50 protein-coding genes and 1 pseudogene (1 of these 51 running past the window's edge) are annotated in these 57671 nt (G+C 72.2%); 27 read left to right on the forward strand and 24 right to left on the reverse strand.

Annotation, left to right across the window (positions count from 1 at the left end; genetic code table 11):
• Positions 1–173: 173 nt before the first annotated feature.
• Entirely contained in the window at positions 174–1208 is a 1035-nt protein-coding gene (locus AMK31_RS35200; RefSeq protein ID WP_073944824.1) for a zinc-binding dehydrogenase, read from the reverse strand.
• A gap of 141 nt (positions 1209–1349) precedes the next feature.
• Here AMK31_RS35200 and AMK31_RS35205 point away from each other — a divergent pair, with 141 nt between their 5' ends.
• Positions 1350–3290: a primary-amine oxidase gene (locus tag AMK31_RS35205; RefSeq protein WP_073944825.1), complete on the forward strand. Its 1941-nt coding sequence runs from the start codon at positions 1350–1352 to the stop codon at positions 3288–3290.
• A 62-nt stretch (positions 3291–3352) separates the two neighbouring features.
• Here AMK31_RS35205 and AMK31_RS35210 read toward each other — a convergent pair whose 3' ends face one another.
• The 3 genes from AMK31_RS35210 to AMK31_RS41840 form a co-directional block, all read right to left on the reverse strand.
• Positions 3353–3946 (reverse strand): SMI1/KNR4 family protein, encoded by a 594-nt coding sequence (locus tag AMK31_RS35210; protein ID WP_073944923.1) that lies wholly within the window; start codon positions 3944–3946, stop codon positions 3353–3355.
• Between the two features lie 80 nt (positions 3947–4026).
• On the reverse strand, positions 4027–4824 hold the full coding sequence (locus AMK31_RS35215) for a class I SAM-dependent methyltransferase (protein WP_073944826.1): 798 nt from the start codon (positions 4822–4824) through the stop codon (positions 4027–4029).
• A 91-nt stretch (positions 4825–4915) separates the two neighbouring features.
• Positions 4916–5128, reverse strand: coding sequence for a hypothetical protein (locus tag AMK31_RS41840; RefSeq protein ID WP_241842828.1), 213 nt, complete (start codon positions 5126–5128; stop codon positions 4916–4918).
• A 151-nt stretch (positions 5129–5279) separates the two neighbouring features.
• On the opposite strand from AMK31_RS41840, the gene AMK31_RS35225 reads away from it, so the two are divergent.
• Complete coding sequence (locus AMK31_RS35225; RefSeq protein WP_198948640.1) at positions 5280–6869, forward strand: carbohydrate-binding protein; 1590 nt, start codon at positions 5280–5282, stop codon at positions 6867–6869.
• 89 nt (positions 6870–6958) lie between these two features.
• Positions 6959–7492: a chloramphenicol phosphotransferase CPT gene (gene cpt, locus AMK31_RS35230; protein ID WP_073944828.1), complete on the forward strand. Its 534-nt coding sequence runs from the start codon at positions 6959–6961 to the stop codon at positions 7490–7492.
• Positions 7493–7511: 19 nt separating this feature from the next.
• On the opposite strand, the gene AMK31_RS35235 is transcribed toward cpt, so the two are convergent.
• Both AMK31_RS35235 and AMK31_RS35240 read right to left on the reverse strand, forming a co-directional pair.
• Positions 7512–8585, reverse strand: a complete 1074-nt coding sequence (locus tag AMK31_RS35235) for a hypothetical protein (RefSeq protein WP_143204290.1) — start codon at positions 8583–8585, stop codon at positions 7512–7514.
• A gap of 109 nt (positions 8586–8694) precedes the next feature.
• Entirely contained in the window at positions 8695–9063 is a 369-nt protein-coding gene (locus tag AMK31_RS35240; RefSeq protein ID WP_073944830.1) for a DUF952 domain-containing protein, read from the reverse strand.
• Between the two features lie 103 nt (positions 9064–9166).
• On the opposite strand from AMK31_RS35240, the gene AMK31_RS35245 reads away from it, so the two are divergent.
• Positions 9167–10585 (forward strand): condensation domain-containing protein, encoded by a 1419-nt coding sequence (locus AMK31_RS35245; RefSeq protein WP_198948641.1) that lies wholly within the window; start codon positions 9167–9169, stop codon positions 10583–10585.
• 10 nt (positions 10586–10595) lie between these two features.
• On the opposite strand, the gene AMK31_RS35250 is transcribed toward AMK31_RS35245, so the two are convergent.
• The gene (locus tag AMK31_RS35250; protein WP_073944831.1) at positions 10596–12296 is read right to left on the reverse strand and encodes a lysyl oxidase family protein; all 1701 of its coding nucleotides are present in this window, start codon (positions 12294–12296) and stop codon (positions 10596–10598) included.
• Between the two features lie 310 nt (positions 12297–12606).
• Here AMK31_RS35250 and AMK31_RS35255 point away from each other — a divergent pair, with 310 nt between their 5' ends.
• Together AMK31_RS35255 and AMK31_RS35260 are read left to right on the forward strand one after the other, a co-directional pair.
• Positions 12607–13095, forward strand: a complete 489-nt coding sequence (locus AMK31_RS35255) for a bifunctional DNA primase/polymerase (protein ID WP_073944832.1) — start codon at positions 12607–12609, stop codon at positions 13093–13095.
• 52 nt (positions 13096–13147) lie between these two features.
• Positions 13148–14131, forward strand: a complete 984-nt coding sequence (locus AMK31_RS35260) for a restriction endonuclease (RefSeq protein WP_073944833.1) — start codon at positions 13148–13150, stop codon at positions 14129–14131.
• On the opposite strand, the gene AMK31_RS35265 is transcribed toward AMK31_RS35260, so the two are convergent.
• A complete protein-coding gene (locus AMK31_RS35265; RefSeq protein ID WP_073944834.1) occupies positions 14088–14522 on the reverse strand; it encodes a DUF7144 family membrane protein in 435 nt (144 codons plus the stop codon). The two genes, AMK31_RS35260 and AMK31_RS35265, sit on opposite strands and share 44 nt — an antisense overlap.
• Before the next feature lie 122 nt (positions 14523–14644).
• Between AMK31_RS35265 and AMK31_RS35270 the strand changes: the two genes are divergently transcribed.
• Positions 14645–15157 carry a hypothetical protein gene (locus AMK31_RS35270; RefSeq protein WP_241842829.1) on the forward strand — a complete coding sequence of 171 codons (513 nt, stop codon included), beginning with the start codon at positions 14645–14647 and terminating at the stop codon, positions 15155–15157.
• A 26-nt stretch (positions 15158–15183) separates the two neighbouring features.
• Here the strand turns inward: AMK31_RS35270 and grpE are convergent, their stop codons facing one another.
• The 4 genes from grpE to thrS form a co-directional block, all read right to left on the reverse strand.
• Entirely contained in the window at positions 15184–15633 is a 450-nt protein-coding gene (gene grpE, locus AMK31_RS35275; protein ID WP_073944927.1) for a nucleotide exchange factor GrpE, read from the reverse strand.
• 82 nt (positions 15634–15715) lie between these two features.
• The gene (locus AMK31_RS35280) at positions 15716–17362 is read right to left on the reverse strand and encodes a glycoside hydrolase family 13 protein (protein WP_079187068.1); all 1647 of its coding nucleotides are present in this window, start codon (positions 17360–17362) and stop codon (positions 15716–15718) included.
• Between the two features lie 195 nt (positions 17363–17557).
• Positions 17558–18532, reverse strand: coding sequence for a nucleoside hydrolase (locus AMK31_RS35285; protein ID WP_073944836.1), 975 nt, complete (start codon positions 18530–18532; stop codon positions 17558–17560).
• A gap of 27 nt (positions 18533–18559) precedes the next feature.
• Positions 18560–19903: a threonine--tRNA ligase gene (gene thrS / locus AMK31_RS35290; protein ID WP_274535990.1), complete on the reverse strand. Its 1344-nt coding sequence runs from the start codon at positions 19901–19903 to the stop codon at positions 18560–18562.
• Between the two features lie 229 nt (positions 19904–20132).
• On the opposite strand from thrS, the gene AMK31_RS35295 reads away from it, so the two are divergent.
• Complete coding sequence (locus tag AMK31_RS35295) at positions 20133–20951, forward strand: hypothetical protein (RefSeq protein ID WP_107468818.1); 819 nt, start codon at positions 20133–20135, stop codon at positions 20949–20951.
• Positions 20952–20975: 24 nt separating this feature from the next.
• Here AMK31_RS35295 and AMK31_RS35300 read toward each other — a convergent pair whose 3' ends face one another.
• Both AMK31_RS35300 and AMK31_RS41165 read right to left on the reverse strand, forming a co-directional pair.
• Entirely contained in the window at positions 20976–21701 is a 726-nt protein-coding gene (locus tag AMK31_RS35300) for a GAF and ANTAR domain-containing protein (protein ID WP_073944838.1), read from the reverse strand.
• Between the two features lie 100 nt (positions 21702–21801).
• The gene (locus AMK31_RS41165) at positions 21802–21972 is read right to left on the reverse strand and encodes a hypothetical protein (RefSeq protein ID WP_198948642.1); all 171 of its coding nucleotides are present in this window, start codon (positions 21970–21972) and stop codon (positions 21802–21804) included.
• Between the two features lie 134 nt (positions 21973–22106).
• On the opposite strand from AMK31_RS41165, the gene AMK31_RS35305 reads away from it, so the two are divergent.
• Positions 22107–23453 (forward strand): helix-turn-helix domain-containing protein, encoded by a 1347-nt coding sequence (locus AMK31_RS35305; RefSeq protein ID WP_073944839.1) that lies wholly within the window; start codon positions 22107–22109, stop codon positions 23451–23453.
• Positions 23454–23481: 28 nt separating this feature from the next.
• On the opposite strand, the gene AMK31_RS35310 is transcribed toward AMK31_RS35305, so the two are convergent.
• Both AMK31_RS35310 and AMK31_RS35315 read right to left on the reverse strand, forming a co-directional pair.
• Positions 23482–24546 (reverse strand): hypothetical protein, encoded by a 1065-nt coding sequence (locus AMK31_RS35310; RefSeq protein WP_073944840.1) that lies wholly within the window; start codon positions 24544–24546, stop codon positions 23482–23484.
• A gap of 79 nt (positions 24547–24625) precedes the next feature.
• Entirely contained in the window at positions 24626–25837 is a 1212-nt protein-coding gene (locus tag AMK31_RS35315; RefSeq protein WP_241842830.1) for a PP2C family protein-serine/threonine phosphatase, read from the reverse strand.
• Between the two features lie 149 nt (positions 25838–25986).
• Between AMK31_RS35315 and AMK31_RS35320 the strand changes: the two genes are divergently transcribed.
• Entirely contained in the window at positions 25987–26439 is a 453-nt protein-coding gene (locus AMK31_RS35320) for a hypothetical protein (protein WP_073944841.1), read from the forward strand.
• 303 nt (positions 26440–26742) lie between these two features.
• Entirely contained in the window at positions 26743–27645 is a 903-nt protein-coding gene (locus AMK31_RS35325; RefSeq protein WP_073944930.1) for a hypothetical protein, read from the forward strand.
• Here AMK31_RS35325 and AMK31_RS35330 read toward each other — a convergent pair.
• A complete protein-coding gene (locus tag AMK31_RS35330) occupies positions 27551–28924 on the reverse strand; it encodes an aminotransferase-like domain-containing protein (RefSeq protein ID WP_073944842.1) in 1374 nt (457 codons plus the stop codon). The genes AMK31_RS35325 and AMK31_RS35330 overlap by 95 nt on opposite strands.
• Before the next feature lie 79 nt (positions 28925–29003).
• Here AMK31_RS35330 and AMK31_RS35335 point away from each other — a divergent pair, with 79 nt between their 5' ends.
• The 3 genes from AMK31_RS35335 (at position 29004) to AMK31_RS35345 (ending at position 32211) form a co-directional block, all read left to right on the forward strand.
• On the forward strand, positions 29004–29792 hold the full coding sequence (locus AMK31_RS35335) for an alpha/beta fold hydrolase (protein WP_073944843.1): 789 nt from the start codon (positions 29004–29006) through the stop codon (positions 29790–29792).
• A gap of 43 nt (positions 29793–29835) precedes the next feature.
• Positions 29836–30180, forward strand: coding sequence for a hypothetical protein (locus AMK31_RS35340; RefSeq protein WP_073944844.1), 345 nt, complete (start codon positions 29836–29838; stop codon positions 30178–30180).
• A 90-nt stretch (positions 30181–30270) separates the two neighbouring features.
• Positions 30271–32211, forward strand: a complete 1941-nt coding sequence (locus AMK31_RS35345; protein ID WP_073944845.1) for an FUSC family protein — start codon at positions 30271–30273, stop codon at positions 32209–32211.
• Positions 32212–32228: 17 nt separating this feature from the next.
• Here AMK31_RS35345 and AMK31_RS35350 read toward each other — a convergent pair whose 3' ends face one another.
• Complete coding sequence (locus tag AMK31_RS35350) at positions 32229–34316, reverse strand: PhoX family protein (RefSeq protein ID WP_198948643.1); 2088 nt, start codon at positions 34314–34316, stop codon at positions 32229–32231.
• Positions 34317–34533: 217 nt separating this feature from the next.
• On the opposite strand from AMK31_RS35350, the gene AMK31_RS35355 reads away from it, so the two are divergent.
• The 5 genes from AMK31_RS35355 to AMK31_RS35375 all read left to right on the forward strand — a co-directional run bounded on the left by AMK31_RS35355 (position 34534) and on the right by AMK31_RS35375 (position 39515).
• Positions 34534–36390 (forward strand): VWA domain-containing protein, encoded by a 1857-nt coding sequence (locus AMK31_RS35355; RefSeq protein ID WP_073944846.1) that lies wholly within the window; start codon positions 34534–34536, stop codon positions 36388–36390.
• Between the two features lie 135 nt (positions 36391–36525).
• The gene (gene metG / locus AMK31_RS35360) at positions 36526–38244 is read left to right on the forward strand and encodes a methionine--tRNA ligase (RefSeq protein WP_073944847.1); all 1719 of its coding nucleotides are present in this window, start codon (positions 36526–36528) and stop codon (positions 38242–38244) included.
• A 104-nt stretch (positions 38245–38348) separates the two neighbouring features.
• Positions 38349–38714 (forward strand): PH domain-containing protein, encoded by a 366-nt coding sequence (locus AMK31_RS35365; RefSeq protein ID WP_073944848.1) that lies wholly within the window; start codon positions 38349–38351, stop codon positions 38712–38714.
• Between the two features lie 175 nt (positions 38715–38889).
• Entirely contained in the window at positions 38890–39108 is a 219-nt protein-coding gene (locus AMK31_RS35370; protein WP_073944849.1) for a type II toxin-antitoxin system VapB family antitoxin, read from the forward strand.
• Positions 39105–39515 carry a PIN domain nuclease gene (locus AMK31_RS35375; protein ID WP_073944850.1) on the forward strand — a complete coding sequence of 137 codons (411 nt, stop codon included), beginning with the start codon at positions 39105–39107 and terminating at the stop codon, positions 39513–39515. The genes AMK31_RS35370 and AMK31_RS35375 overlap by 4 nt, the downstream gene beginning before the upstream one ends.
• A 28-nt stretch (positions 39516–39543) precedes the next feature.
• Here AMK31_RS35375 and AMK31_RS35380 read toward each other — a convergent pair whose 3' ends face one another.
• A complete protein-coding gene (locus tag AMK31_RS35380) occupies positions 39544–39756 on the reverse strand; it encodes a DUF397 domain-containing protein (protein WP_073944851.1) in 213 nt (70 codons plus the stop codon).
• Positions 39753–40625 carry a helix-turn-helix domain-containing protein gene (locus AMK31_RS35385; protein WP_073944852.1) on the reverse strand — a complete coding sequence of 291 codons (873 nt, stop codon included), beginning with the start codon at positions 40623–40625 and terminating at the stop codon, positions 39753–39755. The genes AMK31_RS35380 and AMK31_RS35385 overlap by 4 nt, the downstream gene beginning before the upstream one ends.
• A 149-nt stretch (positions 40626–40774) precedes the next feature.
• Here AMK31_RS35385 and AMK31_RS42490 point away from each other — a divergent pair.
• The 4 genes and pseudogenes from AMK31_RS42490 to AMK31_RS35400 form a co-directional block, all read left to right on the forward strand.
• Positions 40775–40894 (forward strand): annotated as a pseudogene (locus AMK31_RS42490) (ATP-binding protein); the annotation flags it as partial.
• 791 nt (positions 40895–41685) lie between these two features.
• Positions 41686–42552, forward strand: a complete 867-nt coding sequence (locus AMK31_RS35390; RefSeq protein WP_073944853.1) for a helix-turn-helix domain-containing protein — start codon at positions 41686–41688, stop codon at positions 42550–42552.
• A 52-nt stretch (positions 42553–42604) separates the two neighbouring features.
• Positions 42605–43219, forward strand: coding sequence for a Uma2 family endonuclease (locus tag AMK31_RS35395; protein ID WP_073944854.1), 615 nt, complete (start codon positions 42605–42607; stop codon positions 43217–43219).
• Between the two features lie 85 nt (positions 43220–43304).
• Positions 43305–46421 (forward strand): FG-GAP repeat domain-containing protein, encoded by a 3117-nt coding sequence (locus tag AMK31_RS35400; protein WP_107468819.1) that lies wholly within the window; start codon positions 43305–43307, stop codon positions 46419–46421.
• 75 nt (positions 46422–46496) lie between these two features.
• On the opposite strand, the gene aspS is transcribed toward AMK31_RS35400, so the two are convergent.
• Positions 46497–48260, reverse strand: coding sequence for an aspartate--tRNA ligase (aspS, locus tag AMK31_RS35405; protein WP_073944856.1), 1764 nt, complete (start codon positions 48258–48260; stop codon positions 46497–46499).
• A 150-nt stretch (positions 48261–48410) separates the two neighbouring features.
• On the opposite strand from aspS, the gene AMK31_RS35410 reads away from it, so the two are divergent.
• Complete coding sequence (locus AMK31_RS35410) at positions 48411–50597, forward strand: SpoIIE family protein phosphatase (protein WP_073944857.1); 2187 nt, start codon at positions 48411–48413, stop codon at positions 50595–50597.
• Here AMK31_RS35410 and AMK31_RS35415 read toward each other — a convergent pair.
• On the reverse strand, positions 50522–51613 hold the full coding sequence (locus AMK31_RS35415; RefSeq protein ID WP_073944932.1) for an AI-2E family transporter: 1092 nt from the start codon (positions 51611–51613) through the stop codon (positions 50522–50524). The two genes, AMK31_RS35410 and AMK31_RS35415, sit on opposite strands and share 76 nt — an antisense overlap.
• A gap of 146 nt (positions 51614–51759) precedes the next feature.
• Here AMK31_RS35415 and AMK31_RS35420 point away from each other — a divergent pair, with 146 nt between their 5' ends.
• Positions 51760–52737, forward strand: a complete 978-nt coding sequence (locus AMK31_RS35420) for a pirin family protein (protein ID WP_073944858.1) — start codon at positions 51760–51762, stop codon at positions 52735–52737.
• An 82-nt stretch (positions 52738–52819) separates the two neighbouring features.
• Here AMK31_RS35420 and AMK31_RS35425 read toward each other — a convergent pair whose 3' ends face one another.
• Both AMK31_RS35425 and AMK31_RS35430 read right to left on the reverse strand, forming a co-directional pair.
• Entirely contained in the window at positions 52820–53722 is a 903-nt protein-coding gene (locus tag AMK31_RS35425) for a BRO-N domain-containing protein (protein WP_073944859.1), read from the reverse strand.
• 135 nt (positions 53723–53857) lie between these two features.
• Entirely contained in the window at positions 53858–54331 is a 474-nt protein-coding gene (locus AMK31_RS35430) for an SseB family protein (RefSeq protein ID WP_073944860.1), read from the reverse strand.
• A 162-nt stretch (positions 54332–54493) separates the two neighbouring features.
• Between AMK31_RS35430 and AMK31_RS35435 the strand changes: the two genes are divergently transcribed.
• Both AMK31_RS35435 and AMK31_RS35440 read left to right on the forward strand, forming a co-directional pair.
• Positions 54494–56320, forward strand: a complete 1827-nt coding sequence (locus tag AMK31_RS35435; protein ID WP_073944861.1) for an acyl-CoA dehydrogenase — start codon at positions 54494–54496, stop codon at positions 56318–56320.
• A gap of 110 nt (positions 56321–56430) precedes the next feature.
• On the forward strand, positions 56431–57671 hold the 5' portion of the coding sequence (locus AMK31_RS35440) for a M18 family aminopeptidase (RefSeq protein WP_073944862.1). The gene runs 64 nt beyond the window's last position; 1241 of the gene's 1305 nt are visible here — the first part of the coding sequence; its start codon is at positions 56431–56433; its stop codon lies off the right edge, out of view.

The following is a 57671-nucleotide window of genomic DNA, read 5'->3' on the forward strand; positions in this document are numbered from 1 at the left end:
TCACAATAACAAACCAACACCCCACAACCCAGGCCCCACCACAACCCACCTGACCCACCATCACCCCAGGTCAGAGCAGTACAGAACACGGCCAACCGGCCGTATGACAAAGCCGGTTGCCGCCGGCGCGGGCAGTACGCCGCACCGGCCGCAACCGGCCGTCAGCGAGAAGTTCAGGGCTGTACGAGCACCTTCAGCGCCTCGCGGTCCGCCATCGCCCGGTATCCGTGCGGGACTTGCTCGAGGCCGATGGTCCGGTCGAAGACCCGCCCCGGCTCGACACGGCCCTCCAGCACGTCGGGCATGAGCTCTTCGATGTAGGCGCGGGTGGGGGCGACGCCTCCGGTGAGGGTGACGTTGCGGTTGAACACGTCGAATCCGACGGGGCCTTCGAGGTACTGGGGCACACCGACGCGACTGACGGTGCCGCCGTCGCGCACGACGCCGAACGCCGTCTCCAGCGCGGTGAGGCTGCCGACGCACTCCAGTACCGCGTGCGTGCCCTGATCGCCCGTCAGTTCCCGCAGCCGCTCTACGCCTTCGTCGCCGCGCTCGGCGATCACCTCGGTGGCGCCGAACTCAAGCCCCAGGTCGGTACGAGCTTTATGACGCCCCATCAGGATGATGCGCTCGGCCCCCAGGCGCTTGGCGGCGAGGACACCCGACAGTCCGACGGCGCCGTCACCGATGACCGTGACCGTCGTCCGGGGGCCGACTCCCGCGGTCACGGCGGCGTGGTGGCCGGTGGCGAACACGTCGGAGAGGGTGAGGAGGGACGGCAGCAGCGCGGAGTCGGCCGCGACCGGCAGCTTCACCAACGTGCCCTCGGCGTAGGGCACTCGGACCGCCTCGCCCTGGCCGCCGTCCACGCCGTCCAGGCCCCACAGACCGCCGTGCGCGCAGGAAGTGTGCAGACCTTCCGTGCAGAAAGTGCAGGTGTTGTCGGCGTACATGAACGGAGCCACCACAAGGTCGCCCACCTTCAACTCCGATATCCCGGCACCGATTTCCTCGACCACACCGATGAACTCGTGGCCGATACGCATGCCTTCCTCGGAAGGGGGCATGGCGGCATAGTGCAGCAGGTCCGTGCCGCAGATGGCGGAACGCAGCACGCGCACGACGGCATCGGTGGGTTCCTGCACCCGAGGATCGGCAACGTCCACGACTCGTACGTCGTCGGCACCGTAGATAACAGTCGCTCGCATCAGTCTTTCCGATCAGGTCGGTTCATCGTTGTCGGCGGACTCGGGCCGGGGTGGAACAGCCCTCTGAGCTGGGCCGAAGGTAACATGCCCGCTGCTCGGCGCCCTCGGGCGAATCCCACCGCTGAAAGGTGCACCTCCTTCGTGACTGACCGCGCGCTGATTTCGACTCCGCCCCCGCATCCGATCGCCATGCTGACCGCCGAGGAGGTGGACGCGGTACGCGCCATCCTCGATGCGGCCGGAAAGCTGGGGCCTTCGGTGCGGTTCGTGTCCGTCATACCGGAAGAGCCGAACAAGGCGGACCTGCTCGCGTTCACACCGGGTTCAACGGTGGACCGTGTCATGAGAGTTCAGCTTCTGGACCGCGCCGACGGCGCGTCTTTCGAGGCGCTCGTCTCGGTCACCCGCGGCTGCGTCGACTCCTTCGAGCGACTGGACACCTCGCGGAGCCAGCTCCCCATCCTCAACGAGGAGTTCGTGGCCGTTCAGGAAATCCTCGACAACGACCCCGGTTGGAAAGAGGCGTTGGCGCGCCGCGGCCTCACCACCGAGACGGTATTGGCCACTTCGCTCTCGGCCGGCCACTACGGCATTCCCGGCGAGGACGGCCACCGCATCGTCCGCGCCTTCGGATTCGACCAGCCCCGCAAGACCGACCTGCCCTGGGGACAGCCCATCGACGGACTGGTCGCCTATGTCGACCTGACCGAGGGCAGGGTGCGCGAAATCATCGACCACGCGGTGATCCCCGTTCCGCAGGACCCCGGGAACTTCCACGATCCCGAGTACACCGGCCCGCACCGCACTTCGCTGAAGCCGATCGAGATCACCCAGCCGGAAGGCGTCAGCTTCTCCGTGGAGGACAATCTCGTCCGCTGGGAGAACTGGACGCTGCGGCTCGGCTACAACGTGCGCGAAGGGCTGACGCTGCACGACATCTCGTTCTTCGACAAGAGCCGGGACCGGCACCGCTCGGTGATCCACCGCGCCTCGATCGCCGAAATGATCGTCCCCTACGCCGACCCCTCTCCGACGCGCTTCTGGCAGAACTATTTCGACCAGGGCGAGTACCTCTTCGGCCGGTACGGCAATCCGCTGGAGCTGGGCTGCGACTGCCTGGGCGAGATCCACTACATCGACGCGGTGATCGCCGACGAGGAAGGTCTGCCGCTGACCATTCCCAACACGATCTGCATGCACGAGGAGGACTTCGGCGTGCTGTGGAAGCACACCGACCTCCTCGTCGGCGTGCGGGAGACCCGCCGGCAGCGGCGCCTGGTCATCTCCTTCTTCACCACGGTCGGCAACTACGACTACGGCTTCTACTGGTACCTGTACCTCGACGGCACGATCGGCTTCGAGGCGAAGGCGACCGGCATCGTCTTCACCTCCGGCTACCAGGAGGAGCGCGGCGCCTACACCTCCGAGGTCGCCCCGGGTCTGGGCGCGCCCTTCCACCAGCACCTGTTCTGCGCCCGGCTCGACATGGCGGTGGACGGCCGGCGCAACGCCGTCGACGAGGTCGAGGTGGCGCGGATCCCGATGGGCGAGGGGAACCCGTACGGGAACGCGTTCGGTCGCCGGGTGACCCGGCTGGTCTCCGAGCAGGCGGCGAAGCGCGACGCCAACCCGGCCGCCAACCGGGAGTGGCACGTCGTGAACCCCGAGTCCACCAACCATCTCGGGCAGCCCGTCGGATACGCGCTCGTCCCGGAGGGCCTGCCCACCCTGCTCGCCGACGAGCGGTCCTCGATCGCGGCCCGCGCCGAGTTCGCCCGCCACCACCTGTGGGTGACCCGGCACGCCGACGACGAGCGCTACCCGGCCGGGTACCTGGTGAACCAGCATCGCGGCGGCGCCGGCCTGCCCGCCTGGACGAAGGCGGACCGCGGCATCGACGGCGAGGACATCGTGCTGTGGCACACCTTCGGCCTCACCCACTGGCCGCGTCCGGAGGACTGGCCGATCATGCCGGTCGACTGCACCGGCTTCACGCTGAAGCCGGTCGGCTTCTTCGACCGCAACCCGACGCTGGACGTACCGCCCGGCAGCACCGGGGGCCACTGCCACGGCGGCGCCTGAGACACGGCGCCGAAGGGTGACGGCGGACGCGACGGGCCTGGCCGGTCGCGTCCACGCCCCGGTCAGCGCCGGCGGATGATCTCCGCGTTCGGACGGAACCGGGTCCGCTCCTCCGGATCGACGACGTCGTCGCGGTCGGTGAAGTAGTACGACGTCGTCGTGCCGGCCACCACGTCGAGGAGGAACCGGCCGCACGGCACCGGATGCGCCTCCCAGAGGGGCCCGCGTCCCTCGTTGAGGATCACGGTCCAGTCCTCCGGGGCGACGCCGGGCCGGACCAGCCAGTACAGGACGTGTCCCGAGCCTTCCACGTACGCCCAGGGCACCAGCCCGGCATCGCCGTCGGCCAGCTCCGCCGGCTTCTCCTCGCCCGCCTCCCAGAGGTCCGCGAGGATCTCCGCGCGCTCCGCGCTCTGGGCGACCAGGTCGTACATGGGCTCCGGGCAGCCCGGTTCCAGCAGCCACAGCTCCCCGGCGAACACCCCGCCGCCGTAGGCCTCGACGAGCCGCTTGTAGTCGGCGGGCAGGGCACGGCCCAGTTCCCGTTCCACGGCGTCCCACTCGACGCTCCGCCCGGCACCGGCCGGCGGCGGACAGATCCGCATCAGCTCGTCGACGGCGTCCGGGGCCGCACCCGGCTGTATCTCCCTCGGCATGGCGTCCACCCTGCACCATCCCCGGCGGGGACACGAACGGACCCGCCCCCCTATGCGAGGGGCGGGTCCGAGGGGTCGCGTCAGTCCAGCGGCGAACGGCTGACCCGGATCTTGGACTGGCCGTGCGGCCGCTTCTCCCAGTCGTCCATGAAACGGGCGTGCAGCCCGTGGCGGCGGGCGAGGGTGAGGAGGGTTTCGGTGCGGTAGTAGAAGTCCTCGCGCAGCACCTGGTGTTCGGTGCCCTCGGTGCGGTCGAAGGTGAAGTCGAAGAAGCCGGTCGGTGTCAGCACCCGCCCCACGTTGGCCAGGCACTCCTCGATGACGTCCAGGGGCGAGTGGGAGAAGACGCTGTGCGCGTGGACGACGTCGAAGTGCTCGGCGGGCAGGAAGTCGAGCTTCAGGTCGCCGGTGATGGTCAGGTGCGGCAGCTTGTCCTGGAGTCCGCGCTCGGCGAGGGTCCGCTTCGCCGCGATGAGGATGTCCGGGGAGATGTCGATGCCGTAGTAGTTGCCGGTGTCGAGGTGGTCGATGAAGCGCCAGCCGCCGCGCAGGTTGCCGCAGCCGATGTCGAGCATGCGGTGCTCGGGGCGCAGCCCGTGTTCCAGCAGGTAGTCGAACTGCATCCGCCCCAGGGCGAGCCACCGGTCGTGGGTCTGGCTGCCGACCGCGGCGTCCGGGTCGCGGCGGGTGTCGGAGGCCATCACGGCCCGGTAGTAGCCGACGTGGTCGCGGTGCTTCAGGCGCAGCCAGGCGTCCCGGCCGGCGCGGCGCACGTAGGGGGCGATACGGCCGGGGTGGCGCAGGGCGTAGCCGACCTTGTGGGTCACGGCGGCGCGGTTGCTGCGCAGTTTCCTCGGTGCCTTGGCGTCTGCGGGCATGGCGAAGCGACCTCCGTACGCGAACAGGAACAGGGAGTGGATGCGGGAAGCGGGTGCCGAAGGGGACGGTGCGTAAGGAAATGGTGCGCGCTCAGGCGCGTCGGCGCAGGACGAGGACCGTGCCGAGGAGGAGGGCGACGGTGAGGCCGCCGAGCAGGGCGGTGTCGATCCACTGGAAGGTCCAGTGGTCGCCGGAGGGGTTGGCCTCGTAGAAGCGGTCCGCGGCGGGACCAGCAGGCGCGTCTTGTGGCTCAACACGGGGGTGGATCGGCAGCCGACGTTCATATTGCTGAACAGCAATCACATACACATGTATTGACGCGTCCATAGCAAGCCCTTACCGTCCCGTCGAAGGCCATTTCCGGCCCCCGCGGCGGCACCCGCACGCATCAACTGTTCATCCACTCGAACCGCTCCGCCGCAGGTTGCCACACAACCGAACTGGAGACGAACCGATGCATCTGAGACCAGCCATCCCGGTGATCGCGTCCGCGGGCCTCCTGGCCGGCGCGCTCGTCGCACTGTCCGGCACCACCGCCCAGGCCGCCACCGTCCGCTACGAGGCCGAAACCTCCCCGGCGGTCTGCACCGGCACCATCGACTCCGACTGGACGGGCTACTCCGGCAACGGCTTCTGCAACGGCACCAACGCGAGCGGCGCGTACGTCCAGTTCACGGCCGACGCCCCGGCCACCGGTACGGCCACCCTGCGGATCCGCTTCGCCAACGGCACGACCACGGCCCGCGCCGCCGCCCTCACCGTGAACGGCACCTCCGCCGGATCGCTGTCGTTCGAGTCCACGGGCGCCTGGGACACCTGGGCGACCAAGACGGTCACGGTGTCACTGACGTCCGGCAGCAACACCGTCCGTCTGAACCCGACCGGCTCGGGCGGCCTGCCGAACATCGACTACGCCGAGGTGGAGACGACGGGCGGCACCACCCCGCCCCCCACCACCGGTGACGTCCTCTACGTCGCCCCCAACGGCACCGACGGCGCCGCCGGCACCCAGGCCTCCCCCACCACCCTCACCTCGGCGATCAGCCGCATCACCCCCGGCGGCACCATCTACGTCCGCGGCGGCACGTACAGCCACTCCCAGACCGTCACCATCCCGCCGGCCAAGAGCGGCACGGCGAGCGCCCGGACGAAGCTGACGGCGTACCCCGGCGAGAAGCCCGTCCTCAACTTCTCGGCGATGGCGGAGGCCGACTCCAACCGCGGACTCGCGCTGAACGGCGACTACTGGCACATCACCGGCCTCACCGTCGAACGCGCAGGCGACAACGGCATCTTCATCGGCGGCAGCAACAACATCGTCGAGCGCACGGTCACCCGCTACAACCGCGACACCGGCCTCCAGCTCTCCCGGATGTCCTCGACGACCCCCAGCTCCCAGTGGCCGTCGAACAACCTCATCCTCAGCGCGGAGTCCCACGACAACGCCGACTCCGACGGCGAGGACGCCGACGGCTTCGCCGCCAAGCTGACCTCCGGCCCCGGCAACGTCTTCCGGTACGCCGTCGCCCACAACAACATCGACGACGGCTGGGACCTCTACACCAAGCCCGACACCGGCCCCATCGGCGCGGTCACCATCGAGGACTCCCTCGCCTACGAGAACGGCACCCTCAGCGACGGCTCCCAGGCCGGCAACGGCGACCGCAACGGCTACAAGCTCGGCGGCGAGGACATCGAGGTCGACCACGTCATCCGCCGCAGCATCGCCTACGACAACGGCAAGCACGGCTTCACCTACAACAGCAACCCCGGCACGATGACGGTGTCCGGCAACATCAGCGTCGACAACGCCCAGCGCAACTTCAACTTCGACGCCGGCACCTCGGTGTTCCGCGACAACACCTCCTGCCGGAGCTCCGGTGGCACCAACGACCGCATCATCGGAAGCTCCGACTCCACCAACCAGTTCTGGAGCGGCACCAACGGCTCCCGCTGCGCCTCCTACTCCGGCGCCCTCGGCTGGTCGTACGCCTCGGACGGGCGACTGGTGGTGACGTTCGGCGGCAGGCAGGTCACCTGGTGACAGCCGCTTCGCCCGGCAGGCGCTGAAGGCCCGGCGGCGGCCCGGAAAACCCGTACCCCGTGGCGCCCCGGCGCCCATACCGTGGCGCGATGACGACTCAGGTGATCGTGCTCAACGGTGGCTCCAGTTCGGGGAAGTCCGGGATCGTCCGGTGTCTGCAGGCGGTGCTGCCGGAGCCGTGGCTGGCCCTCGGGACGGACACGCTGGTCGACGCGTTGCCGGCGGCCATGCGGGCCTCGGACGGCGGGATCGAGTTCGCCCCGGACGGTGAGGTGATCGTCGGGCCGGAGTTCCGGGCGCTGGAGGCGGCATGGATCGCGGGTGTCGCAGCGATGGCCCGGGCCGGCGCGCGGGTCGTCGTCGACGAGGTGTTCCTCGGCGGGGCCGGCTCGCAGGCGGAGTGGCTGAAGGCGCTGAGCGGACTGCGCGTGCTGTGGGTCGGCGTCCGGTGCGACGCGGCCGTCGCCGCCGGGCGGGAGGTCGCCCGCGGTGACCGGGTCGTCGGGATGGCCGCGGCCCAGGCCGACCTGGTCCACCGGGGCGTCTCCTACGACCTGGAGGTGGACACCACCCACGCGGAGGCGCTGGACTGCGCCCGGACCATCGCCGCGCACGTCAAGTGATCCGCGGCCGGAACCCGGCCTACGGCACGCCCGCTGGGCGCCGCAGCGCGCCCAGCACCCAGCGCATGTGCTTGCGGTGGGTCACCACCAGGACCGGCACGCTCTCGTCCTCGCACTCCAGGACCAGCGCCTTGCCCCCGTAGTCGGGGAACCGGGGGTCGGTCCGGTAGGGCGGGCGGGCCCGGACCGGGGTGAGGGCCGGGGACGCCTCGCGGCGGAGGGCGGCGCCCGTCGGGTCGAGGGTCGTGGCGAGGCCGGTGGGACCGGCGGCCAGCATGCCGTCGGCGCGCGCGTACGGCACCTCGCCCACGATCACCCCGGGGAAGACCCGCTCCTGGGCGGGGAAGGCCGGGGTGACGGCGACCGTGTCGTCGCCGCTCTCCCTGCGCCGTACGACCCGTACGGCCACCGCGCACACCGCCACTACCACCGGGATGGCCGCGCCGACCACCAGGAACGCCTCACCGGGGCTGGCGGTGGGCCAGGGTGCGAGGGCACCGACCCCGGCGAGGAACACCACGCCCAGGAGCGGGGTGCCGAACTGCCAGGAGTAGGCCCGGCGGGAGATCTGGTGGCGCCGGCGCCACCAGGCCGTGACCACCAGGAAACCCAGCCCGTAGAGGCCGACACCGAGACCCCACGCGCAGAACAGCCGCCAGTCCCCGCGCGGGTCGGCGCTCGTGTAGGCGCGCTGGCCCGGGAAGTCGACATAGCGGATCTGGTCCCGCCAGTACGTGACGTCGACGCGAGCGCCGGGGTGGGCGCCCGGGTAGTTGTGCTCGTAGCCCCGCAGCCGGGTCCGGCTGGACTTCCCGTCGACCTGGTCCAGGTACAGCCAGAAGGGGGCCGACCGCCGGCCCTTCTTCCGCTCCGTCCGCTCGATGCGCGCGGTGACCGTCCGCAGGCAGTCGTCGCCGCGGTCGCCCGGCGCGCAGGCGACGGCCGCGCGGAAGGCACGCTCGTCGTCGAGCGCGCCGCGCAGCGGGACGATCAGCACGAACGCCGAGATCAGCGCGCACACGACGCCGATCGCCACCGCGGCGCGCAGGTGCACGACGGTCCTCGGTGGGCGGGAGATGGCCGGGGTCGTCATGGGCTCATCCTGCGGCACCGAGGCGGCGGCGGACACGGCGGGGTCGGGCACCCTTCGACGACGGTTCACTGCCGGGGACCGGCAATCCGCCGCTGCCGGGCGGTCCCGCTCAGCCGGGGTCCCGCAGCCCCGTGGCCCGGCCCCCGTCCTCCGGGTCCCAGACGACCTCCTGCACCCGCACCACCGCCTCCCGCGCGATCGGGCCGTACACGTGCGGGAAACGGGTCCCCTCGGGAACGCCCGGGGGCGGCGCGGGGTCGGCCTCCTCCCACACGCACTCCGCGGTGAGGCGGGTCTCGTCGATGTGCAGGACCAGCAGCGGCCTGGGCGCGGCGCGGTAGAACGCGTCGGTGATCGCCAGGGTGACCTGTTCGCCGGGCGAGCAGTGGACGAAGCCCTCCTCGGCGAGGGTCGCGGGCGCGTACGGGCGTTCCGGGTCCGCGGTCCAGGCGGTGGCGGGGACGATGTGGTGGATCACCCGCCGGTTATATCCCGGATCGGGTGCACCGTGCCGGGTCCGCGTTGCCTCGCGGGCGTCCGGTCGTTGGTCTCCTTATGCATCGATCGACCGGAGGCCCCCCATGCGCATGACCGACCTCGAGCGGTGTGAGATCCGCCCGGGGCGACTCGTGGAGTGGACGCTGCACCCGGCGGCCGTCGCGGTGGCGGGCGCCCTGCCGGACGACGCGCGTCCGCCCGCCTACGTCCAGGAGTCCCATCTGCGCACCTCCCGCTCGGTACGCCAGGACGGCCTGTTCGTGCCGACCTGGCTGGGAACCGCGTTCGACCTCCCGGGGCGGGTCGATCTCGACGTGCTCCAGGCGGCGCTGCACACCTGGACGCTCAGGCACGAGACGCTGCGCAGCGGCTTCCGCTGGTCCGGCGAGGAGGTACGGCGGTTCACGCTGGCCCCGGAGGCGGTCGCGCTGCACCGCGCGGACATCGGGCACTTCTCGGACGCGACGGTGCTCACCCGCCGGCTGCGGGATCGTTTCGATGCCGGGGCCGACGCGCTGACCTGGCCGAACTTCCTCTTCGCCGCGGTGGTCCGGGACGACGGCGCGAGCGTCTACATGGCGTTCGACCACAGCAACGTCGACGCGTACTCCATCCACCGCATCGCCGCCGAGATCCACGAGCTGTACGCCGCGGGTCTGTCCGGCCACGCCACCGCCGCCACCCCGGCCGCCAGCTACATCGACTTCTGCGCGACGGAGCGCACGGACGCCGACCGCATTGACGACTCCCACGAGATCGTGGCCAGGTGGCGGGACTTCATCGCCCGCTGCGACGGCCGGCTGCCGAACTTCCCCGTCGACCTCGGCCTGGACCCCGGCGGCCCGCTGCCCGAGCAGAAGCTCCTGCACGAGATGCTGGTCGACGACGTCACCGCGGCGGGCTTCGAGGCGTACTGCCGCCCGTACGGCGGCAGCCTGGTCGGCGTCCTGGCCGCCACCGCCCTCGCCGTGCACGAGCTGAGCGGCCTGGACGTGTACCGCACGGTCGTGCCCTTCCACACCCGCGCCACGTCCCGCTGGGCCGACTCGGTGGGCTGGTACGTGGGCGGCGCGCCGGTGGAGATCCCCGTCGCGCAGGCACCCGACTTCGACGGCGCCCTGCGGCTGGCCCGCGACGCGCTGCGGCACAACCGGCGGCTCGCCCGGATGCCGCTGGCCCGGGTCCTGCGGCTGCTGGGCGCCGACTTCCGCCCCACCTCGCCCGACCTGTACTCGATCGTGTCGTACGTCGACACACGCGGCACGGCGGGCTCCGAGCGCTGGCAGGAGCTGAAGGCGTACGGGCTGATCCGCGTCTCGTACGGCGACCAGGTCTGCCTCTGGCTCACCCGGCTGCACGAGGGGGTGCAGTTCGCCTGCCGCCACCCGGACACCGACAGCGCGCACAAGAACCTGCGGCGGTACGTGGAGCGGCTGCGGGAACTGGTGGTGTCGGCGGCCCGGGAAGGGGCGGGGCGGGCGGTGACGCCCGCCCCGCCGTGAGCCGTGCGGGCTACTTCGCGTCGATCAGCTGGTGCGGCGGGACCGTCACCGTGCGGGCACCCGGGGTGCCGCCGAGGACGACCTTGCGCAGGGCGACGTTGTTGTCGAGGTTGGTCTCCTTCAGGCGCTTCTCCGGGTTGGCGATGACCTGGATGTAGTACGTGCCGTTCGGCAGGCCGGTGATGTCGAAGGACTGGCCCGGGCGGTACTGGGTGTAGGTGTCGCCGGAGCCGACGTCCAGGACCTCACGCACCGATATGGAGTTCTGCTCGCCGCAGGCGGTCGACAGGTCGGTGTTGTACGGGTGCCAGTTGGCGTTCTTCACCGTGTAGTCGATCGCGTCGGTGTTGGCGAGGCAGAACGCCTCCTTGCCGCTGCGCACCTCCTTGGTCTGGTCCTCGCTCAGCAGGCGGTAGCTGGCGAAGTCGGTGAAGTGCCAGTGCTCGTGGCCGACGCGCGGGTCCCACTCCATGGTGCCGGTGGGGGTGTAGCCGACCTGCTTGCCGTTCGCGTCGTAGAAGTACTGGTACGCGTCCATCAGGTCCTTGCCGGGGCTGCGGAAGCCGTCCACGACGAGCGGGGCCGGGCCCGCGTTCCAGACGTTGGCGCTGAAGGCGAGGTAGTCCTTGCCGGGCACGTCGCCGTCCTCGCCGTCGGTGATGGCGATGTCCCAGGCCGGCAGCGAGCGCAGGTCGGGCTTGGGCACGTCCGCGGGGACGCCGGCCCGGCCGGTGGGCCGCTTGGCGTTCGGCTTCAGCGCCGGGGCGATCCGGGAGCCGTCGGTGTGGCCGGGGCCGTCACCGAGGTGGTGGGCGAGGCCGCGGTCCTCCAGGGCGTGGGAGAGGGCCGGCGGGGTGGGGGCGTCGGCGCCGCGCGGGCCGTAGTGGTGGGCGGCGCCGGCCTGGGCCGTGCCGTGACCGGCACCGTGACCCGCGCCGTGGCCCGCGCCGTGGTGGGCCGACTTGCGGGCGGCAGCCGCGCCCTGGCCGCCCTCGCCGTCGCCGGTCTCCCGGACCGTCACCTTGATGGTGGGCCGGTCGTCGGGGATGGAGAACAGGTCGCGGTACTTCTTCGCGACCGCCACCTTCGCCGTGTACTCACCGGCCGGCAGGTCCACCGGCTTGTCGTAGTCGACGGTGCTGGAGTTGGACGCCCAGCCCTTCTCCACGCCCCACACCGAGCCCAGCGTGAACGGGTTGGTGGGGCAGCTCTCCGGGTAGTGCGAGGTCGCCGGGGCGTCCGGGCGGATACGGCCGGAGGCGTTGTTCGGGCAGAAGGTGCCCTTGCTCTTGGCGACCTCCTTCCCGGCCGCGTCGGTGACGGTGACCTCCAGGAAGCCGGGCAGCCCGGAGAAGTCCTTCACCAGACCGGCGGGCAGGGTCTTCGTCTTCGTGGTGCCGCCGTCGCGGAGGATCTGCTTGGCGACCACCGGGTCCTTGTACGACTTCCTGGTCACCTTGAACTCCAGCGGCGCGCCGTCGACGGAGACGTACGTGCCGAGGTCCAGGTAGACGCCGGGTTCCCCTTCCCAGCGGTCGATCGTCACGGCGCTCGACGCGGCGATCAGCTTCAGCTTCGGCTTGCCCCCGGCCGCCGGCGTGGCCTTCCCGGCGCCCGGTGCGGCCGCCGCCGCCGCGACGACGACGGTGAGCGCGGCGCCGGTGGCGAGCGTGGCCCGCTTCAGGCGTGTGCGGTTCTTCTTACTGGTCATCGGTTCCTCGTCTGCGAGTGCCGCGGTCGAGCGGCATCGGACTGGGCAGCCCACACCCGGCCGATGTGCCGTGGACGCTCCCCACGCGTCCTGGCCGAGCCTGTGAGCATCCTGTGAGACCGGTAAATCAGGTGTGCGGGTTGCCTGTTGGGACTGAAGAGGAACAGACGAGTCGACTGAGGGGCGTGCGAGGTGGCGCGGGGGGCGCGGAGGCAGCTCGTACCCATTCGCCACGGTTCGCCACCCCTTCCCCGGCATAGAAATATCCACAAGCATGAGCACCCCTGTTCCGGAACTCGGAGGTGCACTTATGCGAGGCGCCCAGAGACGGGCCGAGGAATGGCTCTCCGCGGCGGCCACGGACCCACGCGCGTGCAAGCGCCAGTGGGCGGGGGAGAGCGGGATATCGATGGTGGCCTGCGGGCGGTTCTGGGACGTGCTGACCGTCCCGGAGAGCCTGGGCGTGCTCGCCCTGGACGCCCTGCTGTGCATCCCGCAGGCGCCCGGCCCCGTGCTCGCGGACACCGGATCCCGCCGGGTCGGCTTCTTCCTGCCGCCGGACCCGCAGGGGCGGTGGGTCGGCCCCGACATCCGGTACGCGGGCCGCGGCTCCTGGATCGCCGTCCCCGCCCCGTACCGGGCCGCGGGCCGGCTGCGCTGGCTGGTGCCGCCCGACGGCACCGGGTCGCTGTTCGTGCCCGCCGCCGTCGAACTCGCCCTCCAGCAGGCCCTCGGCACCCTCGCCGGGCACGCCGAGACCCGCGAACGGTGCCCGACGTGCGGGGCGCACAGCGGCTGAGACGGGGGTCCCTCGGCCGGGGCCGTACGACGGGATTGCGATACTCCAGCCCGTGAGCACGGACAACGCCCAGCGGGCCGGACGTCACCAGCCCCCGGCCCGCCGCCCCATACGCAGCTGGCAGGAAGCCGAGCGCAACGCCGCCGCGTGGATGCGCCACTGGGGCTACCACGACGCCGCCGCACGCCCCGGCGGGGCGGACGGCGGCGTCGACGTACGGTCGGCGCGGGCGCTGGGGCAGGTGAAGTTCCAGGCCCACGCGGTGGGGCGGCCGGAGCTGCAGCGGCTGTTCGGGGCGCGCGGGCGGCACATGGACCGGCAGCTGCTGTTCTTCACCGGCAGCAGCTACGCCTCGACGGCCGTCGAGTACGCCGCCGAGAACGACATCGCGCTGTTCGTGTACGCCCTCGACGGCGCGATGACCCCGGTCAACGCGGCCGCCCGCAGGATCAGCTCGGCCGCCCGGCAGCAGAAGCCGGCACAGACCTCACGCCCCACGCCGAAGCCGCAGCCGAAGCCGCAGCCCGCGCGGCCGGCACCGCCCGCGCGGCAGCTCACGCTCTCCAAGGCGTCCGATCCCTCGCGACCGGCCGAGCCCACTTCCCCGAAGGAGTCCCCGAAGGAGCACCGCCCCGGCTCCGCCCGTTTCGCCCTCGGGTTCATCCTCGCCGTCGTGGCCCTGGCCCTGCCCGCCTCCGACAGCTTCGTGCCCCGCCCGAGCCGGACCGTGGCGACGGCGGCCATGCTCGTCGTGCCGGTGCTGCTGATGGTCTGGGGCGTCGTCGAGAAGACCGGGCGCCGGTTCGGGCACACCGCTCTGGGGCTGTTCCTCCTCCAGTTGCCGGTGGGGTGGCTGTGCAACGCGCGGCTGTGGCAGGGCGGCATCGCCCTGACCACCACCATCACCCTGGCGTCCGGCGCCGCGGGCGTCCTGCTGCTGCGGCACGGGGCCCGGGTGCGCGCGGCGGAGGCGGAGGCGGAGGCGGAAGAGCTCACCGCGTCGTCGGCGGGCGGTGCATCGCGAGCGCCCAGATGACGAAGAAGTCGACGGCGATCATGATCAGCGCCCAGAACGGCGCGTACGGCAGGAACATGAACTGGGTGATCAGGCCCAGCGACGCCAGCACGATGCCGACCGCGCGGGCCCACTCGGCGCCCCTGAGGATGCCCGCGCCGGTGAACGCCGCGATCACGCCGAGGACCAGCAGCACCCAGCCCCAGCCGGTGAGGCTGACCTCGTACAGGTAGTGGCCGAGCCGCGCGTACACGTCGTCCTCGACGATCGCGGCGATGCCCTGCAGGACCGCCAGGATGCCGTTGACCAGCAGCAGGACACCGGCGAATACGGTGCCGCCGGAGGCCAGGTCCACGCTCGGGGGCCTGGCGGAGGCGGCGGGTTCGGTGTACCTCGGCTGCTGCTGGCTCATGTCTCGACGATCCGCCGGTCACCCCGCCCCCACCAGGCGGAAGCCTCCGTTCGGGTGACCCCGCACGGCCCGGACCCCGCACGGCCCGGAGTGCGTCGTCACCCGGTCGGGCCTTCACTGGAATGAAGACCCGCACCCTGGGAGGCACCATGGCCCGTCACCGCAGGACCTGGGCCGCGCTCACGGCCGCCGCGGCGGCCACGGCCCTCGCGCTCACCGGCTGCGCCGACGAGGAGAGCAATCCGCAGAACCCGGTCGGCAGCGCCGCCTCGGCGGCGGAGTCCGCCGCTTCCCGGGCCGGCGAGGCGGTGGAGTCGGCCACCGCCGAGGTGCAGCAGCGGTTCGACGACATCACCGGCGGCGTCGACGTCAAGAAGGACGTGACGCTCGGCAAACCCACGACCGACCGTGACGGACGGGCCGCGGTCGAGGTCACCGTGCGGAACACCGCCGGCTCGGCCAAGTCCTTCGCCGTGCAGGTCACGTACAACGACCAGGGGGGCAACTTCCTCGACACGGTCGTGGTGACCGTCAACGACGTGCCGGCCGGCGAGACCCGCTCCGGCACGGCCCGCAGCAACCGGGACCTGAGCGGGAACGTGAAGACCGAGGTGAGCCGCGCCCTGCGCTACTGACCCACGGCCGCGACCCGCACGGCGCCCTACGCCGGGCCCGTGACCTCCACGGCGGCCGGGCGGAGCAGGACGTCGCCGACCCGGTAGCCGGGGCGCAGGACCGCCGTGCAGACAGGGCGTGCGGCGGTCGGGGAGACGTGGTGGACCAGCGCCTCGTGGCACACCGGGTCGAACGGCTCGCCCACCTCCCCGAACGCCACCAGCCCCAGCCCGCCCACCTGGGCGTACAGCACCCCGGCGATCTCCGTCAGGCCCGGCGTGGCCGGCTCCTGGGCGCGGGCCGCGTCGACGACGTCCAGCACAGGCAGCAGCCCGCGCAGCACGTTCGCGACGGCGATCTCCCGCACCGCGAGCCGGTCGCGCCGGACCCGCTCGCGGTAACGGGCGTACTCGGCCTGGACCCGTTTGAGGTCGGCGGTCCGCTCCGCGACCTCGGCGACCAGGCGTTCCCATCCCTGAGACCGGCTGTGCTCCATCTCGGCCTGCCCGTGCACTCGCCTACACGCCTTGGGTAGGCCCGCACGGCCGGGCCTGTCAAGCCCCGGGGGGTGTCCCGCCCTACCCGAGCCAGACCGTGGTGTCCGGCGGGAGCACCCCCTCCTCGTCGAGCGGCGTGCTGCTCAGCAGCAGCTCGCCGGGCGGCAGCGGCACGGGCGCGCCGGACAGGTTGGCCACGCACCGCCAGCCCTCGCTGCGGTCGAACGCCAGCACACCGTCCGGGGTGTCCTCCCGCCAGGTCAGCTCCTCGCCCTCCAGCAGCTTCCGGCGCAGCTTCAGCGCCAGCCGGTACAGCTCCAGGGTCGAGCCCTCGACCCCGTCCTGCGCCTCGACGGCGTAGCGCGCGAAGACGTCCGGCTGCGGCAGCCAGGCGCCGCCCGCGCCGAAGCCGTACGACGGGCCGGTGGTGGTCCACGGAAGCGGCACCCGGCAGCCGTCGCGGCCCTTGCGGACGTGGCCGGTCTGCTCCCAGATCGGGTCCTGGAGGACGGCGGTGGGCAGGTCGGCGACCTCGGGCAGGCCCAGTTCCTCGCCCTGGTAGAGGTACGACGACCCGGGCAGCGCCAGCATCAGCAGGGTCGCGGCGCGGGCGCGGCGCAGCCCGGCGGCGGGGTCGACGGCCGGGGCGCTGCCGCCGGACAGCAGCCAGGCGTCGAGGTCGGTGCCGGGCGGCAGGACCAGCCGTGAGGCGTGCCGTACGACGTCGTGGTTGGACAGCACCCAGGTGGCGGAGGCCCCGGCGGCGCGGGCGGTGGCGAGCGAGTCGGTGATGACGCGGCGCAGTTCGCCGGCGTCCCAGCGGGTCTTCAGGTACTCGAAGTTGAAGGCCTGGCCGAGTTCGTCCGGCCGGGCGTACAGCACCCGGCGGGGGCCCGGCACCCAGGCCTCGGCGACGGCCATGCGGGGCGGGGAGTAGGCGTCGAGGATCTTGCGCCAGTCGCGGTAGATCTCGTGGACCTCGTCGCGGTCGAAGAAGGGGTGGGTGCCGGGGGCGAACTCGGTCAGGTACTCCTCGTCGCTCAGCTCGGGCGCCCCGAGGTCGCGCAGCGGCTCGCTCAGGTCCTTGGCGAGGGCGTGCGCGACGTCGACGCGGAAGCCGTCGACGCCCCGGTCGGACCAGAACTTCAGGGTGGTGCGGAAGTCGGCGCGGACCTCCTCGTTCTCCCAGTTGAGGTCGGGCTGTTCGGGGGCGAACAGGTGCAGGTACCACTGTCCGTCGGGGACGCGCTGCCAGGCGCTGCCGCCGAACACGGACTGCCAGTCGGTGGGCGGCAGTTCCCCGCCGGGGCCGCGTCCGTCCCGGAACACGTACCGGTCGCGGGCGGCCGAGCCGGGCCCGGCGCGCAGCGCCTCCTGGAACCACACGTGCCGGTGGGAACTGTGGTTGGGGACGAGGTCGACGATGACCTTCAGGCCCAGCCGGTGCGCCTCGGCGGCCATCGCGTCGAAGTCGTCGAGGCTGCCGAGGCGCGGGTCGACGTCCCGGTAGTCGGCGACGTCGTAGCCGCCGTCGGCCAGCTCGGACGGATAGAACGGGCTCAGCCACAGCGCGTCGACGCCGAGCGCGGCGAGATGGGTGAGCCGCTGGGTGATGCCCTTGAGGTCGCCGAGTCCGTCGCCGTCGGCGTCGGCGAAGCTGCGGGGGTAGACCTGGTAGATGACGGCCTGGCGCCACCAGTCGGGGTTCTGGGAGGAGAGGTCGAGCACGCGGTCTCCTTCGCGGCATTGCGGGTGATGCGGGTGACAGTGCAATGACTGTCCAGATCGCCGGAAAAGCGAACATTCCTTGCGCCGCAGCGGGTTACCGGACGGATTGTCAGATGATGTGATGCCCTTGTTGTCGCAGGGCGTTCTGTCGCCGGATGGCGCTCTGTCGTCGTGCGGCGTTCCGCCGACGAACCGTCAGGCCCCTGCCGGCCCTTCCACCGTCGCCAGCCACAACTTCACGTACCGGTCCACGTCCACGTCCAGGGCCACGTCCACCAGGCCCGGTGCGCGGCCCTCGCCGTGGATCTCGGCCTCGCCGGGGCGGGGGCGACGGTCGACGACGGTCTGGCCGCGGGCCGGCCCCGGGGCGAGGGAGACCTCGACCGGCAGCAGACGCGTGGTGAGGCCGGCCGGGTCGGCGACCGCGCACACCGCGCCCGCGTCGCCGAGGCCGCCGCCCGGGTCGGCCGGGTCGGCGTCGGGGGTGGCCGGGCGGTGGGCGAGGAGTTCGCCGGCCAGCCGGGCGCCGGGCTCGGTGCTCGCCCGCAGCCGCCGGACGTCGGGGCCGGGGACGACGACCCGGGTGAACACGTCGAGTCCGTACATGGTGATCGGCACCCCGGCGGTGAGCAGCACCGCCGCCGCCTCCGGGTCGTGCCACACGTTGAACTCGGCGACCGGCGTCGCGTTCCCGCAGGCCACCGCGCCGCCCATGAACACGATCCGCTCGATGTTGCGGGTGACGTCCGGGTGGGTGCGCAGCAGGAGGGCGATGTTGGTGAGCGGGGCGGTGGGGATCAGCGTGACCGGGCGGGGCGAGGCGAGGATCTCGCGGCGGAGCAGGGTGACCGCGTCCACGTCGGCCGGGGCGCGGGCGGGGGCGGGCAGACCGAGGTCGCCCATCCCGTCCTCGCCGTGCACGTGCCGTGCCGAACGCGGCGGCTCGACCAGCGGCCGCTCGGCGCCCCGCGCGACGGGGATCCCGGGGGCGCCGGCCTGCTCCAGCACGGTGAGGGTGTTGCGCACGACCCCGTCCACCCCGGTGTTCCCGGCGACACAGGTGACCGCGCGCAGGTCGAGCCCCGGGTGCCGGACGGCGAACAGGAGGGCCAGGGCGTCGTCGACGCCGGTGTCGCAGTCGATGATCACGGGGATGGGCCGGCCGGTCACGGGCACTCCTTCCGTCTGCGACGAACCCTATGCGGACTCCCCGCTCCCCGCGGCCTCCCACAGCGCGGTGCCGCGCGCGGCGACCCGCTCCGCGACGCGCCCCAGCAGGGCGTCGGCCGGCAGGACCCCGGGCCGCCGCCCGTCCCGCAGCCGTACGGCGGCCAGTCCGCCGCCGGCCTCCCGCTCGCCGACCACCGCCTGGTACGGCACGAGCCGCGCCGCCCGGATCCGCGCGCCGAGGCTGCCCTGCCCGGGCCCGCGCAGCTCGGCCCGCAGCCCCAGCCGTACGGCCCGTTCCACGATCTCTCCCGCCGCCGCCTCCTGCGCCTCGGCGACCGGCAGCACGACGAGCTGCACGGGCGCGAGCCACGCCGGGAAGGCGCCGCCGTGCTGCTCCATCAGGTGCGCGACGGCCCGCTCGACGCTGCCGATGACGCTGCGGTGCACCATGACCGGCCGGTGCCTGCCGCCGTCGGCGCCGATGTAGTGCAGGTCGAAGCGTTCGGGCTGGTGGAAGTCGATCTGGACGGTGGAGAGGGTGGACTCGCGTCCGGCGCCGTCCACGACCTGCACATCGATCTTGGGCCCGTAGAAGGCGGCCTCGCCCGGCACGGCCTCGTAGGCCACCCCGGCCGACTCCAGCACCTCCCGCAGCAGCGCGGTCGCCCGGCGCCACAGCTCCGGGTCGGCGACGTACTTGCCGCCCTCGCCGGGCAGGGAGAGCCGGAAGCGGGCGGCCCGGATGCCGAGGTCGGCGTAGGCGCGGCGGATGAGGGCGAGGGCGTCGCGGGCCTCCGCCACGGCCTGGTCGAGGGTGCAGAAGATGTGGGCGTCGTTGAGCTGGATGGCCCGGACGCGGGTCAGCCCGCCGAGCACCCCCGACAGCTCGGAGCGGTACATGCCGCCCAACTCGGCGATGCGGAACGGGAGTTCCCGGTAGCTGTGCGAGCGGGAGCGGTAGATGAGCGCGTGGTGCGGGCACAGGCTGGGCCGCAGCACGATCTGCTCGGCGCCCAGCTCCATGGGCGGGAACATGTCCTCGCTGTAGTGGTCCCAGTGCCCGGAGATCTCGTACAGCTCCCGCTTGCCGAGCACCGGCGAGTACACGTGCCGGTACCCGGCGGCCCGTTCGGCCTCCCTGACGTACTCCTCCAGGGTGTGCCGTACGACGGCCCCGTCGGGCAGCCAGTACGGCAGCCCGGCGCCCATCAGCGGATCGGTGTCGAAGACGCCCAGTTCGCGGCCGAGTCGTCGGTGGTCGTACGAGGTCATCGCGGTCTCCTCTCGCTTCGAAGCCCTCTCGGTTGCGAGGTGAGCACCGCACGACGAAGCCCCGGGGCGCTCACCCCGGGGCTTCGGACATCTGATCAGCCGTCAGCGCGCCGGGACACTCTCCGGCGTCGTCGTCCAGGACGGGATGGCGCGCTTCACGGACCCGACGGTAGCGGGGGCCGGCGCGCGGGCGCGAGGCGTTTTCTCCCGGCGGCCGCGCATGATCACCCGGACGGCCCGGCGCGCTGGTGACCCGTCGCGGGCAGTGATGCCGTGGACGTACCCCGTCGCCACAGCCCCCGCTCCGAAGCCCCTGGAGTCCCCCTCGATGCCCCGATCGCTGCCCTCGTCACCCGCCCGGACCGGAACCCGCCTCACCGCCTGCGCCCTCGCCGCGGCGGCCCTGCTCGGTGCCGCCGCCTGCTCCGCGATCAAGGTGGAGGCGGAGCCGCGCGGACCGGCCACGCCCTCCGCGTCCTCGCGGGCCGCCTCGTCCGCCGCCCCCGCCCGGTCCCCGGCCCCGGCGACCGCCCCCGCGCTGACCGACGCCCAGGCCCGGGAGGCGCTCATCGGCGCGACGGACCTCGGGGAGCCCTGGACCCCCACCAAGGGCGCGGCGACCTGGCGGGACGCCTTCCTCAAGACACGGGCCGCCCAGGGCACCGACCCGGACTGCCAGCGCCTGCTCGACGCGCTCTACGCCGACGAGCTGCTGGGCGCGCCCGCGCGGGCGGTCGTCGCCCTGGACGACTGGTCCAGCGGCTCCCAGCTGCGCTACCAGGTCACCGCCCAGCGCCCGGCGGAGGTCGACCGCACCCTCGCCTGGATGCGGACGCTGCCCGGCAAGTGCGCCGGGTTCTCCGCCACCACCGCGTCCGGCACCGAGCAGCGGGTGGCGGTGAACGGCGCCCCGCTCCCGGAGGTCGGGGACGCCCGCCAGGCCCTGCGGCTCACCGTGACCATCGAGTACGAGGGCGAACCGGTCACCCTCACCCTGCACGCCGTGGCCGTCCGCGTCGGCGACGACGCCCTCACCCTGACCAACGGCGGCCTGGGCGACGTTTCCCCCGAGGTCACGACCGGGGTGACGGAACTGGGCGCCGAGCGGCTGGGGGAGGTGCGCAGGCACGGGCGGGTGCAGGTGTGACGCGCCGCTCGCGGGCGGGGGCGGCTATTCGAAGTCGAACGGCTTGCGCTGGGCGACCAGTTCGTGGGCGAGGTCCAGGACGGTGCGGCCGTGGGCGAAGGCCCGGGCGCGGAGCAGGGACAGCGCCTCGTCGGAACCGATGCCGAGGCGGGCCATGATCATGCCGACGGCCTGGAAGACCTGGTCGTGGCCGTCGGCCAGGTCGGACAGCCAGGTGCCGTCGGCCCGGCCGCCGTACTCGTCGCCGCAGGGCAGGGCGGTGAGCGCGACGGTCATGACCTTGGCCACGAGGTGCGCGATGTGCAGTTCGCGGGCCGTGAGGGTGCCCGGGGCGTCCCGGTACAGGTCGAGGGTGCCGACGCAGCCGGCCCCGTCACCCAGCGGCAGCGCGTACACCGCCCGTACGCCCGCCGCGGTCGCCTGCTGGGCGAAGACGGGCCAGCGGCCGGCGTTCGCGGCCGAGGTCAGGTCGGCGGCCAGCACGGGCCGGCCGCTGCGGGCGGCGTCCAGGCAGGGCCCCTCTCCCAGGGTGGCCTGGATCTCCATGAGGTCGGCGGCCCGGTCGTCCCCGGCGCTCAGCGGCACCGGCATCCGGCCGCCGCACAGCGAGACGCTGGCGCAGTCCACCGGCAGCACCCGGGTCGCGACCTGGCACAGCCGGCGCGGCAGGTCGCCGGGGCCGACGCCGCGCACCGACTCCGCGATCACGTCGGCGGCCCACGCCCCGTCCCGCTCTTCCCTGGGCCGCACGTCCGACCCCCTTTCACGGTGGTGAACCGGGGACGTGGCCCGACTACCCGACCGGGGTGTCCCGAAACGACCGTTTCGGCCACGCCGGGGCCCGGCTGCGTCAGGGCGTTCGGGGCGCCCCGTCCACGGCCACCCCGCGCTCCGGCTCCGCCGCCTGTGCCGGTCCCGCGTTCGCCGCCGTGATCAAGGCGGTCGCGGCGATGACCGCGGCGGCGAGGGCCCTGGCGTAGCGCCGGGCGGCCTGGGGGGTGAGACGTGCGGGCGCGGACACGGGCACGGCAGACCTCGCAAAGCAAGCGAACGATTAAGCGGGCTTAACTTCTCCGGTTACGTTCTTCCAACCTAGGGGGTGCGGACTTCAACGGGAAGAGCCGTCTTGCCAGTTGGCGCTGGCATCATGAGCGCATGGCGGAGCGCGACGACCCGGAGACCATCGGGCGCAGGGTGCAGCGGTTACGACGGGAACGCGGTCTGACCCAGCGGCAGCTGGCGGAGCCCGTCTACACGCCCGCCTACATCTCCACCCTGGAGTCCGGCCGCGTCCGCCCCTCCGACGAGGCCCTGCGGCACCTCGCCGGCCGGCTCGGCGTCGCCTTCGACGAGCTGGCCACCGGCCGCCCCGCCCACCTCGCCACCGACCTGCGGCTCCGCCTCACCGAGGCCCAGCGCACCCTCGCCACCGGGGACGCCGAGGAGGCCGCCCGCCAGTACGCCGCCCTGCTCACCGAGGCGGAGACGCACGGCCTCGCCGACGCCCGGTACACCGCCCTGCTCGGCCTCGGCGAATGCGCTCTCGACACCGGCGACCTCGGCGCCGCCCGCCGGCACTTCGAGCACGCCGAGCAGGCGCTCGCCGGCGCCCCGCTGCCCGCCCGCGTCCCCGCCCTGCGCGGCCGGGCCGTCGCCCACTACCTCGCCGGTGAGCTCCGCTACGCCGTCTACCTGCTGGAGACGACTCTCGACGAGCTCAACCGGGGCGGCCTCCACGACCCCGACGCGCTGCTGCTGCTGTACGCCAGTGTCATCGGCCCCTACATGGACATGGGCGCCCACGCCCGCGCCGCCCAGGCCGCCGAGTTCGCCCTCGCCCTCGCCCCGCGGGCCGCCGACCCCGCCCTGGTCGCCCGGATGCACCGCTCGGTGGCCCGCACCCTGCTCGCCGAGGGCCGTATCGCCGAGGCCGACGCCTCCCTCGCCAAGGCGGCCGAGCTGTACCGCCAGCTCCAGATCCGCACCGAGCTGGCCAACTGCCACTGGATGCGCGGCTACGTCCACGCCCAGAACGGCGACCTGGAGCACGCCGAGTCCGAGCTGCGGGCCGCCCAGACCATGCTCTCCGCCAAGCGCGCCGCCCTCTACAGCAGCCAGGTCGCCGTCGAACTCGCCGACGTGCTGCACCGCCGCGGCAAGTCCGAGGAGGCCGCCGCCCTCCTGCACGACGTCCTCGGGGACCTCTCCTCCGAGCGCGGCGCCGTGCACGCCGCGGCCGCCCACCGTCTCCTCGGCCGGATCGCCGAGTCCGCCCGCGACACCGACACCGCCGAGGAGCACTACGTCCGCGCGCTCAGCCTGCTGGAGCGCGCGGGCGCGGCCGGCGACCTCGCCGACCTGTGCCGTCTCCTCGGTGACCTGCTCCGCCGCACCGGCCGGGTGGAGGCCGCCCTCGACGCCTACCGCACCGGCCTCGGCCACCGCACGGCCCCCGGCACCACCACCCTCGGCCCGGCCCCCGCCCAGCCCCCTCTCGGCTGAGGAGCCACGCCAGGGCCCGCCAAGGCCGTCAGGGCTGCGGCTGCGGCTCCAGGCGGCGCAGCTTGCGCTGGACGTGTTCCAGCGCGCCCTCCCTGCGCCCCGGCACCCGTGCGCGCAACCCGGCCAGGGCGATGCCCAGTTCGCGGACCCGGTCCGGTTCCGTGACCTGCCCCCACTGGTGGTGCGCCCGGTCCACCGCCGACTCGACGGCGGGCGCGTCCACGGCCTGTCCGGCGGCCAGCCGGGCGGCGGCCACGGCCAGCCAGGTGCGGCAGCTGCGCGCCGGGTCACCGGCGAACATCGCCAGGTCGGCCCGTACCTCCGCCCAGTGCAGCGCCTCCTCCGAGCCCGCCCCGTGCGCCCGTACGGCGGCCTGCTCCCACTGCGCGGCGAGCGTGTCGGCGTGGGCGTGCCGGCCCGACTGCACGGCGGCGGTGATCGCGGCGTGCGGGTCGTTCGCGGTGACGGGCGGGGCGGCGGTGAGGACGAGGTCGCCGGTGCCGCCGGTGCGCAGCAGGGCCTGCTCGTGCAGCTGACCCAGCGGCGGGCGGTGGCCGCTGCGCAGTATCGTCGCGAGCGCCTTCATGTAGGCCGGGGCGGCGGGGGTGTCACGGCGGCCCGGCGGCGGGGCGATCCGGCCGTAGACCGCGCTGGTGCGGCCCGTGTCGAGCGGGGTCGTGCGCAGCAGCTCCCAGGTGTCCGCGTCGGCGTGCAGGTCGACGATGACGGTGGTGTCGCCGGGGGCGCGCAGCCGCAGCTCCTCGCGGAACCAGTGCCAGGGGAAGGCGGTGTAGCGGACCGTGGCCGGGGTGGTGCGGGCGAGCGCCAGGTGGGGCAGGCGCTGGCGGCGGTCGAGCTGGAGCTGGCCGGTGACGTAGACGGTGAGCGGGCCCGGTGCCCCGGCGGCGGCGCGCAGCCGGGTGAGGACGGCCTGCGGCTCCAGCGGGTCGGCGAGTTCGACGACGTTGGCGGTGTCGGCGCCGGCCAGCACGGCCGGGTCGACGGCCGCGAGCACGGGGAGCACGGCCGCGGCGTCCACCAGCCGCCCCCTGCCCACGGGCGACGCGGCGAGCAGCAGCACGGTTCCGGGCATTCGGTCCCTCCCCCTGTCGATCACGTACGCAAAGCACCGTAACCGGTAATCGCGGGCCCGGGGGGCCGCGCGGGCGTCTTCACAGCCCGGCGCTCTCCGCCCGCCGGACCGCGAAGATCGTCGTGTCGTCCTCCAGCCGGCCGCCGCTGTGCCGCAGCACCGCGTCCCGGACGTACGCCACCAGCCGCCGGGGACCGGCCATGCGGGGATCGGCGGCGAGCACGCCCGCCACCGCGTCGGCGAGCGGGTAGAACGCTCCGCCGTCGTCGCGGGCCTCGGTGACGCCGTCGGTGGTGAGGAGCACGGTCTCGCCGGGGGCGAGGGGGAAGCGGCGCACGGACGGCGGGCGGGCGCTCCCGGCGGCGAGTTCACCGAGGCCGAGGGGGAGGCGGTCGCCGGGCGGCAGGGTGCGGACGCCGTGCGGGCCGGCGACCAGCGGGGGCTCGTGGCCGAAGTTCACGATGTCGACGGTGCCGGGGGCGTCCTCGTGGAAGCCGAGGAGGAGGGCGGTGGCGAACCGGTCGCTCTCCCCGGCGCGGCCCACGGCGACGGTGTGGCCCCGGTGCCGGAACATCCGGGTCTCCAGCCGCTCGGCCACCGTCCGCAGGTCCGCCTCGTGGTACCCGGCCTCGCGGAACGTGCCGAGCAGCGCCGCCGCCGTCTCCACCGCGCCGAGGCCCTTGCCCTGGACGTCGCCGACGAGGACACGGGTGCCGTTCGGGCCGGGCTGGATGTCGTAGAAGTCGCCGCCCACCCTCGCCTCCACGTCGGCGGGCAGGTACACCGCGGCGTGCTCCAGGCCGCCCCACACCGGCGGCAGCGGACGCAGCACGGTCCGGCGGATGGTCTCGGTGATGTACCGCATCCTCAGCATGTGCTCCTGCCCGCGCACGCGGACCGCGCAGGCCAGGGTGGCGAGGACACCGCCCACGGCGACCAGGATGAAGTCGGGCAGCCCGGCCTGGTAGGCGTCCGGCCACAGGCCGTCCACGACGGCGTACGTCACGACGGACAGCACCGCGAACACGGCCGTGCCCCACACTCCGCAGATGGTGGCGGCGATCCCGGGCACCAGCACGATCCAGGAGACGATCCGGAAGTCCTCGCCGGTGTACACGTCGATCACCGCGATGGTCACGAGCAGCAGCAGCGGCGGCACCCACGCCACACTGTGCCCGCGTACCCGGAGCAGCTGCTGCCGGTCCAGCACGTCGGGGCGCGCGGCACGTGGATAGCGCTCGCGCAGACGCCGGACACCGCCGCGGCCGTCGCGCGCGCTCACGGGCTCCATGGCCCCCAGCGAAGCACGGGGCCGGGCGCCGCGCATCCGGTCCCCGCCCCCGCGGCCCGGCCCGGACACGGTGCGTGACCTGCCGAGTTGCCGGTGCTGTCGGCCAGGTGTGCCCTGGAAGTCAGGGGCGAGGAGAGAGGAGTCCTCCCATGGCTCACGCTGCACCGGTCCCCCGGCGGACCACCGGCGTCACCACCCGCGAAACCCGCCTGCCCGATGTGTTCTCGGCGCGCACCCACCGGATCGCGAGCTGGGCCTGGCCCGTGAGCCTCGGCCTCGTCTACGGCTACTGGGTGGCCGCCAACGACCGGTCCGGGGGTCCCATCACCGGCTGGAACGTGCTGCTCGGCTTCGCGTCGGCGCTCGCCTTCACCGTGCTGTACATGGCCGTCCGAGCGGCGGGCCCGCACCTGCAGCGGGAAGTGCACGCGCTGCTGTGGGCGGTGTTCTCGGGCTGTGCGTTCGGCTTCCTGTACGCGCAGACCGGCGCCAGCATGTGGGCTTCCGTCGGCATGGGCGCGTGGATCGGGCTGGTCATGTTCGCGGTGCTGTTCTACCGCTACTACACCCACGAGGACGCGGAAGGCCGGCGCACCGGCTGACCCACGACGGCGCGCGGACCCCGGCATGGCGACCGGGACCCGCGCGTCTCCCTCATCCCTCCACTCGCCTGGACGACGGGAAACCGTTCGCGATCGCTCCCGGTCGTCCGACGAGGTCTGAAAGCAAGTGTGTCGACAGCACCAGGAAACACCCGTTCGGGTGAGCCCTCCACTTGAGCGCCGAAACCGCAGTTCCGACGGTGTGTGAGGCGCCGCCGCGCCGGGCGCCGCACGCCGCCATACGGCCTTACCGGGCTCGCGCGGGCCGCGCGTACGCCGTTGCCTTGAGGTGTGTCCCCCCGTATTCCGCCCCGCGTACGAGACGGCCTGGCGGCCGTGCTCATCGCCCTGGCCTGCTGCGCGCTGCCGTTCGGCGTGCTGGCGGCCTGGGCGGCGTACGGACTGACGGACACCGGCCGGTACGTGCGCACGATGGGGCCGCTCGCCGCCGACCCGGCGGTGCGGGAAGCCGTCGTGGACACCGTCGAGGCGGAGGTGATGGACGAGCTGAGCCCGCCGTCACGGGCCGTCATGGGCCCGTTCGTGCACGACGCGTTGCGCTCGTTCACCCGCACCGACGCCTTCCGCGCGGGCTGGGACGCCGCGAACCGGGTCACGCACACCGCGCTGCTGCACGCCGTACGCCAGGACGGCGAGGGCCCGGTCACCGTCGATGTCGCCCCGGTCGCCGCCGAGGTCAGACGCCACCTCGCCGACCGGAACCTGGCGTTGGCGGACCGGATCCCCGTCGGGCCCACCGAGGTGGCCGTGCTGCCCGCGTCGGACGCCGACCGGCTGCGCAAGGGGTACGACGTGCTCGAAGTCGCCGGGTTCTGGCTGCCCTGCGCGTCCGCGGTGTTCGCCGTCACCGGGATCGCCGTCGCCGCCTGCCGCCGCCGCGCCGTCACCGCGACCGCGCTCGGCAGCGCCCTCGGCGGCGCACTGCTCGCCCTCGCGGTCGCCGTGGGCCGGCAGCTGACCCTCGCCGGCCTGCCCGCCGTGTCGCACCGCCCGGCCGTCGGCGCCGTCTACGACGCCCTCACCACCCCGCTGCGCACGGTCTCCTGGCTGCTGTGCGCGATCGGCCTCGCGGTCGCCGCGGCGGCCTGGCTCAGCGGCCGCTACGGCCCCGCCGGGCGACGTCGGCGAGTGTCCGCAGCGCCCGCTCCAGATCGGCCGGCGGAGCCGACGCGAGCCCGAGCCTGACCGCGTCCGGGGTGTGCGCCGGGTCCACGGCGAAGGCGCGGCCCGGGGTGACGGCGATGCCGTGTGCGGCGGCGGCCGCGGTGAACGTGTCGGCCCGCCACGGCGCGGGCAGCTCCCACCAGGCGTAGTAGGCGTGCGGGTCGGACCGTACGGCGAATCCGGGCAGACAGGCGGCGAGCAGCCGCTGCCTGCGTGCCGCGTCCGCCCGCTTGGCGGCCACCAGCCGGGCCACCGTGCCGTCCTCGATCCACCGCACCGCCGCGTCCAGCGCGAACCGGCCCGCGCTCCAGCCGCCGGACCGGATCGCGGCGGCCACGGCCGGCACCCGCTCCGGCGGTACGACGAGGAAACCGGCGGTGAGACCGGGCGCGACCCGCTTGGACAGTCCGTCGACGACGTGCGTGAGGGCGGGGGCGAGGGCGGCGAGCGGGGTCTCGGGCCGCAGGAAGGACCAGACGCGGTCCTCCACGACCGGGATGCCCAGGTCGGTGACGACGCGCGCGACGGCCCGCCGGCGCGGCTCGGGCATCGTCCGCGAGGTCGGGTTGTGCAGGGCCGGCTGGAGGTAGAGGGCGGAGAGCGGGGCGCTGCGGTGCGCGGCGGCGACGGACCGCGGAAGCGGTCCCTCGGCGTCCGTGTCGAGCGCGACGAGGGTGATGCCGAGCCGCCCCGCGATCTCCTTGACCAGCGGATACGTGAGCGTCTCCACACCCACCCGGCCACCGGGGCGGACCAGCGAGGCCAGCGCGGCGGCGATGGCCTGACGGCCGTTCCCGGTGAACAGCACCTGCCCCGGGGCGGGCCGGTGGCCGGGAACGCCGAGCAGTTCCGCCACGGCCGCGCGGGCGCCGGACGTGCCGGTGGCGGGGGCCGGGCGCAGCGCGTCGGTGAGGGAGGCCGGGTCGAGGAGGGCGGCCAGGGCGGGGGCCAGCAGCTCGGACTGGCCGGGGGCGGAAGGGTAGTTCAGCTCCAGGTTGACGGGGGTGACGGGCGGGTGGCCGGCGGGCTCCCGGCCGGGGGGAGCGGTGGCCGTCGGCTCGGTGAGGGCGCGGGCGTCGGCGGTCTCGGGCGGGGTGGCCCGGACGAAGGTGCCGCGGCCGACCTCGCCGACGACGAGGCCGCGCCGTACCAGTTCGCCGTAGACCCGGCCCGCCGTGGAGGCGGCGACCCCGCACCGGCGGGCGAACGTCCGCTGCGGGAGCAGCCGCTGGCCCGGCCGGAGCCGGCCGGAGGCGATGTCGGCGGCGACGCGGTCGGCGAGCCGCAGGTAATCGTCCATGTAAGCCCCCTCGTTGGCATTGCACCGAGGGCAAAGATCCTATTGCACCGAGGAGTTGGCGGCCCGTACGGTCGAAGCCATGAGCCCCTTCCTCGCATACGAGGACAAAGGCACCGATACCGCTTCCGCTACCGGCGTGCCGCTCGTCCTCGTCCACGGCCACCCCTTCGACCACACCATGTGGGCCCCGCAGATCGAGGCGTTCGCCCCGAGCCGCCGCGTCATCGCCCCGGACCTGCGCGGCTACGGCGCCTCCCCCGTGGTCCCCGGCGTCACCCCGCTCTCCGCCTTCGCCGAGGACGTCGAGGCCCTGCTCGACGAACTGGGAGTGGACACCTTCGTGCTCGCGGGCCTCTCCATGGGCGGCCAGATCGCCATGGAGTGCTGCGCCCGCTTCGGCCACCGCGTCCGCGGCCTCGTCCTCGCCGACACCTTCGCCGAACCCGAGACCCCGGAGGGCAGGCGCGCCCGCAACGCCATGGCCGACCGGCTGCTGCGCGAGGGCATGCGGGGCTACGCCGACGAGGTCCTGCACAAGATGGTCGCCCCGTACGCCGACCCGGCCGTGCGGTCCCATGTGCACGGCATGATGACGGCCACCCCGCCCGAGGGCGCCGCGGCGGCCCTGCGCGGCCGCGCCGGACGCCCCGACTACCGGCCCGTGCTGACCCGGATCGCGGTCCCGGCCCTGGTGGTGGTCGGCGAGGACGACGAGTACACCCCCGTCCCCGTCGCCGAGTCCCTGCACGCCCTGCTCCCCGACTCCACCCTGCGGGTCGTCGAGGGCGCGGCCCACATGCCGAACCTGGAACGGCCGGCCGAGTTCAACGAGGCGCTGGCCGCCTTCCTGGCCCGGATCGCGCCGTAATCCCCTGGTGGCGGCGGTGGCCCCCCGGCTACCGTCACCGTTCATGCGCGAGACGACGACCCTGTGGCGCCCCACGGGCCCGGAGGAGCTGGCCCTCGTGGAGGCCTCCGGCTGGACGGCCTGGCCGCCGCGCCTGCCCGAGCAGCCGATCTTCTACCCGGTCCTGAACGAGGACTACGCCGTCCGCATCGCGCGGGACTGGAACGTCCCCGCCTCCGGCGCCGGTTACGTCACACGCTTCGAGGTCGACTCCGCCTTCCTGGAGCGCTACCCGGTCCGCCAGGCGGGCGGCGAGACCATCCTCGAACTCTGGGTGCCGGCCGAGGAGCTGGAGGAGTTCAACGCGCACATCGTCGGCCGTATCGAGGTCGTCCGGGAGTTCCGCTGAGGACGGCGGCGGTCTGGTGCTCCGGGCCGCTGCCGGCGTTCCTGCCCTGGCTGCCGGTGCCGACCCGCACAAGGCGCCCATAATGGGCGCATGCCCCGAGAGTTCCGCATCGGCCTCACCCCTCCCGACTGGCTGGTCCGGAACCTCCGACCCCAGCGGGCCCCCGTCAACCGGCCCGCCATGGCCAGGGCCGCCGTCGCGATGGCGCTCCCGCTCGCCGTCGGACTCGCGGCCGGCGAACCCACGTACGGCGCCCTCGCCTCCATGGGCGCCCTCTCCGGTGTCATCGGCGACACCGCCGACGCCTACCACCTGCGCATCCTGAACATCGCCGTCCCTCAGCTGTTCGGCGCCGTCGGCGTCACCCTCGGCTCCCTCACCTACGGGCACGGCTGGCTCGCCGTCGCCGTCCTCACCGCCGTCGCGCTGGTCTCCGGGATGATCTCGACGATCGGCGCCGTCGCCTCCGTCTCCGGACTGCTCCTGCTGCTCAACGCCGTGGTCGGCGCGGGCCTGCCCATGCCCGGCCCCTGGTGGCTGGCCCCGCTGCTGATGACCGGCGGCGGACTCCTCGTCCTCGCCCTCGCCCTGCTGTCCTGGCCGCTGCGCTCCGGAGTGCCCGAACGCACCGCCGTCGCGCGCGCCTACCGGGCCGTCGCCGACCTGCTCGCCGCGTGCGGCGCCGACACCGGGACGTACGACGAGGCCCGGCACGCCGCCACCCAGGCCCTCAACCAGACGTACGACGTCGTCCTCGCCCACCGCTCCCGCTACCACAGCCGCAGCCGCGAACTGACCCGTCTGCTCGCCCAGTTGAACGCGGTCACCCCGGTCGTCGAGGCGGCCCCCGCGGCCCACCTGGCCGGCGTCCCGCTCCCGCCCGAGGTGCCGCAGTCCGCCCGGCACCTCGCCGAAGCGGTCGAAACCGGCTACAGCGGACCGATAGGGCTCCGCCTGCCGCTGCCGCTGACGGAGACGGGCCGCGCCGTCGACCAGGCCCTGCGCCACGCCGCCGACGTGGTCGCCACCCCCGACATCGACCCCACCGGCACCCCCGACCCCCTCGGCCGGCCCGCCGTCCTGCGCGTCCGCGCCGCCCGCGCCGCCCGCGGCGTCCTGCTGTCCGCCGCGTCCTGGCGCTACGGCCTGCGCCTCGCGCTGTGCATCGGCATCGCGCAGGTCCTGGTGTCGACCGTCCCGGTCCCCCGCTCCTACTGGATCGCCCTGACCATCACCTTCGTCCTCAAGCCCGACTTCGGCTCGGTCTTCTCCCGCGCCCTGCTGCGCGCCCTCGGCACGGTCGCCGGGCTGGTCGTCGCCGCCGCCGTCCTCGCCGAAGTACCGCGCGGCTGGTGGGACGTACCGGTCATACTGCTCCTGGCCCCGCTGATCCCGGCCCTCACCCCCAGGAGCTACGGCTATCAGACGGCCACCATCACCCCGGTGATCCTGCTCCTCTCCGACATCCTCAACCGCGAGGGCACCGCCCTGCTGCTGCCCCGCCTCGTGGACTCCCTCATCGGCTGCGCGATCGCGCTCGTCGCGGGCTATCTGCTCTGGCCGGAGAGCTGGCACACCCGGGTCGGCGACCGCCTCGCGGACGCGGTCGCGGACACCGCGCACTACGTCGAATGCGCGTTCCGCCCGGGGGCGGAGCCGGCGGACCGCGCCCGGATGCGCCGCCGCCTCTACCGCGATCTCTCCGCCATCCGCACCGAGTTCCAGCGCGCCCTGACCGAGCCGCCGCCGACCGGCCGCCTGGCTGCGGCCTGGTGGCCCCTGGTGGTGGCGGTGGAACGCATCGTCGACGCGACGACGGCGGCCCGCGTCCGGGTGAAACAGGGCGCGGCGGCACCGTCCGCGGCCGAGGTCACGCAGGTCGCCCTGCAACTGAGGGAACTCGCGGACGGCGTACGGGAGGCCGAAACCCTGTACGCCGTCCGCACCGACCTCACCGGCCCGCCGGGCAGCGTCCTGGAGCCGGTACGCCAGGAAGTGGCGGCGGCGCGAGCGATCGCGTCGCCGCACTGAGGATCCGGCCGGCCGGATCAGACGCCGATGTCGGCCCCGTCCTCGCGCCACACGGCCACGACGGCGGGCCGCACGATCTTCCCGGGCCCGTCGGGCCAGGCCGACGCCGGCTTCTCGACGCTCGCCCCGTCGATCTCACCCGGGTGCTGCACGGCCACCAGCACCCGCCGGTCCTGGATCACAGGCCCGCACGTCTCCGCCCCGTTCGGCATGGTCGCGAACTGCTTCAGCTCACCGCGCCGGTCACCCCGCGTCGCCACGCCGAACAGCCCGTCGTGCGAGCCGAGCTGCGCGCCGTCCGTGGAGATCCACAGGTTGCCGTGCGGGTCGAAGGCCACGTTGTCCGGGCAGGAGATCGGGCTGACCTTGTCCTTCGGGAACCCGGCGAAGTACGTGGCCGGGTCGTTCGGGTCACCGGCGACGAGGAACAGCGACCAGGCGAACTTCCTGCTGTCCGCGCGGTTCCAGCGCTCGGTCAGCTCCAGCACCTGACCGTGCTTGTTGCTGTTGCGCGGGTTCGCCTCGTCGGCGGCGGCGTAACCCGTCTTGCCCCGGTTGCTGTTGTTGGTGAGCGCCACGTACACCTTGCCGGTGTGCGGGTTCGGCTCGATGTCCTCGGGCCGGTCCATCTTCGTCGCGCCGACCTTGTCACCGGCGAGCCGCGTGAAGACGAACACCTCTTCGGCGGTCATGCCCTCCACGTGCGAGACGGCGCCGTCGGCGGTCGCGGTGGCCAGCGGGATCCACTCGCCGGAGCCGTCGAACTCGCCGTCGGACGGCAGCTTGCCGGTGCCGTCGATCTCGATCGCCGGGGAGTCGCCGGTGAGCCTGGCGACGTACAGCGTGCCCTCGTCGAGCAGCGAGAGGTTGTGCTCGCGCACGGCCCGCGACGAGCCCTTCCTCATCCGCTTGCTGCCGACGAACTTGTAGAAGTAGTCGAACCGCTCGTCGTCACCGGAGTACACGACCGGCCGCCCGTCCTCGGTCAGCCGCACCGTCGCACCCTCGTGCTTGAAGCGGCCGAGCGCGGTGTGCTTGCGGGGCGTGGAGTCCGGGTCGTACGGGTCGAGCTCGACGACGTAACCGAAGCGGTGCGGCTCGTTCGGCTCCTGCGCCACGTCGAACCGCTTGTCGAAACGCTCCCACTTGCGCTCGGTGGCGCCGGAACCCAGCCCGTACCGCTTGTCGGTGGCACGGCTCGCGTTGGCGAAGTACTGGTTGAAGTTCTCCTCGCCGTGCAGCGTGGTGCCCCACGGGGTGGTGCCGCCGGAGCAGTTGTTCAGGGTGCCGAGCACCTTGGTGCCGGTCGGGTCCGCGGACGTCTTCAGCAGATCCGAACCCGCCGCGGGCCCGGTCAGCCGGAACTCGGTGGTGGCGGTGACACGCCGGTTCAGCGGGTGCCGGGGCACGGCGACCAGCTTGCCGGTCCGCCGCTCGCCCTCGACGACGACCGCGGAGAGCCCGTGGGCGGCCCAGGCGATCTCGACCTGCTCGCGGGTCGGGTCGGCGGCGTCGTAGCCGCGGAACATCAGCACCTCGTCGGTGTACTCGTGGTTCGCGACGAGGATCTGCCGCCCGCGCTCGCCCGGCAGCGGCAGCAGCGCGAGGAAGTCGTTGTTGTACCCGAACTGCCCGGCCTGCGCCTTCGCCGACTGCTTCTCCGGGTCGAACGCGGGCGCACCACGCAGGATGGGCTCGCCCCAGCGGATGACGACGTTCTGCGCGTAGCCGTCGGGGACGGTGACGGCGTCGGCGGTGTTCGGCGCGACGGGGGTGAACCGCAGACCGCGGGCGCCCCTGCCCTTGGCGCCGGAGGCGTCCTTGGCGGGCAGGCCGGCCGCGGGGGCGGCACTCGCGGGCGTGGGCGTACCGGCCACCACGGCAGCACCCGCGGCGGCGGTCGCGGTCACGACGGCGGCGGCACGCATCACGGAGCGGCGGCTGAGGGCGGAGGCGATGACGTCGCCGACGTACGGGTTGGCGGTGGTGTTCGGCACCTCGTGGAAACAGGCGTCGCCACACCGGAAACGGCAGGTCAGAGCGGACCTGCCACCCGGATGCGAGTCGGACGACGTTCTGATGATGGGCAGCGTGATACGACGCACTTGTCTGTTCTCCCCTGACTTCCCCTGGATTCCAGCGCCACGGACGCTAGGAGCACGTTTGTGCGGGAGCGGGGCCAGCGTGTGAACGGAGAGTGAACCCACAGTGGCTGTAGTGAGCCCTTGACGCCCCTCAAGATCGCCACCAGGGCCCGCTAACCTTACGTGTCCGTCGTGGCCAGGGATTGACGGGCTACAACTCACGCGAAGGGTTGCGCACATGGGCATTCTCACTCTCCTGCGGAACGCATTCGGCCGATCCCGCAAGCCACGCCAGGCCGAGCCGGAGGGTGCCACCCAGGAAACTCCGGCAACCTCAGAGGCCCCGCCGGCCCAGGAATCTGCCCCGGCAGAGCGGGAAGCTCCGGCACAGCAGGAAGCTCCGGCACGCCAGGACGTCCCGGCACAGCAGGAAAACCCCGCCCCGCGGGAAACCCCGGCCGCCACAGTCCCGGACCCCCGCCCGGCCGACGAGGAACACGAACTCGTCGCCGCGGCCTTCGACAATGTGACGGTCCCGAGGCCGACGCAGGGGGAGGAGACGGCGGGGGCGGACACGACGCCGGGGCCGGTGGAGACGCCGGGGGTGGTGGAGACGCCGGGGGCGGAGGAAAAGCCGAAGGCCGAGGAAAAGCCGAAGGCCGAGGAGCGGACTCCGGTCGAGGGGACGGCGGAGGCCGAGGAGCAGACTCCGGTCGAGGGGACGGCGGAGGCCGAGGAGCAGACCTCGGTCGAGGGGACGGCGGAGGCCGAGGAGCAGACCTCGGACGAGAAGTCGCCGCAGGCCGAGGAGACGGCGGAGGCGGAGAAGGCGCCTGAGCCGGTGGAGACGCCGAAGGCCGAGGAGCAGACGCCGGTCGCGGAAGCGCCCGTGGCGACGGAGGCCCCTGAGGCAGAGGAAGCCCCGAAGGCCGAGCAGGAGCCGGAGCCCCAGCCGCAGCCGGAGGCGTCGGCGAACCCCGAGCCGACCGCCGAGGCGATCGCCCACGAGCCGGAGGCACTGGCGGAGCCGGAAGCACCGGCGGAGCCCGAACCGACCCCCGCCCCCGAAGCGACCCCCGAGCCGGAGGCGACCCCCGAGCCGGAGGCGACCCCCGAGCCGGAGGCGACCCCCGAGCCGGAGGCGACCCCCGAGCCGGAGGCGACCCCCGAGCCGGAAGCACCGGCGGAGCCCGAGCCGACCCCCGCCCCGGACGTTGCGGCGGAGCCCGAGCCGACCCCCGCTCCCAAGGCCACGGCGGAGCCGGCCCCGGCCGCCACCCCCGAGCCCGCAGCCGCCGACGGCGAGCCCGCCCCGCAGGGGCCACCCGCACCCGACGACGAATCCGTCACGGGTGGTGCGGGTGGGAACACCACGGCCGAAGGCGAAGCCGAGGCCGAACCGGAACCCGCAACCGCCGACACCAAGCCCACCCCCGCCCTCCCCCTCACCCGCCTGAAGTCCCGCGCCCCCGCCCTCACCACCGCCTACAAGGCAGCCGGCACCGCCCTCAAGAAAGCCGACCTCACCGGCACCCGAGCGAAGCTCTACCTCGTTCTCGACCGCTCGGCCTCCATGCGCCCGTACTACAAGGACGGCTCCGCCCAGGCCCTCGCGGAGCAGACCCTCGCCCTCGCCGCCCACGTGGACCCGGAGGCGACGGTCCACGTCACGTTCTTCTCCACGGAGCTGGACGGCACCGGCGAGCTGACCCTCTCCGACCACGAGAACAAGATCGACGAGCTGCACGCCGCCCTGGGCCGCATGGGCCGTACCAGCTACCACGTGGCCGTCGAGGACGTCCTCGCGCACCACGACAAGACGGCCGGCCCGGACACCCCCGCCCTCGTGATCTTCCAGACCGACGGCGCGCCGGACGCGAAGACCCCGGCGACCCAGGCCCTGACCGCCGCCGCGAGCAGCCACCCGCACATCCACTTCGCCTTCGTCGCCTTCGGTGAGCACGACAACAAGGCCTTCGACTACCTGCGCAAGCTGAAGTCGGACAACGCGTCCTTCTTCCACGCGGGCCCGGCCCCGCGAGAGCTGACGGACGCCGAGCTGTACGAGGGCGTACTGGCGGGCTGGCGCCCGTAGAACCCCGCCTCGGCCTCACGCCCGAAGGGCCGCCCCTTCCCACCCCTCAAAACGGGAAGCGGGCGGCCCACCCATGTCGGCTACGATTTCAAGGTTCGCAACAGACAAGAACACCGACCTGGGAGCAGCCCCCCGATGGCTCGACACCTCATCACCAGCGCCCTTCCGTACATCAACGGGATCAAGCACCTGGGCAACATGGTGGGGTCCATGCTCCCGGCGGACGTGTACTCCCGGTACCTCCGCCAGCGCGGTCACGACGTCCTGTACATCTGCGCGACGGACGAGCACGGCACGCCCGCCGAGCTGGCCGCGAAGGAGCAGGGCCTGCCGGTCGACGAGTTCTGCGCGCAGGCGCACGACGCCCAGAAGGCCGTCTACGACGGCTTCGCACTCGCGTTCGACTACTTCGGCCGCAGCTCCAGCGCCCAGAACGTGGAGATCACCCAGCACTTCGCGCGCAAGCTGAACGAGAACGGCTTCATCGAGGAGCGCGCCATCCGGCAGGTGTACTCCCCCACCGACGGCCGCTTCCTCCCGGACCGCTACGTCGAGGGCACCTGCCCCCACTGCGGCTACGACAAGGCCCGCGGGGACCAGTGCGAGAACTGCACCCGCGTCCTGGACCCGACCGACCTGATCGACCCGCGCTCGGCGATCTCCGGCTCCACGGACCTGGAGGTCCGCGAGACCAAGCACCTCTTCCTCCTCCAGTCCAAGCTCCAGCACGAGGTCGAGGCCTGGGTGGCCCGCCACGAGGACGACTGGCCGCAGCTGGCCTCCTCCATCGCCCGCAAGTGGCTGAACGAGGGCCTGCACGACCGCGCCATCACCCGTGACCTGGACTGGGGCGTCCCGGTCCCCGCGGACACCTGGCCGGACCTGGCGGCGGAGGGCAAGGTCTTCTACGTCTGGTTCGACGCCCCGATCGAGTACATCGGCGCGACGAAGGAGTGGGCGGACCAGGACCCGGAGAACCGGGACTGGAAGTCCTGGTGGTACGAGGCGGACGACACGGTCCGCTACACCGAGTTCATGGCCAAGGACAACGTCCCGTTCCACACGGTGATGTTCCCGGCGACCGAGCTGGGCGTCCGCGAGCCGTGGAAGAAGGTCGACTACGTCAAGGCCTTCAACTGGCTGACGTACTACGGCGGCAAGTTCTCCACCTCGCAGAAGCGCGGTGTCTTCACCGACCAGGCACTGGAGATCCTGCCCGCCGACTACTGGCGCTACTTCCTCATCGCGAACGCGCCCGAGTCGGACGACTCCTCCTTCACCTGGGAGCACTTCACCGCCACGGTGAACAAGGACCTGGCCGACACCCTGGGCAACTTCGTCAACCGAGTCCTCTCCTTCTCCAAGAAGCGCTTCGGCGAGGAGGTCCCGGCGGGCGGCGAGCCCGGCGAGGCGGAGACCCGCCTCGGCGAGGAGATCGCCCGGCTCCTGGCGGAGTACGAGGAGCACATGGAGGCCCTCCAGTTCCGCAAGGCCGCCGCGGCGCTCCGCGCCCTGTGGTCGGCGGGCAACTCCTACCTGGAGGAGAAGGCCCCCTGGCTGGAGATCAAGACCGACAAGGACGGCGCCGCCCTCACCCTCCGTACCGCGATGAACCTCATCCACCTCTACGCGGTGGTGTCCGAGCCGTTCATCCCGGCGACCTCGGCGGCCATGCGCGGCGCGTTCGAGCTGGCCGACGACACGGCGGCCTGGGTGACCGAGGAGGAGGCGAAGGCCCTGTCCTTCGTCCCGGTCGGCACCCCCTTCACCGTCCCGCCGGTGATGTTCGCCAAGCTCACGGACGACGACCTCGCCGCGTACAAGGAGCGCTTCGGCGGAGAAACAGCCGCGTAACAGCTCCTCCGACGACTCTTTTCGGACCCCCCACTCAGCAGGTATACCTGGCCAAGATCACATGAAGTCCTTTCATGTGACATCCGAGTGGGGGGTCCACTTTCATGGCTCTTTTCGGTAACGCGCACGCGATCGACCCGGCGCAGGCCGCGCAGGACTACGCCCGGCTGCTGGGCCAGGGGGAGCAGGTGCACGCCGCCTACCTGCTGATCCGTGACACCATCCTGTTCACCGACCGACGGCTGATCCTGGTCGACAAGCAGGGCATCACCGGCAAGAAGGTGGAGTACCACTCCATCCCGTACCGCAGCATCACCCACTTCGCGGTGGAGACCGCCGGCACCTTCGACCTCGACGCCGAGCTGAAGATCTGGCTCTCGGGCAGCCAGATGCCGATCACCAAGACCTTCACCAAGGGCGTCGACATCTACGAGGTGCAGGCCATCCTCACCCAGTTCGTGGCGCGGTAGCCGAGCCTGGAACACCGCCCGTACCGCAGGTAGCTCCGGCCGCCGCTGTCCCTCCGGGAGATGCCCCGGAGGGACAGTCGGCGCTCCATGCCCACCCTGCAACCCTCACGCACGCCGCCACTCGGGTTGATATATTGACTGAGAACGTATATCAGCCCGGCCGCCAGGAGGTCACATGTCCAGGACCCTCGTCGACATCGACGACGACATGCTGGCCTTCGCTCAGCAGCAGCTCGGGACCAAGACCAAGCGGGAGACCATCAACCGCGCGCTGACCATAGCGGCAGCGATCAGCGCGGACGACCGAGCCCGGGCGCTGCGCTGGCTCCAGGAGAACGCCAACGCGTTCCTCGACTTCGACGTCCTCGAAGAACGGGAACGCTCCGGGCTGTGACGTACCTCGCCGATACTTCCGCCGTCTGGAGACTGCTGCGCGGCCACCTCGGTGCGCCCTGGCCCGACCGCGTGGCGCGAGGTCTCGTCGCCATCTGCCCACCGGTCGAGGCCGAGTTGATGCCCGGGCTGCGAGCCGACCGCGATTACGAGCCGTTCTTCACCATGCTCGGCCAGACCTTCGGCTGGGTCCCGGCGCTCGATGACCCCTGGCCGAAGATCATCGCCGTACAGAGAGATCTGGTGCGCATCGGACACCATCGCGGGCCCTCGCCCATGGACATCCTGATCGCGCTCACCGCCGAACATCACCGCCTGACCCTGGTCCACGTGGACGACGACTTCGCCGCCGTGGCGAAGGTCCGGCCCGGCCTGGCCATGACCCGGGCACAGCCCCGGACGGGATGAGCCGGAAGCCGGGCGGCACCCGAACCCGTCAGCTCCCCGACGCGTACGTTACGAAGTCCGCCCACGCCTCCTGCCCAAGCGCGAGGCGGGGGCCGGCGTCGCGGTACTTGGAGTCGCGGACGTGGACGGTGCCGGGACCGGCCGCCACCTCGACGCAGGAGTCGCCGTCGGGGCCGTCACTGTAGCTGCTCTTGAACCACGCCAACTCGGAGGCGTCACCGGCAGTGAGCTTGCGGATCATGTTTCTCCCAGCAGTCGTTCGATGAGGGCCAACGACTCTTCTGGGCGAAGAGCCTGAGCCCGGATGGTTCCATACCGCAGCTCAAGGATGCGCAGCTCCCTCAAGTCCGAGACCGGGCGACCGTTGAACGCTCCATCGGAGCGCCCGACAGCACTGCCGTCCTCGAACTTGAGCAACTCGATCCTCCCGCTCATACCAGGGTGCGGCGGGCTGTCCAGCGGCATCACCTGAAGCGTGACGTTGGGCAACCGCCCCATCTCCAGCAGACGTTCGAACTGCTGTCGCCGCACCATTGTGCCTCCAACCCTGCGGTGCAGCGTCGCCTCTTCCAGGACGAATGCGAGGGCGGGAGCGGGCGAGCGCTCGTAGATCGACTGGCGGGCCATCCGAGCGGCCACACGTCGCTCCAAGTCCTCAGGCGAGTAGGCAGGCAGCCACGATTGCAGCAGTGCCCGCGCGTGCTCGGGCGTCTGCAACAGACCGGGGATGCTGCTGCACACGTACACCCCGATCTCGACCGCCTTCTCCTCCATCTTCGCCAAGTCCCGCACCTTCTTCGGATACCGGACCCTCTTGACGTCCTCCCAAGCCGCCGCGATCAGCCCGCCCGCGTCCAGCACCTCGTCGGACCTGTCCAGGTACTCCTGCCGCGGAATCCGCTTCCCGCCCTCGATCTTGTAGACCAGGTCCTCGCCGTATCCGACGGCCTTGGCGAAGTCGGCGACCTGCATCCCCACCGCTTCCCTCCGCAGCCTCAGCTGCCGCCCCACGGTGGCGATGACCGCGACGCCCCAGTCGTCGTCCGGGTCCACCTCCCATCCCGGCTCGTCAGCCTCGGTCCTGAGCCGAACCTCGCCGTCCACCGACATGCGCGCGCCCCTCCGTCGTACCGCCTCGTACCAGTCACGCCCTACCCGTACACACCGCCCCGACAAGCCCGGACACCACCGGACAAGCACCGGACAGTCACCGTACGCAACCAGGACGTCACTCCCCACGGTAGGCGCTTCCAGCCACGCTGAGTGACGTGAATCGGCAACTCCCCCAATCCGGCAGCCCCATCCGCGACTTCAGCGTTCTGCTGTCCCCCACACCCCGGGGCGCCCGCCTCGCACGCCTGCTCGCCACGGAACAACTGCCGCCCTCGCCGACCGCTGGGGAGTGACCCAGGGCCTGCCTCCACGCAAGACAGTGTGGGCGGAGTGCACCATGCACCGCATGTGAACAAGCTGTCACAGCAAGTGAGTTCACTCGATAGCATCGAGATGTGACGCACCCGTTGGGTGCGTCCTCCCTTCACTCCGGGCCCCACCCTCGTCGGGGCCCGGCCCGACGAGAGCGGTCCCGGGACCTTGTGTAAGGCCGCCTCACGTCGAAGGGAGGACGCCACCCACATGGGAAGTCACAAGGAGCAGAAACCGACTCTCGTCATGCGGCTGATCCGGCTCCTGCCGGAGCGGGCGGCGAGGCACGCGAGGAGGTGGCTGCTCTGGTGGCTCAGCAAGTAGCCGGATGTCCCCTGACAAGGCGGGGACATCCGACACGCTCTTGCTGAGCCGGGGCCTCCGCACGGATAACCGGTCCGGGCGGGGGCCCTACCTGTCTCCCAGTACAGCACAGCGGACGCCGGACCGGCACCCGGACTCCACAGACCCCACGACCGGACCCTGACGCCCCGCACTCCGGTCCGACCTGCGCTCCCTATGCACCACCCACTGGGGAGAAAGCACCCCACCAAGCCCCACCCCTCCCTCCCGCCGGGCAAACTCACTCCCGCGAGTGAATATGCCCAACTCGGCTGGATTCGGGTCCGGTTGCCTGCCTTACGCTCACCGAAGCAAGATCCGACCGCAGACATGCGACGGCCCCCGCCGGGACTAGCGATCCCAGTGCGGGGGCCTGACCACCGAGGAAGTTAGGCCCTTCCTGATGGACACCGAAAACCCTAGCGCGCCCGCACGCGCCCAGTCCCGTATCCCGGGCAAAAACCACCCGCCCGCGCGGCCGCACGCCGGCGTGGTCCACGACAACGTCCGCCACACCGAGAGCTTCACGGTGATCGGCAACCACCTCCTCCAGCACCAGGAACTGTCCCTGCTCGCCATCGGACTGGCCTGCTACATCCAGTCGGTGCGACAGGGCACCGCCGTCGACATCAAGACCCTCGCCGACCGCTTCCCCGAGGGCCCCACCCGTATCGCCGCCGCCCTGCGCGAGCTGGAAGCCCACGGCTACCTCCGCCGCACCCGCGAACGCACCCCCACCGGCCGGATCGTCACCCGCACGGTCTCCTGCAACAGGCCAGGCCACCGCGCCGCCCGGGAGACGCCCTCCCGCAGGCCCGCCCGGCGTACGGCCCCCGACGAGCCCGCGCCCCGCAAGCGCCTCCCCGCCGTCCCCCAGCCGTCGTGCCCCTCGCCCACCCTGCTCCAGGCGGCCGTCGACGTCCTCGCCGGCCTGCGCCGCCACGACCCCCGCCTGCTGCTGTCCGCCCCCGACGCCGAACACCTCGCGCCGGGCGTCGCCGCCTGGCTGGAACGCGACCTCACCCCCAGCGCCGTACGCCACGCGCTGACCGAGAACCTGCCGAACGAACCCCTCATCCGCCCGGCCGCGCTCCTGGCCCACCGCCTGGCCGCCCAGTTGCCACCCCCGCCACCGTTCCGGCCCCCGGCCTCACCGGCCCCCGAGCCCCGCCACCCCCTCCAGACCTGCGACGGCTGCGACCGCGCCTTCCGGGCGCCTGCCCCCGGCCGCTGCCGCGACTGCCGAACCGATCTCCCGGAGGCCGCCTAGCATGGACGGGACGATCCTTGCCCCTGGGCACAGACGACGAGGAGCGAGCGCCATGACCATCGCCCCGGACGACGCGCGGCAGGGCGCCTCCCACCTCTACCGGGCCATGCGCGACTTCGTGGAGTCCACGGACGGCACCCTCCCCGGCAAGTTCGAGATCACCAAGGAAGGGATCGTTCACGACATGATGTCGCCGGGAGGGCCTCATGAGGTCACAGCCGCGCACGTCAGCCGCCGCTTGGAGAGGGTCATGCCGGACGAGCTGCTGGCCCACAACGGCACGCCTGATGTGGAAGACGAGCCTGAGGGCATCATGCGGCACCCCGATGTGATGGTGATCGCATGGACGGACCTGAATGTCGAAGGCTCCATCGACCCTCACACTGTCATCGCCGCCATCGAGATCGTGTCCAGGTCCAACCCGGACAACGACTGGGTCACCAAGATGCGCGACTACCCCCTGATGGGCATCCCCGTCTACGCGGTCTTCGACCCCCGCACAGGCACCGGCGCCGTCTTCACGGACATCCACCCCACCCCCGCCGGCCCCCGCTACGCCACCCGCAAGGACTTCGTCTACGGCGAGGACGTCACCATCGCCGACTGGACCATCTCCACCGACGGCCTGCCGCTGTACGAGAAGGGAACCGGCGAGCCGGCCCGCTGACACGCGTGACCTCCAGGTGATCTCCCCGCGATAGCATCCGGCCACTTGTGCGAGGGCAGGAAGCCCTCGCGGGGAGGGACCTCACGTGGGCAGACACGCCCTGGGACGGGGCGGTCTGGCCGCCGCCGTCTCCTCGCTCGCCGTGGCCGTCGCGGCCGCGTCCGTCGCCGTCCTCACCGGGGGCGGCGACACGGCCCGGGCCACCGGCGCCTCGGCCGCCACCACCGAGATCACACTGACCGACCCCGCCTCCGCCACGCCGCGGCTCGACCGCACGTACGTGACCGGCGCGGACGGCTTCCTGCACCGGCAGGCCGGAATGCCGGGGCTGCTGTGGACGGACTACTCGGACGGCACCACCGTCACCGCGAAGAACGCCGACGGCAGCGTCTACACGCCCGGCACGGGCTGCACGGCCATCGGCTCGGAGTGCCGTACGGCCTGGTACGGCTCGGACAGCGACCTGGTCGCGCTGCCCGCCGACACCAGCGCCGCCTCGGTCGTCCTGTGGGACCCGGCGACGGACAAGCGGACCAAGGTGGTCTTCGGCAAGACCAGCCACTACTACCGGGCCCTGGCCGGGAACACGATCGTCACCGGCTACACCCTCGTCGACCTCGTCGACGGCGAGCGCCGCGAGCGGCCGATCACCGGTGAGTTCGCGAACATCCAGAGCGACCAGATCGTCGCCGCGGACTCCGCCGGCGTGCTGTGGAAGCGCGGCAGCGACGTCCTGTACATCGACACCGCGACAGCCGTGAACAGCACGGTGTTCACCGACGCCACCTACGCCACGCACTACGTGATGAGCGAGGACCGGATCGGCTGGTACCAGTCCGGGACCGCCGAACTGCACCTGAGGCCGCGCGCCGACCTCACCGCCGAGGAGCAGGTCGTCAGCCTCCCGCACCCGGGTGAGCTGGACGGCGACCCGGTGCTGGTCGGCGACTGGCTGCTGCTGCCGCTCGCCACCAATACGGCCGGCTCCGAGCTGGTCGCGGTCTCCCTGACCGACGGCTCCACGCAGACGCTGCTGCCGTACGCCGGGGCGTACGCGACCCCCGCCCGCGGCGACGCCGCCTTCGTCACCGGCGGCACCGGCGCCGACGACTGGTGGGTGCGGCGGGTGACCCAGGCCGAGGACGGCTCCCTGGCGCTGGAGAAGGTGTACCAGGTCCCGGCGACGGAGAACGCGAAGACGGGTCTCGCGCTGGTCCGGGGCAGTCTGCGCGTCGCGGAGAAGAACCCGGCCGACGCGGGCACCGACACCACGTCCCTGCGCACCCTCACCACCGACGGCTCCACCACGCTCACCGCGTCCGCGGCCACGGCCTCCACGCCGGTGTACTCCGCCGTGTGCCCGTACCCGGGCGCCGACTGCGCCGCGCTGTACGGCAACACCGGCTCGGAGCCCGGCGCGGACGTCCACCTGCGCTCGGTCCGGTCCGAGACCGAGCAGAACACGGACCGCCTGGTCGCCCTCGGCCACCAGAACCTGGAGTTCGGCACCACCGGCGGCTCGATCGTCGACGTCTCCGACGACTACGTGGTCTACGACTCGGGCGGCGCGACGCCCGCGCAGTACGTCGGCGAGTTCGGCCAGGGCCAGAAGCTCAAGCGCACGGTCCGCGCCGCCGCCCTGAACGGCTCCACCCTGTGGAGCGCCACCACCACCGCCGGGAAGCTCACCTCGTACAGCCTCACCGAGGACAAGACCCTCGCCACGGTCACCGTCCCCGGCCTCGCCTGCGTGCCGAGCGAGCTCCAGGCGGCGGGCCGCTGGGTGTACTGGGCCTGCGGCACCGCCTCGGCGGGCGTCTACGACACCAAGGCCGGTACGTCCACCGCGGTCGCCCCCGGTGACGTGCTGCTCGGCGACGGCTTCACCGTCCGGCACGACCACGACGCGGACACCCTGGTCCTCACCGAGGCCGCCGGCGGCGCCACCCGCGTGATCGCCTCCGGGCTGCCGGACGCGGGGCTCGCCGTGGACCGCCGCTACCGCTGGACCGTCGACGAGTACACCGGCCTGGTCGCCTGGACCGACCTGTACGAGCGCGTCCACGTCGCCACCACCGGCGTCGCCCCGTCGGCGCCGACCATTTCCCGGAGCGAGGCCGGCCAGTACGCCGACCCGTCCTACCCGGAGCCCTGGTGGGGCACCTGGCTGGCCTCCCGGCCGGTCGGCTCCTGGTCGCTGACCTTCACCTCGGTGCAGAGCGGCCCGACCGGCAAGGCCACCCGCACCGTCACCGGCGGCGCCTCCTCCGGCTGGCTGTCGGCGAGCTGGAACGGCAAGACGTCGGGCGGCGGCCACTTCCCCAACGGCACCTTCACCTGGACCCTGAAGGCCACCGGCCTCGGCACCACCACGGTGTCCACCCTGGCCACCGGCAAGGGGTACCTGGAGCACGGCGCGGCGGTCCGCCACGACTACGCCAGCGTCGACGGCCCCGACGGCCGCGGCGACCTGCTCACCCTCAACTCCTCCGGCGGGCTGACCTACCAGCACGGCACCGGCACCGGGAGGTTCGGCAGCAAGACCACCGGCACCGGCTGGCCGACGACCGCGCGGTTCATCCCCGTCGGCGACCTGAGCGGCGACCGCTGCAACGACGTCCTGGTCCGCTACAGCAGCGGCGCCCTGCGGCTGTACAAGCCGGGCTGCAACGCCGCGCTGAAGCCGTCCACGTCGTACACCACGCTCGCGAGCAGCGGCTGGACCCAGTACGACCTGCTCACCTCGCCCGGCGACGTGAGCGGTGACGGCCGCCCGGACCTGGTCGTCCGCAACGCCTCCACCGGCACGGTCTACCTCTGCAAGGGCACCAGCACGGGCAAGCTGTCCGCCCGCGTGAAGCTGTACCACGACTGGAGGGGCTACAAGAAGATCATCGGCGCCGGCGACCTGAACGGCGACGGCATCGGCGACCTGCTCGCCCAGGACAAGGCCAATACCCTCTACCGCTACAACGGCAAGGGCGACGGCACCTTCGCCGCCCGCGTGAAGCTGTTCGGCGACTGGGGCGGCTCCTACAACGCCGTCGTCGGCGTCGGCGACCTCACCGACGACGGCAAGGCCGACCTGGTCTCCCGCGACACCAGCGGCAACGTCTGGCGCAACAGCGGCGACGGCAAGGGCTCGTTCGGCTCCCGGGTGAAGATCGCGACGGGCTGGAGCGGCTACAAGGCGCTGTCCTGACACCCCTCCCGGCACCGAGCCGGAAAAGCCGAAGGGCGCCCGGGAGAACCCGGGCGCCCTTCGCGCTACGGCCGCCTACTTCGGCTGCGGCTTGCGCACCGACAGGTGCAGCTCCTTCAGCCGCGCCTCCTCCAGCTCGGTCGGCGCGCCCATCATCAGGTCCTGGGCGTTGCCGTTGAGCGGGAAGGCGATGGTCTCGCGGATGTTCGGCTCGTCCGCGAGGAGCATGACGATGCGGTCGACGCCGGGGGCGATACCGCCGTGCGGCGGGGCGCCGAAGCGGAACGCGCGCAGCATGCCCGCGAACTTCTCCTCGACGGTCTCGCGGTCGTAGCCGGCGATCTCGAAGGCCTTCAGCATGATCTCCGGCTCGTGGTTCCGGATCGCGCCGGAGGACAGCTCGACGCCGTTGCAGACGATGTCGTACTGCCAGCCCAGGATGTCCAGCGGGTCCTGGGTCTCCAGGGCCTCCAGGCCGCCCTGCGGCATGGAGAACGGGTTGTGCGAGAAGTCGATCGCGCCGGTCTCCTCGTCCTTCTCGTACATCGGGAAGTCGACGATCCAGCAGAAGCGGAAGACGTTCTCCTCGAAGTGCCCGGCGCGCTTGGCGGCCTCGACCCGCACCGCGCCCATGATCTTCGAGACCTCGTCGAACTCGCCCGCGCCGAAGAACACGGCGTGCCCGGCCTCCAGGCCGAGGCGCTCGGTGAGGACCTTGACGTTCTCCTCGGTGAGGAACTTGGCGATCGGGCCGGACAGCTGGCCGTCCTCGCCGACGCGCACCCAGGCCAGGCCCTTGGCGCCGAGCGTGATCGCGAACTCGCCGAGCTGGTCGAAGAACTTGCGGGGCTGGTCCTGGACGGCCGGGACCGGCAGCGCGCGCACGTGCTTGCCGGCGAACGCCTTGAATTCGGACGCCTCGAAGACGTCGGTGATGTCGACCAGCTCCAGCTGGGCGCGCAGGTCCGGCTTGTCGGAGCCGTACTTCAGCATCGCCTCGCGGAACGGGATCCGCGGGAACGGCGAGGTGACGTGGCGGCCGCCGCCGAACTCCTCGAACAGCTCGGTCATCAGCTGCTCGATCGGACGGAAGACGTCCTCCTGCTCGACGAAGCTCATCTCGACGTCGAGCTGGTAGAACTCGCCCGGCGAGCGGTCGGCGCGGGCGTCCTCGTCGCGGAAGCAGGGGGCGATCTGGAAGTACCGGTCGAAGCCGGAGATCATCAGCAGCTGCTTGAACTGCTGCGGGGCCTGCGGCAGGGCGTAGAACTTGCCCGGGTGCAGACGGGAGGGGACGACGAAGTCGCGGGCGCCCTCGGGGGAGGTCGCGGACAGGATCGGCGTCGCCATCTCGTTGAAGCCCAGCGCCGTCATCTTGTGCCGGATGGCGGAGATGACCGCCGTACGCAGCATGATGTTGCGGTGCATGCGCTCGCGGCGCAGGTCGAGGAAGCGGTACTCGAGGCGGCGCTCCTCGTTGACGCCGTCCTCGGTGTTGATGGTGAAGGGCAGCGGGGCGGCGGCGCCGAGCAGCTCGACCTCGCCGACCTCGACCTCGATCTCACCGGTGGGCAGGTCCGGGTTCACGTTCTCGGTTCCACGTGAAACAACCTTGCCGTCCACTCGGACCGTGGACTCCTTGGAGACCTTGTCCAGCGCCTCGTAGGCGGACGTGCCGGGTCGGGCGACCAGCTGCGTGATGCCGTAGTGGTCGCGCAGATCGATGAAGAGGATGCCGCCCAGGTCGCGCCGATTGTGCAGCCAGCCACTCAGCCGGACGTCGGTGCCGACGTCAGAGGCGCGGAGCTCGCCGCAGGTGTGGGACCTGTACCGATGCATCGTCGTTCATCCAGTCTTCGCGGATCGGGAATCTCCGGGGCCCGGTGCCCGGACTTCCCCAGGGTACCGGCCGCTCCCGGATCGCCCCGCCCCATTACCGGCGTCCCCCTTCGGTGGCATCGTCCGACGGCACCTTCTTAAAGTGGGGCAATGCGTACTGGTGAGCCCCTACCCGCCGTGGGGCAGGTTCTCGCCGCCCTCGCGACCGGCCTGTGGCACTGGGACACGGCCACGAAGCTGGTCAGAGTGGACGGCGAGGCCGCCCGGCTCCTCGGGCTGCCCGACGAGCCGACGACGCTCACGGAGGCCCAGGCCCGGTCCCGGCTGCACCCCGTCGACTGGAACGAGATCGTCAGCGTGGTCGGCCTGGCCACCGCCGAGGGCACGCTCGCCGAGGTGCGGGTGCGGATCATGGACGAGCGGGGGCACGTGGTGCGCACCGTCCGCAGCCGGTCGAAGCCGAGCTTCGACGCGGACCGCCGGGCGTACGTCATGATCGGCACCCTCCAGGAGGTCACCGAGCCCTCGCCGGGCACCCCCGCCGGACGCAACGCGGTCACCGGCGACTGGCGGCGCTCCCGGGAGGCGTTCCTGCTGGACGCGGGCCGGGCGCTGGCCGAGGCACGGTCCACGGCCGAGGTGCTGCGGGTCGCGGCGGGACTGTCGATGCCGGGGTTCTCACCGGACGGGCTGGCCGTGTTCGGCGTGGAGGGCGACCGGCTGACGATCATCGGCCACCACGGGCAGCGGCCCGGCGACGAGGACCCCTTCACGCACATGGCGCTGGACACCGACTATCCGGCGGCGGAGGTCGTGCGCACCGGCCGCGCGGTGTACCTGTCCTCGCCCGAGCAGTACAAGAGCCGCTATCCGCTCACCTGGCCGCTCGCCCAGCAGTTCGACCGCCGGTCGTGGGCGTTCCTGCCGCTGACCGTCGCGGGCCGCACCATGGGCGCCTGGATGGCCGCGTTCACGTATCCCGTGCGGTTCACGCCCGACGAGCGGTCGGTCCTCACCACCGTCGCCCGGATGCTCGCCCAGGCACTCTCCCGGGCTGGCACCGCCGAGAGCGAGCGGGAGCTCACCGACGGGCTCCAGCGCTCCATGCTGCCCACGCTCGGCCCCGAGATACCCGGCATGAACGTGGCCGCCCGCTATGTGCCGACCGGTGGCGGACTCCAGGTCGGCGGCGACTGGTACGACATGATCCCGCTGCCGTCCGGGAGGTTCGCGCTGGTCATCGGCGACGTCCAGGGCCACGACGTGCGCGCGGCCGGCCTGATGGGGCAGCTCCGGATAGCCCTGCGCGCCTACGCCTCCGAGGGCCACCGGCCCGACGCCGTCCTCTCCCGGGCCTCCCGCTTCCTGCACGGCATGTGCTCCGCCGCCGACGACCCCGGCGACCTGCGCTTCGCGACCTGCCTGTACGTCGAGGTCGACCCGCTGTCCGGCGTGTTGGACATCGCCCGCGCCGGGCACCCCGACCCCGCCGTCCGGATGGCCGACGGCACCGTGCTGACGCGGCCCACCGCCGGCGGACTGCCCCTCGGCATCGACCCGGACGCCGACTACCCCACCACCCGGCTCGCCCTGGAACCCGGCGAGACCATGCTCATCTGCACCGACGGCCTCATCGAGACCGGCGGCCACGACCTGGAGAGCGGCTGGAAACGCGTCCGCGCCATCCTGGAGCAGCACGACGGCGACCTCGAAGCCCTCGCCGACTCCCTGGTCCAGGCGGTGCACGGCCCCTCCTCGCACCACACCACCGGCCCGCTCGCCGACCGCCGCGAGGACGACATCGCCGTCCTGCTGCTGTGCCGCAAGGGCGCGGGCTGCGGCTGCGGCTCCGCCGACGGGAACGGCGCGGCCACCGCGCGGCAGCCCGTACGGCGCACCATGCTGACCGTCGCCCAGGCCGAACCGGAGCGGATCGCGGTGGCGCGGCAGCATCTGCGGGAGCTGCTCCACGACTGGGCGTCCGACGACCAGGTCGACTCGGCGGTCCTGCTGCTGTCCGAGATGCTGACCAACGTCCTCGTGCACACCGACACCGACGCGCTGCTGGTCGCCGAGGTGACCGGCGCGGGTGACGGCCGGCGGATGCGGGTGGAGGTCACCGACGTCAGCGACGACCTGCCGCACAAGCGCAGGCCCGGGGAGCTGGCCTCCTCCGGGCGCGGGCTGATGCTCATCGAGCTGCTGGCGCACGAGTGGGGGGTCGACCCGCGCGGCGAGGGCAAGAGCATCTGGTTCGAGATCTACGAGTCCGATGAGTCCGACGAGTCCGACGAGGGCGCCGGGGGCGTCGAGGGTGCCGAGGCGGAGGTGGCGTAACGGGCGCGCAGCTCGTGGACGACACCGAAGGCGGCGGCGGTCAGCGGTACGGCGAGCAGCATCCCCAGGATCCCGGCGACGGACGCGCCGGCGGTGATCGTGAGCATCACCACCGCCGGATGCATCTGGACGGTCCGGCTCTGGATCATCGGCTGGAGCACATGCCCCTCCAGCACCTGCACGGCGAGCACCACCGCCAGCGCCCACAGCGCGATCACGAACCCCCGGTCGGCGAGCGCGACGAGCACGGCGACGGCGCCGGAGAGGAAAGCGCCGAGGTAGGGGATGTACGCGCCGACGAAGACGAGCGCGCCGAGCCCGGCGGCCCCCGGCACCCGCAGCACCAGCAGTCCGACGGTGATGCACAGCGCGTCGATGAGCGCGATCAGCGTGGTCCCGCGCATGAACCCCTCGACGGCCTGGTAGGCGCGCCGCGCCATCGCCTCCAGGGTGTCGGCGGCGGTGTGCGGGGAGAGGGAGCGCAGGGTGCCGGCGGCGAGGTGGGAGTCGCGCAGGAAGAAGAAGACCAGCAGCAGCGCCAGCACGGCCATGGCGATGCTCTCGCCCACCACGCTCACCCCGCTGATCACTCCGGAGGCCGCCGTCCCGCCGAACTTGCCGAGCAGTTCCCGCGCGTTCGACGCGAGGTCGTGCAGCGAGGTCCCGGCCGCCCCGAAGTGCTCGGCGATCCCGCGCGCCGCCTGCCTGAGCGAGCGGACGATCTGGTCGCCGCTGCGGATGAGGGCGGCGACGACGATGTAGACGGCGCCGCCGACCACGGCGACGACCGCGACGCAGGTGAGCCCGGCTGCCACCGAACGGTTGACCCGCGCCTTGACCAGCCGTCGGTGCAACGGCCCGAGCAGCGCCGTCCCGAGCAGGGCGAGCAGCACCGGCACGACGGCCGTACGGAACTCCACACACAGCCGGACCCCGATGTAGCCCACGCCGGCGACGAGCAGCACGACGGCGCACCAGGCGGCGAGCCGGCGCACGGGGTCGGGGAGGAGGTGCACGTCCACCAGCGGATCACGACCGCGCCGGGCTGTCCCGCGCGGACGGCCGACCGGGGGAATGCGCGCCCCTCGTCCGCTGTTGGAGGTGGCAGAAAGTTCAACGCTCAACTAAAGTAGGACGCACGTCGCCCGAGGAGGTAACGACCATGCCCGCAGTGACCGTCGAGAACCCGTTGACGCTGCCCCGCGTAACCGCACCCGCAGACGCCGTGGCACGTCCCGTGCTCACCGTCACCACCGCGCCCAGCGGTTTCGAGGGCGAAGGCTTCCCGGTGCGCCGGGCGTTCGCCGGCATCAACTACCGCCACCTCGACCCGTTCATCATGATGGACCAGATGGGCGAGGTGGAGTACGCGCCGGGCGAGCCCAAGGGCACCCCCTGGCACCCCCACCGCGGCTTCGAGACCGTCACCTACATCATCGACGGCATCTTCGACCACCAGGACAGCCAGGGCGGCGGCGGCACCATCACCAACGGCGACACCCAGTGGATGACCGCGGGCTCGGGCCTCCTCCACATCGAGGCCCCGCCGGAGCACCTGGTCGTCTCCGGCGGTCTCTTCCACGGCCTCCAGCTGTGGGTGAACCTCCCCGCCAAGGACAAGATGATGGCCCCGCGCTACCAGGACATCCGCGCCGGGAACGTCCAGCTGCTCACCTCCCCCGACGGCGGCGCGCTCCTGCGCGTCATCGCCGGAGAACTCGACGGCCACGCGGGCCCCGGCATCACCCACACCCCGATCACGATGATCCACGCGACGCTCGCGCCGGGCGCGGAGATCACCCTCCCGTGGCGGGAGGACTTCAACGGCCTCGCGTACGCCCTCGCGGGCAAGGGCACGGTCGGCGCCGAACACCGCCCGATCCACTCGGGCCAGACGGCGGTCTTCGGCACGGGCTCCTCCCTCACCGTCCGCGCCGACGAGAAGCAGGACTCGCACACCCCGGACCTGGAGGTCGTACTCCTGGGCGGCCGGCCGATCCGCGAGCCCATGGCCCACTACGGCCCGTTCGTCATGAACACCAAGGACGAACTCATGCAGGCGTTCGAGGACTTCCAGAAGGGCCGCCTGGGAACCATCCCCGCGGTCCACGGAATGACGGCGGAGGGCCCGCAGGCCTGAGAAAGCCGATACGGTTACGACAAGGCCCGAAGCCGCAACTTCGCTTTGCGACTTCGGGCCTTTCCCTGTCGGGAACCGCTCCCTACGGCAGCACGTACACCGGCGCCCCGTCAGCGGCACATCCCGCCTGCCGCACGCATCCCCGCTTCAGCAGCATCCGCAGGCAGTCGTGCACACGCTCCAGCGGCAGCCCTGTTCGGGCGGCGATGTCCTCCACCCGGTGACTCGCCTCGCCCCGCACCAACGCGGGCGCCAGATAGGCGGCGACCGCGTGGACGTCCTCGGTGACGACGAGGTTCTTCCGCTTCCAGGTACCGAGGAGGTCCTGCGGGGTCAGGTCCGGGGCGGGTTGCGGCCGGGCCGGGCCCCGGTGACGGAGGGAATCGGCGATGTCGCGGAGGCTGTGGCTGATGTCCGTCAGCAGACCGGTCTGCTCCTTCTGGAAGCCGAGCAGCAGCTCGTCCGCGCGCATGTTCCGCTCTTCGAGCCGGACGATCGCGTCGGCGACCTGTTGCGGCATGACGTAGGCGGTGCCGCCGGTGGGTGCGGGTTGCACGGGAGCCGGTTCGAGGGTGTAGGAGCCGTCGCGCTGGATGGTGGCGATGACGTCGCAGACCCAGGCCTTGAAGGGCTCACACTCTGGCTTGGTGCAGCCGTTGACCAAGCGGATCAGACCTTGGAGATTGACGAGATTCATGTCTCGTCGCCACTCTCGACCTGCGGGAACGCTGAGAGAGTAACTTCCAGTTACTGTCTCGAGAAAGTCTCGGTGCTCTTCTGGGACATGGTCCTGCAGTGCCTTGCGCGAGTTCATGTACCCCAGGTGCTTGCACACGTCCACAGCAGGGAACCAGTGCGTCCCGTCCGGCATGGTCAGCCTTCGCAGCCGCGCCCCGGTAGCCACGAACACGAAGTCGTTGATGTCGATCGCGTCCCGACCCGATGCCGTCGACTCGTCCGACGGCGTGTTGTTCTGCTCGTACATCGAGCATCACCTCCGCCCCGGAAGCTAGGGACTCGGCAAACGGGCGCGCAGGAACAGCACGAATGTTCACCCATTAGGGGACAAAGGCAACGATTCTGCACGGCGGCGGCGGCGACACGACGGCCCGCCGGGACGTCAGCCCCCGTACATCCGCCGCATCGCGAACTCCACCATCTCCCCGACCGCCTTCGCGTCGAAGACGATCCGGTGTTCGCCCTCCATGTCGAGGACGAAGCCGTAGCCGGTGGGGAGGAGGTCGATCACTTCCGCGCCGGTGATGACGAAGTACTTGGACTCCTTGCCCGCGTAGCGGCGCAGCTCCTTCAGCGAGGTGAACATGGGGATCACCGGCTGCTGGGTGTTGTGCAGGGCCAGGAAACCGGGGGTGTCGCCGCGGGGGCAGTAGACCTTGGACGTGGCGAAGATCTGCTGGAAGTCCTCCGCGGTCATCTGCCCGGTGGTGAAGGAGCGCACCGCGTCGGCGAGGGAGGGCGGGGACGGCTCCGGGTACAGCGGCGGCTGCTGGCCGTAGCCCGCCGCGCCGGGCATCTGCTGCTGCGGCGGGGCGTACTGCTGCTGCGCTCCGGCGCTCTGGTCGTAGCCGTACATGCGGGTAAGGGTATCGACCGCCGCAGAGGGCTGAGTCACAGATGGCCGGTTCGGGGTTGCGTCTTATTACTGACGGGTAGCATCATCGTAGCTACTTGTTGGTACGTGAATTAGGTGCGAGGAGCCAGTGCCTCGCCGATCTCTCTCTACGGAGCCGTCGCCATGGGGCACTACAAGTCGAATCTCCGCGACATCGAGTTCAACCTCTTCGAAGTACTCGGGCGCGACAAGCTGTACGGCACCGGCCCGTTCGAGGAGATGGACACCGACACCGCGAAGAGCGTCCTCGAGGAGCTGACGCGCCTCGCGGAGAACGAGCTGGCCGCGTCCTTCACGGACGCCGACCGCAACCCGCCGGTCTTCGACCCGGAGACGAACACCGCGCCGGTCCCGGCGTCCTTCAAGAAGAGCTACCAGGCCTTCATGGACTCCGAGTACTGGCGCCTGGGCCTGCCCGAGGCCATCGGCGGCACGACCGCCCCGCCGTCGCTCATCTGGGCGTACGCGGAGCTGATCCTCGGCTCGAACCCGGCCGTGTGGATGTACTCCTCCGGCCCGGCGTTCGCCGGCATCCTCTTCGACGAGGGCAACGAGGTCCAGAAGCAGATCGCGCAGATCGCCGTCGAGAAGCAGTGGGGATCCACCATGGTCCTCACCGAGCCCGACGCGGGCTCCGACGTCGGCGCCGGCCGCACCAAGGCCGTGCAGCAGGAGGACGGCTCCTGGCACATCGAGGGCGTGAAGCGCTTCATCACGTCCGGTGAGCACGACATGTCGGAGAACATCCTCCACTACGTCCTCGCCCGCCCCGAGGGCGCCGGCCCCGGCACCAAGGGCCTCTCCCTCTTCCTCGTCCCGAAGTACCTCTTCGACTTCGAGACCGGCGAGCTGGGCGAGCGCAACGGCGTCTACGCCACCAACGTCGAGCACAAGATGGGCCTGAAGGCCTCCAACACCTGCGAGATGACGTTCGGCGACCGTCACCCCGCCAAGGGCTGGCTGATCGGCGACAAGCACGACGGCATCCGCCAGATGTTCCGCATCATCGAGTTCGCCCGCATGATGGTCGGCACGAAGGCGATCTCCACGCTGTCCACCGGCTACCTGAACGCGCTGGAGTACGCCAAGGAGCGCGTCCAGGGCCCGGACCTGGCCAACTTCATGGACAAGTCCGCGCCGAAGGTCACCATCACCCACCACCCGGACGTGCGCCGCTCGCTGATGACGCAGAAGGCGTACGCGGAGGGCATGCGCGCGCTCGTCCTCTACACGGCCTCCGTGCAGGACGCCATCGCCGTCAAGGAGGCGAACGGCGAGGACGCCTCCGCCGAGCACGCGCTGAACGATCTGCTCCTGCCGATCGTGAAGGGCTACGGCTCCGAGAAGGGCTACGAGCAGCTCGCCCAGTCGCTGCAGACCTTCGGCGGCTCCGGCTTCCTGCAGGAGTACCCGATCGAGCAGTACATCCGCGACTCCAAGATCGACACCCTGTACGAGGGCACCACGGCCATCCAGGGCCAGGACTTCTTCTTCCGGAAGATCGTCCGCAACCAGGGCGCCGCGCTGAACTCCCTCGCCGAGGACATCAAGAAGTTCCTCGCCCTCGGCACGGGCGGCGAGGCCCTGTCCGGCGCCCGCGAGCACCTGGCGAAGGCGGCCGTCGAGCTGGAGGCGATCGTCGGTCTGATGCTGACCGACCTCGCGGCCACCGAGAAGGACGTCAAGAACATCTACAAGGTGGGTCTGAACACCACCCGCCTGCTGATGGCCTCCGGTGACGTCATCGTCGGCTACCTGCTGCTCAAGGGTGCCGCCGTGGCCGCCGAGAAGCTGGAGTCGGCCCCCGCCAAGGACCAGGCGTTCTACACCGGCAAGATCGCGGCGGCGAAGTTCTTCGCGGCCAGCGTCCTGCCCGGCGTGACCCTGGCCCGCAAGGTCGCCCAGGGCGTCGACCTGGACCTGATGGAGCTGGACGAGGCCGCCTTCTGAGGCACCCCTGAGGGGCACCCCCCGAAAGCATCGCGGAACTCCACACCGTCCTCACGTCAGCCCGCTCCCTTCACCGGGAGCGGGCTTTCGTCCGTCGTTAAGGTGAACCCATGAGCGAACCCCCCCGCTTCGACCGCGGCCACACAGACGACCTGATGTCCTTCCTGGCGGCCGGCCCGTCGCCGTACCACGCGGTGGCGAACACCGCCGAGCGGCTGGAGAAGGCAGGCTTCAGGCAGGTCGCGGAGACGGACGCCTGGGACGGGACGAGCGGCGGCAAGTACGTCCTGCGCGGTGGCGCGATCGTCGCCTGGTACGTCCCCGAGGGCGCCGCCCCCCACACGCCGTTCCGCATCGTCGGCGCCCACACCGACTCCCCCAACCTGCGCGTCAAGCCGCTCCCCGACAGCGGCGCGCACGGCTGGCGCCAGGTGGCCGTGGAGATCTACGGCGGCCCGCTGATGAACTCCTGGCTCGACCGCGACCTGGGCCTGGCCGGCCGGCTCACCCTGCGGGACGGCTCGACCCGCCTGGTGAACGTCGACCGCCCGCTGCTGCGCGTCCCCCAGCTGGCGATCCACCTGGACCGCGCCGTCTCCGCGGACGGCCTGAAGCTCGACAAGCAGCGCCACATGCAGCCCGTCTGGGGACTCGGTGACGACGTCCGCGACGGCGACCTGATCGCCTTCCTCGAGGAGGCCGCCGGGCTGCCCAAGGGCGAGGTGACCGGCTGGGACCTGATGACCCACTCCGTGGAGGCGCCGGCGTACCTCGGCCGGGACCAGGAGCTGGTCGCGGGCCCCCGCATGGACAACCTGCTGTCGGTGCACGCGGGCACGGCGGCGCTCGTCGCGGCGGCGACCGGCCCCGGCGCCGGCGACCTGCCCTGCATTCCGGTGCTGGCCGCCTTCGACCACGAGGAGAACGGCTCCCAGTCGGACACCGGCGCCGACGGGCCGCTGCTCGGCAACGTCCTGGAGCGCTCGGTGTTCGCGCGCGGCGGATCGTTCGAGGACCGGGCGCGCGCCTTCGCCGGCACGGTCTGCCTGTCCTCCGACACCGGCCACGCCGTCCACCCCAACTACGCGGAACGGCACGACCCGACGCACCACCCGCGGATCGACGGCGGACCGCTCCTGAAGGTGAACGTCAACAACCGCTACGCCACGGACGGTTCGGGCCGCGCGGTGTTCGCCGCCGCCTGCGAGAAGGCGGGCGTGCCCTTCCAGTCGTTCGTCTCCAACAACTCCATGCCGTGCGGCACGACGATCGGCCCGATCACCGCCGCCCGGCACGGCATCCGGACCGTCGACATCGGCGTGGCCATCCTGTCGATGCACAGCGCGCGCGA

This window comes from Streptomyces sp. TSRI0107 (assembly GCF_001905845.1).
Lineage (GTDB): Bacteria > Actinomycetota > Actinomycetes > Streptomycetales > Streptomycetaceae > Streptomyces.

Bases quoted from the DNA above. Each gene is read 5' to 3' on its own strand.
- AMK31_RS35200 (WP_073944824.1), bottom strand. From the start codon at position 1,208: ATGCGAGCGACTGTTATCTACGGTGCCGACGACGTACGAGTCGTGGAC.
- AMK31_RS35210 (WP_073944923.1), bottom strand. From the start codon at position 3,946: ATGCCGAGGGAGATACAGCCGGGTGCGGCCCCGGACGCCGTCGACGAG.
- AMK31_RS35215 (WP_073944826.1), bottom strand. From the start codon at position 4,824: ATGCCCGCAGACGCCAAGGCACCGAGGAAACTGCGCAGCAACCGCGCC.
- AMK31_RS35225 (WP_198948640.1), top strand. From the start codon at position 5,280: ATGCATCTGAGACCAGCCATCCCGGTGATCGCGTCCGCGGGCCTCCTG.
- cpt (WP_073944828.1), top strand. From the start codon at position 6,959: ATGACGACTCAGGTGATCGTGCTCAACGGTGGCTCCAGTTCGGGGAAG.
- AMK31_RS35235 (WP_143204290.1), bottom strand. From the start codon at position 8,585: ATGACGACCCCGGCCATCTCCCGCCCACCGAGGACCGTCGTGCACCTG.
- AMK31_RS35245 (WP_198948641.1), top strand. From the start codon at position 9,167: ATGCGCATGACCGACCTCGAGCGGTGTGAGATCCGCCCGGGGCGACTC.
- AMK31_RS35250 (WP_073944831.1), bottom strand. From the start codon at position 12,296: ATGACCAGTAAGAAGAACCGCACACGCCTGAAGCGGGCCACGCTCGCC.
- AMK31_RS35255 (WP_073944832.1), top strand. From the start codon at position 12,607: ATGCGAGGCGCCCAGAGACGGGCCGAGGAATGGCTCTCCGCGGCGGCC.
- AMK31_RS35265 (WP_073944834.1), bottom strand. From the start codon at position 14,522: ATGAGCCAGCAGCAGCCGAGGTACACCGAACCCGCCGCCTCCGCCAGG.
- AMK31_RS35270 (WP_241842829.1), top strand. From the start codon at position 14,645: ATGAAGACCCGCACCCTGGGAGGCACCATGGCCCGTCACCGCAGGACC.
- grpE (WP_073944927.1), bottom strand. From the start codon at position 15,633: ATGGAGCACAGCCGGTCTCAGGGATGGGAACGCCTGGTCGCCGAGGTC.
- AMK31_RS35295 (WP_107468818.1), top strand. From the start codon at position 20,133: ATGCCCCGATCGCTGCCCTCGTCACCCGCCCGGACCGGAACCCGCCTC.
- AMK31_RS35305 (WP_073944839.1), top strand. From the start codon at position 22,107: ATGGCGGAGCGCGACGACCCGGAGACCATCGGGCGCAGGGTGCAGCGG.
- AMK31_RS35310 (WP_073944840.1), bottom strand. From the start codon at position 24,546: ATGCCCGGAACCGTGCTGCTGCTCGCCGCGTCGCCCGTGGGCAGGGGG.
- AMK31_RS35315 (WP_241842830.1), bottom strand. From the start codon at position 25,837: ATGGAGCCCGTGAGCGCGCGCGACGGCCGCGGCGGTGTCCGGCGTCTG.
- AMK31_RS35320 (WP_073944841.1), top strand. From the start codon at position 25,987: ATGGCTCACGCTGCACCGGTCCCCCGGCGGACCACCGGCGTCACCACC.
- AMK31_RS35330 (WP_073944842.1), bottom strand. From the start codon at position 28,924: ATGGACGATTACCTGCGGCTCGCCGACCGCGTCGCCGCCGACATCGCC.
- AMK31_RS35335 (WP_073944843.1), top strand. From the start codon at position 29,004: ATGAGCCCCTTCCTCGCATACGAGGACAAAGGCACCGATACCGCTTCC.
- AMK31_RS35340 (WP_073944844.1), top strand. From the start codon at position 29,836: ATGCGCGAGACGACGACCCTGTGGCGCCCCACGGGCCCGGAGGAGCTG.
- AMK31_RS35345 (WP_073944845.1), top strand. From the start codon at position 30,271: ATGCCCCGAGAGTTCCGCATCGGCCTCACCCCTCCCGACTGGCTGGTC.
- AMK31_RS35355 (WP_073944846.1), top strand. From the start codon at position 34,534: ATGGGCATTCTCACTCTCCTGCGGAACGCATTCGGCCGATCCCGCAAG.
- metG (WP_073944847.1), top strand. From the start codon at position 36,526: ATGGCTCGACACCTCATCACCAGCGCCCTTCCGTACATCAACGGGATC.
- AMK31_RS35365 (WP_073944848.1), top strand. From the start codon at position 38,349: ATGGCTCTTTTCGGTAACGCGCACGCGATCGACCCGGCGCAGGCCGCG.
- AMK31_RS35370 (WP_073944849.1), top strand. From the start codon at position 38,890: ATGTCCAGGACCCTCGTCGACATCGACGACGACATGCTGGCCTTCGCT.
- AMK31_RS35380 (WP_073944851.1), bottom strand. From the start codon at position 39,756: ATGATCCGCAAGCTCACTGCCGGTGACGCCTCCGAGTTGGCGTGGTTC.
- AMK31_RS35385 (WP_073944852.1), bottom strand. From the start codon at position 40,625: ATGTCGGTGGACGGCGAGGTTCGGCTCAGGACCGAGGCTGACGAGCCG.
- AMK31_RS35390 (WP_073944853.1), top strand. From the start codon at position 41,686: ATGGACACCGAAAACCCTAGCGCGCCCGCACGCGCCCAGTCCCGTATC.
- AMK31_RS35395 (WP_073944854.1), top strand. From the start codon at position 42,605: ATGACCATCGCCCCGGACGACGCGCGGCAGGGCGCCTCCCACCTCTAC.
- aspS (WP_073944856.1), bottom strand. From the start codon at position 48,260: ATGCATCGGTACAGGTCCCACACCTGCGGCGAGCTCCGCGCCTCTGAC.
- AMK31_RS35410 (WP_073944857.1), top strand. From the start codon at position 48,411: ATGCGTACTGGTGAGCCCCTACCCGCCGTGGGGCAGGTTCTCGCCGCC.
- AMK31_RS35420 (WP_073944858.1), top strand. From the start codon at position 51,760: ATGCCCGCAGTGACCGTCGAGAACCCGTTGACGCTGCCCCGCGTAACC.
- AMK31_RS35425 (WP_073944859.1), bottom strand. From the start codon at position 53,722: ATGTACGAGCAGAACAACACGCCGTCGGACGAGTCGACGGCATCGGGT.
- AMK31_RS35430 (WP_073944860.1), bottom strand. From the start codon at position 54,331: ATGTACGGCTACGACCAGAGCGCCGGAGCGCAGCAGCAGTACGCCCCG.
- AMK31_RS35435 (WP_073944861.1), top strand. From the start codon at position 54,494: ATGGGGCACTACAAGTCGAATCTCCGCGACATCGAGTTCAACCTCTTC.